Raw genomic sequence first — 52298 nt, 5'->3', positions numbered from 1 at the left:
AAACTACTGATTAGGTAATCTGAGTATAGGTCTAAGAACTTTCTGTCCATACCTTTCAACCTCTGTCGGAGTCTATCTTTACTCTACTCTGTTTTCCTTCCACGTAACATCAGTTAGTAAAGGTTATTTCGGGAATGGTTGTCATGTTTTTGATCTGCTAAACACTTGAATTTATTATATTTCAGCTAAATCGCATCAAAACGCTTCGTAATGATTGCTATTTCAATGTTCGCTGTCGTAATTTATTTCGTTCCACGACTGTAAACATTCCTGTTAATTTCAAATCCTTTTCGTTGAGTAACCGAATTAGATGCTGGGCAGGTTCTACTGGCGTTAGAGGTTGATAGCGAAAGTAAATGACTCCTATGGGTTTTGGTAAAAATCGCCGAAAAATTAATTCGCCGTAGTCGCGATCGAATGTCAGGATAATTCTATTTTCACTAACTGCTCTTGCTAAGACTTCCGTATCTTTGATCCCTGAAGAATCTTCCATGATGGACGCTATGTTTAAGCCGAAATCTCGCAAATTTCTAACACTGATTAGGGGGAAATTCTCGTTTGCTAAAAACTGCATTAACTTGCCTTCAGGGGTGTTGGAATTGTGTATAGCGTCATGTCGCGCATACATTCGCTGGTAAAGGCAAATACGGCTCTGAGAGAATTTTGGTTTAGGTTAGGATAGTTTTCAAATATTTGTTGTTCTGTCCAACCTGCGGACAATAAGCCCAAAATAAATTCGACGGAAAGCCTTGTGCCTTTGATGACTGGCTTGCCGACTAGAATATCAGGATCAGAGTGGATATAGGTTTCCCAGTTCATGTAATCGCTCCCTAAGTGCTAATTTGATTCTAGCGTTTGTAGTATGTCTTCAACGGTTACGCCTAAAATCTTTGCTATTGCTTCTAACAGGCTCTGGTCTTGGGTGACTTGATAGATGCGAGAGAGATTTTGAAATACGAATGCTAATCGGTTCTCATCTTGAAATTCCTTAGAAATTTGTAGATCTTGCAGATGATTTGATTTTGCTTCTTCTAAATCACCTAACTCTTCAGCTAATAAACCAAGTTGAGAATATGTTCTGACTTGGGAATAGCGATCGCCAAATTCGATTTTGATCGCGAGAGCCTGTTGATAGTTTTGCTGCGCTTCTCCATATTCTCGCAATTCTTGGGCTATCATTCCCAAGTTGTGGTATGTTTTGGCTTGGGAGTAGCGATCGCCAAGTTCAATATAGATCGCGAGAGCCTGTTGCAAGTTTTGACGCGCTTCTTCATATTCTCGCAAATCTTGGGCTACTCCTCCCAACTGGTGATATGTGGTGGCTTGGGAGTAGCGATCGCCAAATTCGATTTTGATTGCGAGAGCCTGTTGATAGTTTTGACGCGCTTCTCCATATTCTCGCAATTCTCGGGCGATGTTTCCCAACTGCTGGTATGGGTAAGCTTGGGAGTGGCGATCTCTAAATTCGATATAGATCGAGAGAGCCTGTTGATAGTTTTGCTGCGCTTCTTCATATTCTCGCAATTCTATAGCAACTGAACCTAATTTGATTCAATTCGTTGTATGATTTCTTCCACAGTTACTCCCAATACCTCAAGAATTTTAGATATTGATTCCAGTAAATCAAAGTCTTTGGTTGCTAGATAAAGACGATGGAGACTGGTAAAAGAAAAAGTTTGTAGCTTAAATTCATCGTTAAATTCAAACCAAATGTTCAAAGCTTGCAAGAAATTTATTTTTGCTTCTGAAAACTCTTTCAACTCTTCTGCAACCATCCCCAATTGCTGGTAAGAATCGGCTTGACTGTACCGATCTTCATATTCGATATAGATTGAGAGAGATTGTTGATAATTTTGCCTTGCTTCTGCATATTCCTGTAATTCTTGGGCAACTCTACCCAAATCGTAGTATGCCTGCGCTTGGGAGTAGCGATCTGCAAGTTCGATTTTAATAGCGAGAGCATTGCGATTGTATTGCTGGGCTTTAGCAAATTCTTTTAATTTTAGAGCAAAACTTCCTAACACTTGATAAGTCATGGCTTGTCTGTAACGATCTTCATATTCGATAAAGATCGCAAGAGCCTCTTGATAGTTTTGTTGTGCTTCGGCATATTGGGTCAATTTTTCGGAAAGAATTCCCAACTGGTAATATACGGAGCCTTGAGAATAGCGATTACCATTCTCGGCATAAATTGAAAGAGCCTGTTGATAGTTATGTTTCGCTTCTTCATATTCTCTCATTGCTTCAGCGGCTACTCCTAAATTATGGTAAGTATCGGCTTGAAATATTGCAACCACATTAGAAAATCCCATAGAGCCAAGTTCAAGATAAATTTCTAAAGCCTTTTCATAGTTTTGACTCGCTTCACCATATTCGCGAAGTTCTTGAGCAAGATTCCCTAACTGGTTGTAGACAACTCCAAGTTCACCTTTCACTTGCCATTCAGACAAACCTGTGGAATTTAGGCATAGCTGAGTGACTTCTTGATAAATCTCTCTTGCCTTTTTATGATCCTTGGTTTGCCAATAGCTATATGCCAAGCTATCCATTGCAATTACAACATCATACCCTCTTATCCCTATACGAATTTCGGGAGGGTATGCTTTTTGTTCTTGAACCACAAATTTTGATAATTTAAGTTTGCTTCCAATATCATTAATTTTCTCAAAGTAATTATACAAACAAAAGAAAATATCAATGTTTTCTTGGTTATCCAAACAGATTTGTAATGCATAATAGAGATTTTCATATTCAACCCGACAAAAGAAGTTTCCTGCCTTGATAGCTTGTGCATCTTTCGATCCCACTAACTTATTGAAGGAATTTGCCAAAACTTGATAGTGATTCTTAAAACCTTCTTGCAGAGCTTTGCGGGTCGCTTCAGCTAAAGTCGCTAACTTAGTTTTTAGGAAATAGGGAAAAATTGGTTGAATTGTCAGCAGTCTATTTGACTCATCCATTCCTTCCAACAAACCCCAATTAATCGCCTCCTGAATCGCCGCATCAAAATTCGCAAAATCGTAATCCTGAAACGGTTCTAACTTTTGTAATTGACTTGCATAATTGGGAATCTCATCACGCCAAATAAACCCCGTAAACGGAGCGAGACAAATCAATAACCTTTGAGCATCGGGCGACAAATTACTGTGGGAATATTCCACACACTTCAAAATACTCTTGGTTTTATCCTCACTCCCACTATCCAAATCAAAATCCGCCGCCTGCAACGCATCCAAAACCTGCGATGGCGATTGACTTTTCAGATTGGGCAACACCACCTCCAGCGCCAACGGATACCCCGCCAACACCTTCATTAACCTTGTAAACTCTGGATCGGATTCGATCGCCTTCACCCTCTGCGGCACATGACGCGCCAAAATCCTTTGCGCCAACAGCGTCCGTGCCTCTTGGTCTAGCCCCCGCAACCCATATACATTTTGCTGAAAAGTCGCCGACTTTAACCATTCCTCACCACAGCGCGACCCAAAAATCACCCGCGTCTTGCCCCCCGCTAACTTCTTCAGAAAATCTCGCAACTTCACCTGTTCAGCTTGCGGCAAAGTATTCGGAATCGCCAAAGGTTCCCCCGTCACCGACTCCAAATTATCTAAGATCAACACATGACCCGCACCCCGCAACAACGCCACCATCTTTGGTACTTGCGCCGCCTGACTCATCGCCTGAAACCGACCCATCTCAAAGCGGTCATAGAGCCTCTGTCCCAACGCAAACAAAATCTGCTCTAGCGTCCAAGCCCTCTCATCGTAACCAAAATAGAAAATCTGCTCCCCTTTCTCACCATCCGCAAAATGCGTCTTCTCCCACCATTCCCGCAAAAAATTTAACAGCGTCGTCTTACCCGTACCGCCCATCCCCTGCAACAGCAGCATATTGTGCCGCGCCAACGCCTTCTCAATCCTGAGAATATCTAAATCCCGACCCACAAACTCATACTCAGGCTGCGTAAACTGAAACGCCCGACCCAACGACTCAAAATAAGCCTCCTCTTCTTGAGGCGTAAACTCTCGCAAATTCAAATTCACCTGCTGAGAGCCATACACCACAGGCAACAACCAATCCTCCAACGGAATCTGATAATCATAATAAGCTTGCCGTTCCTTTTGGTTAAACAACTCGCGCCGCCCCAACCGCACCGCATCTTCCAATAACTTCCGATTGAAAATCTGCTCATACACCGCCGCCATCATCACCTTTGCCGCCGTCACCGTGACGCTATAGCCCATCGCTACCACCATCTGCATACCCGCCGCCATCAACCGACTACCCAGACTCGTCTCGCGATAGTCTTCCCCCTGATCCGCCGCCGCCTCAGATCCCAACTGTTTCCCCGACTGACAAGCATTCAGCATACAGACAGGAATCCGCTTCCCCGTCAGCAACGCTGCCAACTCCGTTGCCTCCACCAAATCCTCCTCCCCATCCACATCACTTTCCAACACCACAAACGCCTTTACTCCCTGATAGGGCGCAAGCGGATTTCTGCCATAGCGTTGCTTAAAGGTCAAACCATTTCCACCCAGCATCACCCGCTCACAGGTTGCATAGGGCAGCAAAGCCCCATGACAATCAAAATGAATCATGTGATAATGCCCCGCCCCCTTCTCCTCTAAATGCTTCGACAAAGATTCAAAGGTAGCAGGACGCAATAAATCGATCTTCACAGGCAACTGACTATTCGCGATCGCCTCAATCAAAGGACGCGACACCACCCGATAAGCCACATCCTCTTTAAAAGGTCGCGCTGTCACCATCAACAAATTCAAAGTCGGCGAAGGATTCACCGCCGCCATCACAGGCGTTGGTAGTGTACTTTTCCTTACCATCACGCAGTCCACCGCCAAAGGTCGCGGCAAATCGCGATCGCGCAACGCCTCCCAATGCAAAGCCTGAAACTCTGGATTACTCCCCTCAATCTCAAACCGCAATGTCCCCAAATCGTCACGCAATCGTGAATAGTCCGCAAAAGCACGGCGATCGCCAAACACTTGGTCAAACAAACTCTCGCCATAGTCCCTAATGCTTTCAGTCACCGCCGCTGCCGTAGCGATACCCGTAGTCGGATGCTGCAACCACTGCTCGAAATACCACTCCCACTTCGCCTCATCCGCTGCCGACACCAAGGGAGTACTAATCGCGATCGCATAGTTGCGCCCCTCAATACTCAAAGTTGCCCCAAAGCCCGAATCCGTCTGTTGTCCTTCACGAATCGTAATTACAGGCATAACACCTCAAAGTGCAGCAATGACTTATGAAAATAATATCCTAACGCCCCAAAGAAAAGTATCGCCGCTACTTTTCTTTGCCCTCATCAGCGATCGCCTATTCAGGCAAAAATTCCTCATCAAGCACTTGCTGAGGTGTAAATGGATAGATCTCAGGGAAATAATCTAAAGGCAATCTTGTTTCAATTTTGACTTGCTTTCTGGCATCCACATAACACTCATTAAAAGTCTGCTGAAAATAGTTTCTTAAACTAGGACTATTTTGAAAAATTTTCCTAATCCGACGACGATGTTCGGCGATACTTTTTTCCCAACTTCTGGTGCGCTTATTTGGTTGATATTGCCATTTGAGTAAATGTAGTAAAACCACCACTAAATCACTACTTAAAGCGAGCTTGTTACTATTTCCCATTGACTCCACTTCTTCAAGTAAATTCACCACATCTAGCTCTGTTAATCTGCCCTCACGCAATAATTGGGCTGTTGCCTCAACCCATAAGTTAAAATCATTCTCATAGAGATTGGGTAGCGCATCAAGAGAAGTATTCGAGATCGCTGGTTCGTGGATATCCTGTGTCTCTAAGTAAGCCTGTGTCATCAGCTTTTCCTCAAAGTTTTATTTCGCAATTAATCTTGAGCGTAACATACAGCAATTGCCAATCAAACGAACCACAAGAATAATTTTGAAAGTATCGCTTCGCTTTCAAAATTATTCTTGTGGTTCGGGTTTGAGCGTAACGCGCTGTAAATTGATGAGACAGTCCTTAACGCCTCCAAGATGAAAGCGATCGCTAGAAAATACCCTCATAAATATCTGCCATCGTTAGCGATCGATTTATTGAATTTAAAACTAATATATCCTCATTTCCCAAGACTTCCATTGTCCAATTTCCTTTCAAATCTTGTCGATAAACTTCCACTTGAATTTTATCTTGAGAAACTAAAACATATTCCTGCAAACTCTCAATCGTTTGATAATTTACCAATTTCTCGCGGCGATCGCTTACTTCCGTGCTGGGTGACAACACCTCAAAAATCGCACAAGGATAATTCACAAAATACTTATCGCGATCCTCAGGATTGCAAGTAAATAGCACATCGGGATAATAAAATATGGTCTTATTTTGATTCGCAGCCTTTAACTTGACCTTCATATCCGACATAAAAACATCGCAAGCGTTACCCCGCAACAGAGAACGTAAAAGACTCGCAATATTTAACGTAATCATATTGTGAGCCTTACTTCCCCCAGCCATCGCAAATACCTGTCCGCCCAAATACTCATGACGAATTTCACTCTTAGACTCTGCTTCTAGATATTCGGCAACTGAGAAAAAGTGAATTGGCGATCGCATAATTTTTGCTGCAAAGTTGCTGATAATTATACAACTTTAGATAGCGATCGCCCAGAGCCGCCGCGCCGCACCATAATTAACTCGGCAACGATGCTCACGGCAATTTCCGCAGGGGTTAATGCGCCAATATCTAAGCCAATGGGAGCATGAATAGAAGGCAATTCTTTAATAGAAACTTCGCGTTTGACCTCTGCCAAAACTTGCTTAACGCGGCGATCGCTGCCGATCATGCCGATATAGCAACAGGACTTTTGACGCTCTAACAAAGCTTTGAGTGCTTCCAAATCATAGCGATACCCCCTTGTGACTAGGGTAACATATAGCTCTTGATGGTGTGCTAATTCGGTTAGGGCTTGGGTAATGGAACTATAGATAAATGCTGCCTGTGGATAGCGATCGCGATTTGCCCATTCAGGGCGATCGTCTTGAATGGCAATTTGGAAGCCGCTTAAATGCGCTATCTTTGCCAATTGTTCACCCACATGACCCGCACCGACGATTAAGAGCATCGGCTCAGGTTTGAGAACTTCTATAAAAGAATCTGGTTGTTGTGATAATAGATGGCGCGGAGAGCCATCTATTATCACATTTTGAGGTAAAGGTGTAACTAAGGTGATTTCTTTTCCCGATCGCAAGTTTGTAATGATCTCTGAAACTAAAGCGATCGCCTGTTCTCCTTGCCATCGTTCTAACAAAACCTCCATCCAACCGCCGCAAATGCCTTCTGTTGGACGATCATGATTAGCTGCACCCGTTAAATCAATTTCTACTAGGGTTTTAATACCTGTTTGTAATACTTCTTTTGCCTTAGCGATCGCCTTTGCTTCTCCCGCACCACCGCCGATGGTATCCACACAGCCCGAAGCCGTAATTAGCATTTTTGCTCCTACTTCTCGCGGTACGGAGCCTTTAACCTTAATTACAGTGGCGACGACGACGGGTTCTTTTTGGAGTGCTGCTAAAAGATGTTCATAAATCATCTAGGCTATTACTTTAGAGATAGAAGTTGCTTTCACAGACTCGATCGCCCAGAGAATTGCTTCGGGTGTGGCGGGAATCGCTAAATTTACGGGTTGCTTGCCTTCACCGAAGGCAGCGACTGCTTCGCGAATGGCTTCGCGGACAGACATCGCTAACATGAAAGGTGGTTCGCCCACAGCTTTACTGCCAAGAATTACGCCATCTTGGGCGGCGCGTTCTAAGAGATGAATTGTGAACTGTTCGGGAATTTCGCTCACGGTCGGAATTTTGTAAGTGCTGGGGGCAAAGGTGAGTAAGCGTCCCTGCTCATTCCATACCAATTCTTCCATCGTCAGCCAACCCATGCCCTGCACAAAAGCGCCTTCGATTTGACCTTTATCTAATAAGGGATTAATGGAAGTTCCGACATCATGGACAATATCCACTTGACGTAGTTTAAATGTGCCTGTGAAACCATCCACTTCCACTTCACTCACAGCAGCACCATAGGCAAAGTAATAGAAGGGTCTGCCCTTATTTAATTTGGCATCCCAATAAATATTGGGAGTGCGATAGAAACCATTGGCAGAAAGGCTAATCCTCCCGCTGTAGGTCTGTTTGACCACTTCATCAAAGCCAATTCTGGCGCTGGGATAGGTGCGGCAGTAAATCCAATCATTCTCAAAGACTAGATCTTCAGGGGCATCAAGATTGAGCATCTTCACCGCAACCGTAGCGAGTCGTTGGCGAAGAGTTTCGCAAGCATTTCTAATCGCCTGTCCATTCAAATCAGAACCACTGGAAGCGGCTGTTGCGGAAGTATTCGGCACTTTGTCGGTGCTGGTGTGCATCATCCGAAAGCGATCAATATTTACACCGAGGGATTGCGCCGCCACTTGCAGCATTTTTGTATGCAGTCCCTGTCCCATTTCTGTACCGCCATGATTAACTTGAATGCTGCCATCGGTATAGATCAGCACTAGCGCCCCTGCTTGGTTATATTCGATCTTATTAAAGGAAATTCCGAACTTGACGGGAATGACCGCTAGTCCTCGTTTTTTGTAGGGACTGGTTTGATTGAACTGAGCGATTTCTGTTTGGCGATCGCTAAAATTAGCATTGACCTTAACTTCATTCCAAACCCGTGCTATCCGATTTTGAATGATTTCCTGTCCATAATGGGTAGTGCTAGTTTCCCCTGAACCATGATAGAAGTTCCGTTCGCGCACAACTTCGGGCGGTAAACCGAGAGTACGGGCGATGCGATCGACGATTTCTTCACAGATAACCATGCCCTGTGGCCCTCCAAACCCACGGTAGGCGGTATTCGAGACGCAATTAGTCTTTGCCATCCATCCCTGTACTTCCAAATGGGGAATGTAATAGGCATTGTCGATGTGCATCATCGCTCGCATGAGTACGGGCGGCGTGAGGTCAAGACTCCAACCACCTTCGGCATAGAGTTCAGTTTTGAGTGCGGTAATCATGCCTTCATTGGTGAAGCCCACCTGATAGCGTCCCAAAAAGTTATGACGCTTACCTGTGATGATCATGTCGTGATGTCGGCGCAGACTCACTCGCGCAGGACGACCCGTTTTGTAAGCTGCCACTGCTGCCGCCGATGCAAAGGGATTTGACTGTGATTCTTTGCCGCCAAATGCGCCGCCCATCCGCAAACAGGTCACGACCACGCAGCTATTGGGCAAGCCTAAAACCCTTGCCACGATTACCTGTGTTTCGCTAGGGTGTTGAGTGGAGCTATAGACCTTATAGCCACCTTCGCCATCGGGAATCACCCAGCTCGTATGGGTTTCCAAATAGAAGTGATCCTGTCCACCTACGACTAATTCCCCTGTGATGGTGCGATCGCTAGTTTCTAAAGCGTTATCAGGTTCACCCCGTTTGATCACTTTGGGATCAAGATGGAAGCTTTGGGCAGCGATCGCTGCTTCAATGGAGAGAATTGCGGGTAAGGGTTCATATTCCACAACTACCTTGGCGGCTCCTTCACGGGCAGCATCTTCCGATTCACCCACAGCCCAAACCACCACCTGCCCCCAATAGCTCACCTCATCGGTGGGCAGCATCACTTCATCATGGATGATTACCCCCGTATTATTTTCCCCCGGCACATCATCCGCCGTGAGGATCGTCACTAAGCCCTCAACTTCATAGGCGGCGCTACAATCAATCTTGATAATCTTGGCTCTGGCATGGGGCGACAGAACTGGATAGAGGGAAAGCATTCCCACAGGTAAACGCTGATCGTCGGTGTAGACTGCCTTCCCGCTAACATGGGCGATCGCGCTTTCGTGGGTTTTCTGGGGTTTGGATTGAGATTCTATTTGGGTTTCGGTGATGCTCATTGGAGATTCCTATCATAAAAAAATTATACAAATCAATAGTGGTGCGCGGCTTCGCCGCGCACCACTATTGATTAATTAGAAAAAGTTTGTTCCACAAAAAACTTCTCAAATAGATTGCCAACCAGCAACTTGCGATAGTTAGCACTACCGCGCAAATCATTGAGAGGCGTAAAAGTTTCATGGAGCATCGGCTTCACCGATCGCACAGTTTCCATGTTCCAAGGCTGACCGATTAACGCCTGTTCCACAGCGATCGCCCTGATTGGTGTTGCTGCTACGCCGCCATAGGCAAGCCTTGCATGGAGAATGTTTTGATTTGCATCTAAATCGATCGCAAAGGCAACCGCCACAATACTGATGTCATCTGTGCCACGCTTACCGATTTTGTAAGAGAAACTAAGACGCTGAGTTGCTCCCTTACTAATCGCTTTGGGAATCGTTACCGCCGTAATAATTTCACCCTGTTTTAGTTCCGTTTGCCGATAGCCCTTAAAGAAATCAGCTAGGGGTAAAGTGCGATCGCCATTGATATTTGCAAGCGTCACCGTGGCATCAAGAGCCAATAACACGGGCGGTAAATCGCCAATGGGAGAGGCAGTGCCAATATTGCCGCCAAGGGTAGCGCGATTGCGAACCTGTCGCGCCGCGAACCAATGCAGCATTTCATCAAGGCTCGGAAATGTTCCATGCAGCACATCTTCAATATGACTAAGGGGAACTGCCGCCCCAATTTGCACATAGTCTTCAGTTTGGTGAATCTGCTTTAAAGACGCAATACCCTCTAAGGAAATCAGCACGGGATAGTTACGCCGATGCCAACTCATTTCTAAGCCCAAATCTGTCGCTCCCGCCACCAGAGTTGCTTCGGGATAGGTCTGTAATAGTTGCAGAGCTTCTGTTAATTCGGTGGGGCGATAGAACTGCTGCTCGTTGCTGGTGTAGGCGATCGCTTGTAAATCTGGATTTTTTTCAACAAGCATCGTACTAAAGCGATCGCTGGGTGCATTTTCTCCTAAGTCAGCCAATAACTTTTGGGCAGCCCTACGAATTGGCAAATAGCCCGTACAGCGACAAAGATTCCCCTCAATACAAATATCATCCTTCAATCCGCCATCATAGTAAGCTGCAAACATACTCATGATAAATCCGGGGGTGCAGTAGCCACATTGGGAGCCTGCGGTTTCCACCATCGCCGCCTGAACTGGGTGCAATTGTTCTAGAGGTTGCGCCGAAAATTGTCCATGAGATTTCGCATCTGCTAAACCCTCCGCAGTGATCACATCCCGTCCCGCCACAGCGCCAATGGGAATCAGGCAACTATTTGCCGCCTGATATTGGGGTTTACCTTGGGCATCTTCACCTGCGATCGCTACAGTGCAAGCGCCACAGTCACCATCGCCACAACCCTCTTTTGTGCCGACATAGCCTTGCTGTCGCAGGTATTGGAGCAGGGTCATTGTGGGCGCAATGTCTTTAACAATTGTTGTTGTACCGTTAATCGTAAAGGTGAAATGCTCTACGGTATTTGCGAAGGTATTTGCAGAAATGGGGATAGCCTTTTGAGTCACGGAAGTTTCTTTGGTAGATCTAGCTTAAAAAATTAGCCGACGGAATCAATCTTAATTAATTAATGTCTAGGGCTTAAATTAAGTATGCCAAGATACATTCACCACAAAGCCGCCAATGGCTACACTATTGGCGGCTTTTAAAAGCTTTACTGGATATGATTTTTAATTCACAATTTTAATTCCCAATAATGTTGTCAAATTTTTGTGAATTAGTATTACTAAAAATTAATAGCGGCGCAAAGCGGCGCCATTCATAAAAAAAGAAGGACTGCTTTGCAGTCCCTCTTTTTTGTTTTACACCGCTAAAGCAGGTTGCTTTTCGGTAATGGTGGGATAGTCTAGCTCAGGATAAAGTGGGAAGCGATCGCAGAGAGCTTGAACTCTGGCAATACAATCAGCTTGAATCTCATCACTATCAGGACTTAAGAGGCGATCGGCGATGATGTTGGCAACTTCGGTAAAGTCCGCTTCTTTCAAGCCACGAGAAGTCATTGCAGGTGTGCCAAGGCGTAAACCACTGGTCACAAAAGGCGATTCGGGATCAAAGGGAACCGTATTTTTGTTCGCGGTGATATTTACACCACTGACTAACAAATCAGCAACTTTGCCCGTCATACCAATGGAACGCAGATCGACTAGTACTAAGTGGTTATCAGTGCCATTGGAAACCAGCTTGAAGCCACGCGCCTGTAATTGCTGGGCAAGGGTTTGTGCATTAGCAATTACCTGTCCAGAATAATCCTTAAACTCAGGACGCAATGCTTCACCAAAGGCGACAGCTTTAGCGGCAATCACATGTTCAAGGGGACCACCTTGAGAGCCGGGGAAGACAGATTTATCAAATTTCTTGCCGAGCGCCGCATCACGGGTCATGATCAAGCCACCGCGAGGGCCTCTGAGGGTTTTGTGGGTGGTGGTGGTGACGACATCACAATAAGGGATCGGATTTGGGTGATGTCCAGAAGCGACTAGTCCCGCAATGTGGGCAATATCAGCCATCAAGTAAGCCCCAACTTCATCGGCGATCGCACGGAACTTAGCGAAATCAATAATCCGAGGATAGGCGGAATAGCCGCAAATAATCAATTTGGGCTTATGTTGCAATGCTAGATCACGAATTAAATCAAAATCAAGCTGCTCAGTTTCTTTATTAAGCCCATAATGAACCTTGTTAAACCAAAGCCCCGAAACATTTACAGGCGAACCGTGGGTTAAATGTCCACCGTGAGACAAGTCCATTCCTAAGAAGGTATCCCCCGGTTTTAGCAGAGTGAGAAATACGGCAAAGTTTGCCTGTGCGCCTGAGTGGGGCTGGACATTGGCATGGGCTGCGCCAAATAATTCTTTGATGCGTTCAATGGCGATCGATTCGATTTCGTCTACAAACTCGCAACCGCCGTAATAGCGCTTGGAGGGTAGCCCTTCGGCATATTTATTTGTCAGTACCGATCCCTGTGCCGCCATAACTGCAAGGGAGGTAAAATTTTCACTGGCAATGAGTTCGATATTATTGCGCTGTCTCTCGATTTCTTTACCGATAAAGCCTGCAACAAGAGGATCGGTGGCGGCGAGGAGGGAAAACAAGTTGGTCATTTTTGTGAATTGATATAAGGCTATGCTGGGTTACCGCGAACAAAAACACCCATCAAATTATGCTAACACGCAGCGTAAAGCGATGTAATTTATTGGATCTGCTAACTACCTTCCCAGTTAAGAAGTTGTGGTGGTGGGCAAAGCTCACCACCACAACTTCTTGTCTTTAGAGCGATCGCTGATGTATGACCAAACCGTACATACTACCGAGCAAATACCACAACAACATACTAAGACGTGGCTCGTACAAGACCAGATCTAACCAACAGGATAGCCAAAATAAAATAATACTAATTGCAGTAATTGCCATAGTTCCCTCGGTATCTTTGGCGATCGCCGATCGCACTGATATCCAGATTGTCCAAATGATAATTCCCAGCAAGCCTATTAGGGCGGGAATCCCTGACCCCACGGCGATCGCTAAAAATAAATTATGCTCATGGGGCAAGCCTCGCAAATCAAAGCCCATCGATTGGGCAACTAGGGGAAAATTGCGTAGACCCCAACCTTGCAGGGGATGTTGAGAAATTAAGGAGATGGCAAATTGCCAAGCATTGAGGCGATCGGCGGTGGAGGCATAGTCAGCCAGTTTCGGATCAACGGTACTCGCTAACCGATTGACAAATCCTTCGGGCAGTAGCGATCGCAAAGCTTCGCCGCCCAAACCGTATTTCTGTCCAAATACCGCCCACGCAATTAGGATTAAAACTATTCCCATTGCTGATACTAATTTCCATTGGCGGTAATAGATCGCAAGCGCTACGCCGCCAAGGATCGCCAAACCCCATGCATTGCGCGAACCCGTCATAATCAAAACGCAGGTTCCCAAGGCGAGGGCTAAGGCGGCGATCGCGCGTTGGGATTTAGAGAGACTTTTGACTTTTCCCAAGGCAAAATGACAGGCGATCGGCAAAAGCATTAATAAATAAATCGCAGTTTCATTAAAATGACCAAAAAAAGATTGAATGCGGCGATCGGCACTAAAGCCCATGGGTATTTGGTAGCTATCAAAAATTACTTTGGGAAATATTAAATCGGGACGATTGAGAATGGCTTGTAAAATTCCAAAGCCACTCACGAGAATGGAACCAGTTACCAATAGCCAGAGAAAATGCGTAAATTGGGAGGGGGTACGAATAATCACGCTAGTAATGGCGGCGAGGAAAAAATATGGCAAAAAATTCGCTAATCCCCCTGCGGCTGTCCCCAAATCAAAGGCGATCAACGTAGTTAAAATCATCCATACCGCTAAAATCCCGTAGGCGATATTTATGGGGGTAGCGATCGCTTTCCAGCCATTCCGAAATAACACTTTAAAGGCTAAGAGGGCGGTGAGAATTGGCATAAATACATTGCTAATCACCAAAAATAGCGCCAGAAACTGCTGCCATAGCCATTCCCACTGCAAATCATTCTTTAATGCATCGTCAAAATTCTTTAAATCATGATCATCAAGCGATCGCCAAAACATCTTTACCCCTCTATCCATCAAAAGCTTTTGCGTTGCCATAAAAGAAAAGGGAGTGCATTGCACTCCCTTTTCTTTTACTTAGATTTGATTATTAATAATCAAAGTCTCCACCGTTAGCCATTGCACCGCCGCCGCCAGCGCCCTTATCTTCGGGCTTATCGACAACGATACATTCAGTGGTCAAGATCATGCCAGCGATCGAAGCGGCATTTTGCAGAGCCGAGCGAGTTACCTTCGCAGGGTCAACAATACCAGCCGCAAACATATCTTCAAATTCGCCAGTGCTTGCATTGAAGCCAATATTGAAATCCTTCTCGCGAACATGTTCCGCAATAACAGCACCGTTAAAGCCAGCATTCTGAGCAATGCGCTTTACAGGAGCAGCTAAGGACTTGGAAACGATGATTGCGCCAGTCAATTCTTCGCCAGTCAAATTAGCATTTGCCCAAGTGAACAACTCAGGAGCGAGGTGAGCCAAGGTTGTACCACCACCGGGGACGATGCCTTCTTCGACTGCTGCCTTGGTTGCATTGATTGCATCTTCTAAACGAAGCTTACGATCCTTCATTTCGGTTTCAGTGGCTGCGCCAACTTTGATGACGGCTACGCCACCAGAGAGCTTAGCCAAACGCTCTTGAAGCTTTTCTTTGTCGTAGGAAGATTCGGTTTCTTCGATTTGACGACGGATTTGATCAACACGAGTCTTAACTGCAACTTCATTACCGTCAGCAACAATGGTGGTGCTGTCTTTGGTGATGATGACGCGACGAGCTTTACCAAGTTGGTCGAGCTTGACTGCATCAAGGCGAAGTCCTGCATCTTCGGTGATGACCTGTGCGCCTGTGAGGGTTGCCAAGTCTTCGAGCATCGCTTTGCGGCGATCGCCAAATCCGGGAGCCTTAATTGCAGCAACGTTAAGTACACCGCGAAGACGGTTAACGACAAGAGTAGCAAGAGCTTCTTTTTCGATATCTTCAGCGATGATGATTAGAGGACGACCTGAACGAGCAACTTGCTCAAGCACAGGAACGAGTTCTTGAACGAGGGCAATTTTCTTGTCGGTGATCAAGAGAACTGGCTCCTCAAAGGAAGCTTCCATGCGCTCAGCATCAGTCACGAAGTAAGGAGAGATATAGCCCTTATCAAAGCGCATACCTTCGGTAACTTCGAGTTCGGTAACCATAGACTTACCTTCTTCGAGGGAAATCACACCTTCTTTACCGACCTTGTCCATCGCTTGAGCGATCATTGCGCCGACTTCTTCGTCGTTACCAGCAGAGATGGTTCCGACTTGAGCGATCGCCTTAGAATCTTCAATGGGCTTAGCGTGTTCTTTGATCTTGCCAACCAAGAAAGCAGTTGCCTTGTCGATACCGCGCTTAAGAGCGATCGAGTTAGCACCAGCCGCAACGTTGCGGAGTCCTTCTTTAACAATGGCATGAGCCAATACAGTTGCGGTGGTGGTTCCATCACCAGCAGCATCATTGGTCTTAGAAGCAGCTTGACGAATCAAAGCTACACCAGTATTTTCGACGTTATCTTCTAGTTCAATTTCCTTAGCAATGGTGACACCATCATTAACAATTTGAGGAGAACCAAATTTCTTCTCAAGAACTACGTTACGACCTTTGGGTCCTAGGGTTACAGCCACAGCTTCTGCCAAGATGTCCATACCACGCTCTAGGGCGCGACGTGCATCTTCGTTATAAATGATTTTCTTAGACATAATTTTTTTGGTAATTGATAATTGGTAAATATTTTGATTTTGGAGAGTGCGAAGCACTCTCTAAAATCAATTAGGAAACGATCGCTAAAATATCTTTTTCAGCTAACAATACATACTCATCTGTGCCGAGTTTGATGTCAGTGCCAGCATATTTGGAGTAAAGAACTTTGTCGCCAACCTTGACTTCTAGGGCTTGGCGCTCGCCTTTGTCATCGAGTTTGCCAGGTCCTACGGCAGCGATTTCGCCAACTTGGGGCTTTTCTTTTGCGGTCTCAGGTAAGAAAATTCCACCTGCGGTCTTTTCTTCTTTAGCGCTTACTTTGATAAATACGCGATCAGCTAAAGGCTTTACGGTAGTTACGTTTAAGGTCGTGGTTGCCATTGATATTCACTCAGTTGACTAGCATTTTTCGGCTTTGTATTAGAGTGTTTTAGCACTCTAGGTGACTGAGTGCTAATTTAACCGAAAGGGTTGCAATGTCTATAGTGTGGTTTACCGAACTGAGAGACGACAAATAGAGGGTTGTAGCCCTTTGCGACACAACTCTCTGGCAGGATAGGAAAATAGCGATAAAATGAAGAAAAACAAATTGGAATTTTTGCATGACACGAATTTGTATTCTTGGTGGTGGTTTTGGCGGGTTGTATACTGCGCTTAATCTCGCACGCCTGCCTTGGGCGGTCATGCCTGAAATTATCCTTGTCGATAAAAGCGATCGCTTTTTATTTACGCCATTTCTCTATGAGCTAGTCACCTCAGAGCTACAGGAATGGGAAGTCGCGCCTTCCTTTGCGGAGTTACTGGCGGATACTGGGATTCAGTTTGTGCAGGGACTAGTTACTAATATTGATTTTGAGGCTAAGCAAGTAGAAGTCAATATTGGTCAGCGTAGCTTTCTCGAATATGATCGCCTAGTTTTAGCGATCGGTGGTGAAACGCCGATGAATTTTGTGGATGGAGCTTCAGAATATGCGATTCCTTTTCGTAATCTCCAAGACTTCCATCGCCTTAATAGCAAATTAGAACTATTAGAAGCATCCAATCGCGACAAAATCCGAGTATGCATAGCGGGTGGTGGCAGTAGTGGGGTTGAGCTAGCTTGCAAAATTGCCGATCGCCTTAAAGATCGGGGTCGAGTGCGCCTAGTTGATCGCAATCTTAAAATCCTTGGAAACTCCACGGATGCTAATCGCCAGATTGCCGAACTTGCGCTATCACAGCGAGGAGTCTGGACGGATCTCAATACGCGAGTTTCCCAGATTACCGACAGCGAAGTCACCCTTGACTATGCCGATGGCAGTGATACTTTGCCCGTGGATATTGTGTTGTGGACGGTGGGTAGCACTTTCTCCAAGATGCTACAAAATCTCACCCTTGAGCATAGTCGCCAAGGCGCGATCGCCACAGATTTAACGCTGCAAGTTAAGGGTTATGCCGATATATTTGCGATCGGTGATCTGGCAGGATGTCTGGACTCCGATGGTCAGCCTTTACCTGCTACGGCGCAGGTCGCGTTTCAGCAATCTCAATATTGTGCTTGGAATATCTGGGCTAGCCTCAACCAAAAGCCCCTAGTTAATTTCAGCTATATTCCCCTTGGTGAATTTATTAGCTTAGGTATTGACGGGGCAACTGCTTCTATTTTTGGCAAGTTTAGTATTGACGGCTTCCCGGCCCATGTCATGCGGCGCTTTGCCTATTTGCTCAGAATGCCGACTTTGCAGCATCAATGGAAGATTGGCACGCATTGGGTAACCAAGCCACTAGTCGAGCTATTCAGAAAATCCGTATAAAAAAAGGCGGCGCTTCGCGCCGCTTTTTTTAACTACTTGGATCAAAAGCGAAAAGATAATTTGCGGCACAAAGCGCCGCAAATTATCTTTTCGCTTTTTAGTCATATTTTTTATTGAATTGCTTTTTGGCTTGCTCATAAACCTCTAAGGTAATGGGGTTGAAATTCTGTTCCTGAGCATACTTTTCAATCTTTTTAAAGGCAAAAGGTCGGACGAAAAAAGGGATATCTTTTAGCTTTGCCTCAGCTTCCGCAGTCCACACAATCTTTTCACTCATTACTTCTTAGCTTTTAGTTAGATAGTTACTTTACAAATTATTGCACTACAACCCTTGCTGAGGCTTTCAAATTCTTGCTTCAGCCTTTTGAGTAGAATTGCTGTAAAATCAGTCTAACTTATTGCGTCTTTCAGACCGTTACAGCGCTTTGCGCTGACTTAAAACCCCGAAATATTTTTGATTATCGGCACAAAGTGCCGATAATCAAAAATATTTCGGTACTACTTAAAGCCTCAATAGGCTGTAATACTCAAAAGCTTGCTACAGCAAAGGATCGGGCAATGAACGAATTAAGCAATGTGCTGGAATTAGCTACCGACGATGAGCTATATCAAATTGCGGATATCCTATTTCGGCGCAAGTTTAACCCCCTTGACTATGTAGCTACACCACCCATTCAAGAGTTGCAAAGCTGGGATCGTGAGGAATTAATAGAGGCGATCGCGAGACGTTTTCGATTTTTAGCTGCCGATGGTTTGACTGTATTGCGCCGCAAAACCGATGAAGTTAGCTATCGCGAAGTCCTAGAGCGCGTTTGTCAGCATCTCAATATTAAATATTCTCGAAATCAAACCGTTGAAGATATTGAATCTGAGTTATTTCTAAACTTGATTAGCAATTCTTGGAAAAAGCTATCTCCTCAAGAGCGCTCCACGATTGACGAGTCGATGCAAAGCGCCATAACAGAGTCTGATCTAAAAAAGGCTTTACCCCTCGATGCTCAACGTAATCCGATGAGCTTGCTGGTCAAGGGTGGTAGCGCGATCGCTGTCAGTACTGTTATTCGCTCCGCCGTGCTTCATACCCTCGCAAGGCAAATGGCTTGGCATTTTGCATCCTATCAAGTGGGTTATGAAGTCCTTAAGGCGGGAGGCACTGCGATCGCAACTAGATTAAATGCTTATGTCTCTACTTATCTGGCTAAGCGGGGGATGGCGGTAGCTGCCACCCAATACACTGCGGCAAGAACTGTATTTTCAGTGATTACGCCTGCTTTGTGGGGCTTATTTTTTGCGGATCTAGGATGGCGGGCGATCGCCACAAATTATGGGCGCATTATTCCTGCAATTTTTATCATCGCGCAAATTAGATTGCTAAGAATGTCCTAAAAATTTCATGACTAATATAGCAAACCCTAATAGGTTGTGAGAGTGCGGCGCACTCTCACAACCTATTAGGGGCTATAGCGCTAACAACTATATAGCTGTAATTCAAAAAAGGGAGAGCCGTTTAGCGGCTCTCCCTTTTTTGAATTACAATGAGAATATGTTACGGATTGTTAAGAGAAATCCTGTATGACCCTCATCTCACCAAAAAGCATCCAAATTCCTAATTCCCCAAACTCCAATACCCCAACTCCTGCTTGGAATCGCATCGAAGAACCCATGTGGCAGGGTAGCGAGGAGGATATTCGTAAAGGGTTGCCTTTTAATTTATTAGCCCCGACTTGGCAAATGTTTTTGATGGGCGATGGCGCACCCACCAGACATTTACAGCTATTGACCCAATCGGCGATTTCGGTCGATGTAGTTGCGATGACCGCCATCGGTGACGATGACGATCAAGCTCCTGCGGATATTGCGGCGATCGCTGCTCCACGGATTCGCCGCCAAATCTGGTTGCGATCGCAGCAAACGGGGGAAGTTTTTTCCCACGCGACTTCGTGGTGGTCGGAGGCAACCATGCAAAAATATCTCAAAGATCCTTCTTTACCGATCTGGGTCAGCCTCAATCAGAAATATACCGAACTCTATCGCGATCTTAAGGGGATTTATAAGGGGCGTTGTCCTAATGTGGCGGAAACCTTTGGTAGCTCGGAGCTTGACACCTATTGGGCGAGGCATTATTTGCTGTGGCATGGCGGCGAACCAATTACGATGATCTACGAAATTTATTCACCAGCGATCGGTAAATATTTGGGTTCCAGTAGCTTGTAATAAAAAATAAAAGATGACACTTTTACCCAGTAAAGGAAAGAGACATAATGGCTACGCCATTATGTCTCTTTCCTTTACTCCCATTCTCTCTTTTCGATTTCAAGTTGGGGTAATAATAGAGTTTCCTCTATCTGTTCGCGAATATTGGGAGTAACCTCACAGTTGCTATTGAGACAATCGAGCAACAACTGATTAGCATCGTAATAGCGCTGCAAAATTTGGTCTTGAGCAGTGTTAAATTGCCACTTATTACTAATATTGCGATGATCAGCGATAACGATTTGGAGTTGCTTGACCCAAGAATCATAATTTTGCTTACACCAGTTATCAAAGCCTTCCTTGGTGTAATGGGAATTGGGCAATTGATCTTGAAGTTGTTGGAGGGATTTATGAAATCCTAAATCTAAAACCACTCCTAAAATATTGCCCAGAGCCTCACTACAGGCATGGACATAGGCAAAATCTTTACTACTCTTCATGATGCATTCTCTTAAGAGTTCATCAAGAGCCGCATCCAAAAACTCACCTTGATCTAACGTGCAGACAAGGGCGAGATCGGGAGCGAGGTCAGGCGCTCGGTTTAGCGCTAGATAGAAGGCGCGACCTGTTGCCGATTTGGTTTCGGGTGAGTTAGCATCTGACTTTTGGCTAGCCCAAGCTAAAAACTCTTGCAAATAGGGATCTTCAGACACCAGCCCATCTATTTGCTGCTTCATTAACTCCACCAATCCATCGGCACTACGGAGCATCCCCGCTGTGAGCAGAAAGATTTCTCGCCAATGGGGATCGGTAATATGATCCACTAATCCTTGCAAAGACTGTCCTAAGGATTGGAGGTTGTGATTAGCGACAATTTTACGCGCTGTGAAGTATTCCTGTAGAGCCAGATAAGAGAAGGAGAAGATTCCTCTCGCTCTTTCGGCTAAAAGTCCATGCTGGGACTCGATCGCCTTTAATACACCTTCACTGGCTAATTGAATTTCGTCTGGCTCCTTGCTCGCCTCAGGTAAGCTTTCTAAATAATCGCCGATGTACTGCTCTATAACATTTTGCTCAAAAAAGAATTGTCCTTGCTCAAAGGTAGAAGCCGCAATTTGGCTCAATAACTTCAGCTTTTGAGGTAATTGGAAACCTCGATACATCTGATCCCGTTCAATTCCTCTAGCTTCATCCCATTTACCTAGCAATAGATCCATTCCTTGCTTATAAAATTCCGCCTTCTTGATCGGAAATCGATCTTGTCGATGAAAAACCGAACAAGCCAGATGCAAAAAAAGCGGTGTAGTAATCATGCGGCGAAAACACCAGTTTTCAGGCAATTCCAACTTCTCAAGAAATACTAGAGAATTAGCTGCGCCATCCTCTTTACCCGAGGAACTAAATGCAATAAACCATTTATGAGCAAACGAACTTATCTGTTCTTGGGTAAAGGGGGCAATCTCTACATCCGTAAATCCTTGGAGGGCGAGCTTTTGGGAGGCAGTCCGACAGGTTGCCACAAATTGATTTTTGTGATACTTCTCTGTAAATCGACGAATTTCATTCAAAACCACATTCTCAATTTCACTGCTAACTTCATCCATTCCATCCATCATCAGGAGGACACGACCTGCTTGCAATAGTTTTTTAAGGATAGAGGAATGGGTAATTTCCGAAGAGAGAAATTCTTGTTGAATAAATTCCAACAAGTTGATTTGCTGATTTTCTTGATAGCTTTGGGAAAGGTCGCGGAGTTTGATAAAGATCGGAACTTGACTATCTTTGATCTCTTCGCGATTACATTCGATCGCTAGATGCTTGAGAAATGTCGTTTTTCCAGAACCCGGTTTACCCAATACTCTAAGTTTGCTGTATTTGGCGATCGCCTGTGCGCTCGAAATTTGGCGTTCGACAATTTTTCCCAGACCAAAGCGATCAATATCTTGGGGGGGCAGACTATTGATCGCCGCAATTTCCATCCATTGCTGGCTGGCGATTTCCTCCAATATATTTACGTCAACGTAGATTTGGTCAATCGTCACAGGACGGCTAATATCCAGCAATTGCAAAATGCCGCATTGGTGAGTGATTTTGCCGCGCCTTTTGGCGCGTACCATCTGCACCAGAGCATCAATGCCCATGTTGGCAAATTCCTCTCTATTCTGTTGATCATCCTCGGGATCGATATAGTCCAAGGGAGGATTAAAGGCAATTTCTCGCCAATCTAAATCCAATCTGGTGCAGATCTCAAAAAACGTATAACGCTCGATCGCTTGCCCCGCAAAGAAACGCCAAATTGGTTGTCTGGTTTTAATACCTACTTCACTAGCGAGATATTCTTGAGTCCATCCTTTATTGGCAAAATGCTGCTTGGCTTTTTTAATCCCTGCTGGAGATGCTTGTAAAGATCGCTTTGCCATAGGTTTATTAGCTTAATAGATGGTCGAAAGAACTAAGTTAGGCGGAAATACATTCTAAAGGATTTGGGAGCGATCGCCCCGAAGGGGCGATCGCTCCCAAATCCTTTAAATTTGTAAATAAAATAGGGTTGCTAAGTAGCTGAACAAAAACAAAACTGTGGCGTACCCGCTGCGTTTGTTATAGCTTTGGGAATTTTATATTTAATTTTGCTTCGATACTTATACAAATGATTATACAAACGATTGAAAGTTATACATGAATCGTTAATTGTTTGTATAACTTAATTGCTTACAACAATAACTACATAGATTGACCTTCAGAAGATAACCATAGCTATTTATTAATAATTGACGAGTTTGAAGCCTTACCTAGATCTGCCCACCCTTCTTTAAAAAAGATACAGACCCTCACCCCCCAGCCCCCTCTCCCATTAAGGGAGAGGGGGAGTAAGATTAATTTTTCTTATTCCCCTCTCCCAAAAGGGGAGAGGGGCTAGGGGTGAGGGTCTGTATCTTTTTACCCAATAGCAAAAGATTGTTTACAAATATTACAAACTAATACATGCAAACAATCTTTTGCTTAATATAGGAGCGCAAAGCGTTCCTATATTAACTTTTTCTTAATTGGGTAGAAGCTCGATCCCATGCATCTTTGACTGCATGTTTAGCTTGCTCCCAAGGGATATTTCCAGTTTGATTTGCGTTGTAATCACGCTGCAAATCAGTCTCAACTTCGCTATAAGTGCGTCCACTATGTCCATAGCGATCGTAACCTTCATAGCCAGTCCGATAAGCAGGTTGATAGTCCTCGTAGGTTCTATCAGTCTGAGTATAAGAACTGGAAGTATAAGTTTCCTGCCAATCAGTTTCTTCAAAAGTGGGGTTAACTTGCTCAGCGACATCTTTACCCGCTAAGCCACCTACTACGGAGCCAATCACTGCCCCAACTACCGCACCAACGGGTCCGCCAACAGCACCACCAATGACAGTAGCGACAGTACCCGCACCTGCGGCTCCTACACCTGTTCCTAATGGATGCGCTCCTACTTCTCCCGAAAGGGGGTCGAGGTTTGCATCCTCTTGTTGATCATGGTTGACGTTGCTATTAGTCATTTTGATTTGTCCTTTCAAATTATTTGCAATTTGTCCCAAATCTCAAAGCAATAAATCTCACTAGAGATTCTAAGAAGCCTTAATAAGACGAATTCCATACAGTAAGACCACTGCGCCAATGGTGGCAACAATCAAGCTTCCGATCAATCCGCCGCCTGTGGAAACACCAAAGGTAGTGAATAGGAAGCCTCCTAATAATGCGCCCACAATACCCACAAGGATATCGCCGACAATCCCGAAGCCGCCTCCACGGACGATTTGACCAGCCAAGGCTCCTGCTAATAGCCCAATCAATATAAACCAAATAAATGACATTTAATTTTCTCCAACTATCTGTTTGAAATTTATCGAAATAAGAGAATAGCCCGCGATTACGTTCTCTGTAAGAGCGTGTTTGAGAAGTTTTTTACCCCCTCTAACTCCCCCTTGAAAGGGGGAGGATTCAAGTTTCCCCCCTTTGAAAGGGGGGATTAAGGGGGGTAAAAGCAGAAATCTATGCTAGATAGAAGACTTCTCAAACACGCTCTAAGGTTTTTTTAACTAAGTAAATGGGACTACTGTTTTAAGAAGTCTTTGACAGAATCGATCGCTTCTTCAACTTTGTTGCCAGCTTTATCAGGCAAGCCTGAGGCTCCATTCTTCAATTCATTGGTGCGATCGCTTGCCATTTGCTTAGCTTTATCTACACCACCATCAACTTTGGATTTAGTATCCTTAGCCGCCTTTTTGGCTTTGCCAATATTTTCCTTAGTGCCTTCTTTTACATCTTTAGCTAAGTTTTTAGATGTTTCCGCAACTTTGTCCACTGGACTACCCATGTTAGCTAAAGGAGAAGCGATCGCCCCAGAGCTAAAAAAGGTTACTTGCATCATCACCACTAGAGCGAATCCGCAAGCAAACAGGAGTCCTTTTTTAACACCCTTAAAAAAAGCTGTAACTGGGTCGTTAAAATTAGCAGCTCTGCTACTGTCTAAAATATTAGCCATTTTACTTTACCTAGTTTTTTCTGAAATGACAGGGGGTAGCTAGGTATAATCAAAAACAAAACCAAAGTCTGTAGTACAGGTGCAGCGTGCGCTACAGGCTTTAGATTTTTATATTTGATTACGCCTAACTACCTAGTCAACGTTTAACTTAACAGGGGCTTGTTTGATCTCGTGTTTGACCAATGTATAAGTTGATTGAGTTAAACTAAAATTTAGATAAATCTTTACAATAAACTGTTCAGAAAAATCCATCATGGCGGAAAGTCAGCCCAGTCTTAATGATCCTTCGGTGACCGTTTCAATTTCCCGCAGGGTTAAGCCCGAATGTAAAGAAGAGTTTGAAGTATTTCTAACGGGGATTACTAAGGCTTGTAGTCAATTTCGAGGTCATTTAGGTAGTCATATTTTCCGCCCTGTCAATTCCGACGACCCTGAGTATCGGATCATCCTTAAATTCGATCGCCTCAGTAATCTCCGCCACTGGGAAGCATCGTCAGAGCGCCAAAAATGGTTTGCGATCGCCGAGTCTTTAACTTTTAAGCCGCCTGAAATCCAAGTCTTAACTGGTTTAGAAACTTGGTTTACCCTCTCTGGCAAACCTTCAATTACGCCTCCGCCTCGCTACAAAATGGCTCTAGTTACTTGGCTAGCCGTATTTCCTTTAATTACGCTTATTTCAGCAATCCTCCAACAGGAATTAGTTATGTTGCCCCTAGTGCTGCGAGTTGCCCTAGTCACTGCGATCGCTGTGCCGACGATGACTTATCTATTGATGCCGCAAATGACGAAATTGTTTGCCAATTGGCTCTATCCTCCTTTAGATATTCCCTCACCAAACTCAGAAAAATCCTCCCCAATACTTGAAGGCGTTCAACTTGCGACTCCTTTACCCGACCTGCGATCGGTCACCGAAGAAATTGAATCTGTTAATATTCGTTAATTATTTATTTTTGATACAATTATGCCTATCCCAGAGCCAATTTTAGTTATTTACAGCGAACCACCCAAAGCGATCGTGGCGACCGACTTGCGCCAAACTCGGATTGATGAATTTCTTGATTCAAGGTCATTGCAAGCTAAGAGTCGTAAAGCTTATCAATCGGATCTGAAAATATTTATGGATTGGTGTGAATTAGCGTGGGGGGATGTAACTCGGCGCAAAGTGACCCAATTTAAGAACTTTTTAGTAAAGGAGCGAGAGTTAGCCCTGAGTTCCGTGAATCGAGTCTTGCAAACCTTAAAGTCTTTTTATCGCTGGTTATTAATATCTGAATATGTCACGGCTGATCCCACCATTGGCATCCAATTAGAACGCTTGCCTGAGTCTGTCTCTAAGGATCTAGATGATGATGAGGTGTTGCAGATTTATGAAGCGATCGCCTTAAGCAAATATCCTGAACGAGATTTGGCGATATTTACGGTCTTATTGCATGGATTGAGGGGAGAGGAGTTATGTAACTTAAATGTGGGAGATTATTGCGATGGTGAACTGGTAATTCCTGTAGCGAAGTGGGATAGCAAGGGAGAAGTGCCTTTAACGAAACTGGGGCTATTACACTTAAATGCCTATTTAGATTGGCGCAAGGATAAGGGAGATGAGTTATTGCCCGAATCTCCTTTGTTTGTGTCATTCTCTAATCGCAGTTACGGCGATCGGCTCACTTATTGGGGAGTGAGGCATGTGATGGACGTTCTGGCTAAGAAAACGGGAATTGATCTACATTCCCATCGAGGTAGACATACCTTTGCGACAAATTTGATTGTGAAGTATGAGTTAGATCCCTCTCTAGCAATGGAACTGACCCGCCATCGAGATATCAGAAGTTTTAAGCGCTACACTAATCGCAAGAATAAGGTAGCCGCGAAACGTGCTTTTTTAAAAGCTTCCGAGAGATTAGATTACTGATATTACGTGGAACGAATATCGCCCTCACCCCCCAGCCCCCTCTCCCATTAAGGGAGAGGGGGAGTAGGACTAATTTTTGTTCCCCTCTCCCCTTTTGGGAGAGGGGCTAGGGGTGAGGGTCTTGTAATCTTTCACGTAACTAAAAACCAAATCCAAAAGGCTGTGGCGCACAATTGCGCCACAGCCTTTTGGATTTGGTTTTTAGTTTTTTGATTCTTAAGTTTTGTAACGAAATCAATCAATTTAAATATCCCACTTATTAACTCACTCATGGCTCTAGCAAAGTGGTTGAAGAAACCTGAAGGAGCGAATTCATGTCTATCTCAACCGATAAGAATGTGTATCCTACTGAACTCAACAAGGCGCATGGTCGCACAGTTGATACTGAGGGCTTGCTCAATAACTACGCGATCGAGCCAGAGGTATATATAGATGAGGGTAATTCTCTATCGGAGCTAATCAATAGAGTCACTGTGATTGATATCTTTGAATCTGAAGGAGACGCTAGAGGATCTGTCTCGGAAATGGAACAGAAAGGTCTGTTAATTTCTCATATTTCCATCGTCGCTAAAGACTACCAAGAACCTCAAAGCTCTTTGAATTGGGAAAATATTAGTGCATGTGGTGGCTTACCTGCCGTCTTGACCAAACTCGGAATTAGTGATCAGGCGATCGCGAGATTTGTGGAAGCTACCGATAATGGCAAGTTTTTAGTAATTGAGATGGGCAACGATCGCCAAGCTAGTCAGATGCAACATGTTCTCGCTAAAGCAGGGCATACCTTTCAAGCGAATTAATGCCAGAACAAAAAATGGTGTTGCCATTTTTTTGTTTGTAAAACTGCTGTTGCCCTTCTGGTTAGGACACAAAAACAGAAGACGAGTTGTGCCGATTCGCACCGCAATTCACTTCTTAGGTTTTGATTTGTCCTCCTGCAAGTGACCACCTCTTTACATGGAAGACTGTTTTCTTTTTGCCGTAGGCAAAAGGAAAATCGCTATATTTTTACAAAAGTAATTTACAAAAGCAATTAGAAGAGATAAATATGCCCAGAATTAAAATTAAACCTGTTTCTTTGGATGATACTAGCTACAAACACTTGGAGCATAGCTACCAAGAGCCTAGTGCAAAACAGCAGAACCCCTCCAAGAGGAAGGACAAAAAGCCAACTACCACTGGAAACAATCATCGTTCTGTAGAAGTAGAAAACATCTTTACCGTAGTGGATGTCTTCTCTTCGAGAGTAGAAATGAGAAATGCTATAGCTGAGTTCCAACGTCAAGGTTTAAGAGCTTCCCAGATAGTAGTCATCACTAAAAACTATCAAGATCATGAAGACTCCATGAACTGGGAATATATTACTAAAGATGGTGATTTACCTTCCGTTTTGATAGGACTAGGACTGGATGCACAGGACATTTTTAAGTTTGAAAATGCTGTTGCTAATGGAAGTTTTTTGGTCGTAGCCATCATTACCGATCGCTCCGTAAGTCAAGCTCAGCATCTTTTAGCAAATATTGGACATAAAGTAATCTCTGTTTACTAAAATGCCAACTTTCAACAATAAAGCCCAAAATGGTTCTGCCATTTTGGGCTTTATTGTTAGAGCAGAAGCATGAAAAACAGAAGCTTATATAGCAAAGTAAGAGTTAGCCAGTACAAACTAAAACCCAAAAAGCGAGTTGCGGCGCTTCGCGCCGCAACTCGCTTTTTGGGTTTTATGCCCTAATATGTAGAAATAAGTAATGATTTGTATCATATTCAATCAATTTATACATATAACAATACATAGCTTTGACATTCTAATGCTAACACTATTTTATATTGTGGTGTTGCCGCAAACAACACCACAAGTTTATCTACCTCAATCACTTTTCCTCTTTCATCAACGAAATAGGATGGCTATAGTTTTTAGTCTCAATCAAAATCTAATGGTTTAAAATGAACGATAATCAGCGCGATGAAAGTAATTTTGAAAGACGACAAGACTTACGGCAAGACGAAGAAACTTTTCGGTTGCGACAGGAAGAAAATCGTTTAGGAGTAGCACAGCGCAGTAACGTCTATTACGGGATAGTTAATAGTATCTATTGGCTAGGAGGAATTATCGAAATATTGCTAATGCTAAGATTCGTCTTGCGTTTATTTGGAGCTAATACTAAAAACGAATTTGCCATGTTTATTAACGGGCTAACCGCTCCCTTTATTGCTCCCTTCTCCACCCTATTTATCAGTCCCACTAGTGATGGTGGCGCAAATATTTTTGATGTGAATATTGTAATTGCAATTATTGCCTATGCAATTTTGAGTTACCTTTTAATTTCATTAGTCAGATTCATTTTTTATAACAGAGTCTAAATTGCTAGATCACTCATTTTTGTTCTACGGTATTGCTTTTTTTGCAATTATTCTCGCCAGATATTTTCTGGTGACGGGGGGAATGTATTTGCTCTTTTATGCACCCTTAGGGAAATCAGTCGAGCAGCAAAATCAAACTAACAAGCAATTTGGGGAATCGATTAAAAGGGATATTCAACTTTCTATACTCTCGGCGGTAGTATTTGCGATCGCCTCCGCATTAATCATCTGCCTCTACAGGGCTAATCTTACGCGCATCTACCTTAATCCCAACGACTATGGACTATGGTATTTAGGGCTGAGCTATGGCACAGTTTTAATTTTACAAGATGCTTATTTTTACTTTACGCATCGCTTATTTCATCATCCCTCGCTTTTCCGCTGGTTCCATCAAGGACACCATCGCTCCCGCCATCCTACGCCTTGGACTTCCTTCGCTTTTGATCCTTTAGAGGCAATTGTCAGCGCACTTTTTTTAGTTGGAATTGTCTTGATTGTCCCGCTCCATTTCATCACTTTAATAGCCATATTAACCACGATGACGATCTGGGCGGTACTAAATCATTTAGGACTTGATTATTTATCTCTATCTTTTCCCCATCACTGGCTAGGCAAGTGGTTTATTGGTCCTGCTCACCATTCCATTCATCATCTGAAATATAACCTGCACTACGGGCTTTATTTCACGTTTTGGGACAAGTTATTCAATACTCAAGATCCTAACTATGAAAAAGATTTGATGGGGAAATTGAAAACGAATGAAAAATCATAATTATATTTTATCTTGAATTCAATCAATTCATTCTATAACTTAAACATCGCCCTGTTAAATTGTTTTAAGAAGCCATAAAGCCGTTAATTCGACTTTCGTAAATGGTTGTCAAAAGTCATCCAATCAAATCAAGGAGAAAATGATGAGTTTAGAAAATAAAGCTAAAGCAACTTCTAAAAATGTTGAAGGCAAAGTTCAAGAAGCTGTCGGCGATCTAACTGGCAGCACCAAAACTAAAGCCGAAGGCAAGGCAAAACAAGCCGAAGCCAAGGTTCGCCAATCTGCTGAAGATGTCAAGGATGAAATCAAAAAGGCTGTTGACTAAATCTTTAAATTTAGTTTGCCCTATTTTAGTGTGTTGAAATTAATTTTTCTTACGCTAAAACAGTATAAGTGATTTAAGCTTTTCACATAGGTTTTTGTGAATTTAGGATCGTTTACAAAAGCCTATGGGATAACGTAATGATGATTTTAATTTTTTTCCTACACTTAATTAAAATCATTATTGCTATTGCAAATTGGCAATTACATTTTTCGAGATTTCAAGTCCCTATCTCATTTGTATTTCAATCATTTGACTTAATAGGTTTATACAAAAGCTAAATGCTGAGTTGTAAACCTGTTAAGTCAATTTAATATAAAAAATTTCCTCATTTAAGAAGGTAAATCCGAAAAGAATTTACTCTCTCTAATTGAGATAGATATTTTAATAAAAACATGTTAAATCTAATCTGGACTGGCGTTGGCGTACTAATTATTCTCTGGTTATTAGGATATTCTATTAATAGTGGTAGTGGTTTAATCCATCCACTCTTAGTTTTAGCCATCATTGGTATCGTCTATAACCTCTTCGCAGGTGAATATATCTAAGTATTTTCCCAGCAAAAAACAATAAAGGCGGCGCAATGCGCCGCCTTTATTGGGGAACGAAAGGTGAGAGGTGGGTGGATTTCTAGAGAACATCAGTTAGCAAAAGCAAAGGAATAAGTGCTAGCAATCGTAAGACAGTGGATATAAAAAATATACTAAAAATGCCTTCATAATGGGCGCTTTGGGCTAAAAGCCCACCTAGAGTCGTTCCCAAGGCGCTACTTATACCAGTTAAGGCGGACACTAATGCGAAGAAAATGGCGTGATGTTGAATGGGAGCCGCCTCAATTTGAATGTTATTACTTCCTAAATCAATCGCTGCCCAAGAGCCGCCAAGAAAAATATGGAAAATGACTAAATAAATCCATAGTTGGGAATGAACTTCGGTTACACCTGTGAATAGCCAAAATAAAGGCGTAATAGCGATCGCTAATCCTGCAAATATTAATAACTGGCGATTGCCAACGCGATCGCTTATTCTGCCCCAGACTAAGAGCATTAGCATATTTGCGCCACTACCTAAACTGCTGAAAAGCGTTACCCAAGTAATATCTATACTCAGATTTTCCAGCATATAGAGGTTAAAAAATGGTGTGCTGAGATTAACAGCAAATCCCCATAGGGAAAAATAGATTAAGAGAATAACCAAATTACGATTTTGATAGAAAAGGAATTTAAATTCCTTGGCAATAAATTCTTTGTTTATAAACAAAGAATTTATTGCCAAGGAATTATTGGGATCTTTATATTCCTCTTGGCAATCTGATTGATATTTTTGAGGGTTGATATCAATCATAAAATGCTGGCAAATCAAGCTTGCCACGCCTGCTAAGATACTAATTCCTAAAACAATGCCATAACCTGCGATCGCCCCTTCGTGCCAATGGGAAATAATAAAACTAGCAATAGGTAAACAGAACAGACTGACGATATTCCCCACCACATTGCGAATACTGTAATAGCGACCACGCAGTTTTGCGGGAACTAGTGCCGCTAACCAACTCATCCAAGATGCACTCCCTAAAGCCGAGAGAATGCTCGAAAATCCGACTAAAGTTAGAGTCACATAAACTAATTGCTCAGAAATATGGGAATTAGTCCTTCGCAAAATAAGCGGAACCAGTAAGATTAACCAAATTAATCGTGAAGGCAAAAAAGTCCATATGCCATAATCATGACGACTACTTGAGCGATTGGATAGTAAGGCTCCGAGGGGTTGTAATAGATTGGCAAGCATGGGGAATGAAGCTAACAATCCAATCTCAAAAGGATTCGCTCCCAAATTCAATAAAAAACTACTGAGTAATACTCCTCCTGTCACATTACTAAAAATCGTCGATAAACCACCATCAATTGTTGAAGCTTTGAGGCTATTTCGCACAGAGATGCGGACTGCTGGAATTGTCTTTTCAGCTAAATTTTCAGCCAAACCTTCAGATAAATCTTCTACGTAGGACAATAGAACTCCTATGCTTCAATGATTACGCGGATATTGCCACGTTTTTTATTGACCCGACAGGCGGTAGTTTCATCGTAGCGTTCAAATTCTAGATCGAGTAAGGTTTGTCCAATTCGTAAATTCTGGATTGACAGGTGATTAATGGAATCCAGCAAGCAGGGATCGATTATATGAAGTTGATTGCTATTAGCATTAGGAACAAAATTAACCATAATCGAAATTAGTTGAAAAATGGTTCCTGTTGCCCAAGCCTGAGGCGAACAAGCGACTGGATACTGCACTGGCGAAGTAAATCCATTGTACTCATAGCCACAAAAGAGTTCAGGTGGTCGGTGATAGGGTTGGGAAATAGTCATATCGATTAAGCCTTTAGCAATTCTTAGTGATTGTTTCACAAGACTATGCGATCGCATTCCAAGGGCGATCAAGCTATTATCGTGGGGCCAGACAGAACCAACGTGGTATCCCATCGGATTATAGGCTGGAGAAAGATTGCTGAGGGTACGAACTCCCCAGCCGTTATACATGTCAGGCTCATTTAGTCGCGCGGCAACTCTCAGCACTTTTTCGTGATCGAAAATGCCTAAATGCATACAATGACCCGCATTAGAGGTAATACTATCAATGGCTTTTCCCTCACCATCTAGAGCCAGAGCGCAATAGTCCTGTTCGGGCATCCAAAAATCTTTATTGAACCGTGATTTTAGTTCCTTTGCTTGCGCTCGCCAAAGTTCAGCTAAATCGAATAATTGCCTTTTCTCAGCCAATTCACTCATTCTAATCTTGGCAGCATAGACATATCCCTGTACCTCACATAAAGCGATCGGTCCCTTCGCGATTTCGCCTTTACTATTGACAATACAGTTTTCTGAGTCTTTCCATCCCTGATTGACCAGCCCTTTTGCCGAGGAGCGATGATAGTAGAGATAGCCAGTTTCTTTGCAGTTGCGATCGATCCAAGCCATTGCCGACATGGCATTTGCCCATAGCTGATCGATGGTTGTTTGGTCAGCAGTCCAAGCATAGTATTCGGCATAGAGCATTAACCACAGAGGTGTGGCATCTACCGTTCCATAGTAAGGATTGTGCGGAATTTCATGACAACGCGCCATTTCTCCCAATCTAATCTCATGGAGAATTTTTCCCCTCTGTTCATCCCGCCATTCATTATCTTCTTTACCCTGAAAATGCGCCAAAATCAACAAAGTATCGCGGGCGATCGTTGGATCTAAAACGAGCGTTTGAGAAGCGGAAATAATTGAATCTCGCCCAAACAAAGTTGAGAACCAAGGCACACCTGCGGAAAGGAAATTATTCTTTTCTGAAGTTTGCCTAAGCAGATAAATGTCCTGTACGGCACGATCGATCACCTGATTTAGCGATTTATTATCCGTTTGAATACGCGTGATTTGTTCCATCCACATCTTTTCGTCTAGTAGCTCTTCAGCTTTCGCTTGAAAAAAAGTATCAGGGACATTTACCACTGACGTGGGACGATTATTGGTAAATAAATGAATCCGATATCCCAACGTAATCGCCTCATGGGCGGCTAAATTAAGTTGCCAAACTCCTGTATAACCTAAGATTTGATCAGGTTGGCGCGAATTAAACTGGATTCTTGATTCCATTAATGATCCATCTAGTCCCTCATAGGCAAGCACTATTTCTTTAAATAGAGTTTCTGCGGATACTTTCTCTAAGTTGGGTAGATAGCTTAATAAAACTCCTCTTTTCTCTCGTTTTGCCCCCCTTACTTCAAATAAGTCCTGAAAATCAGCATCAAAGCTCAAACTGAGCGTAAAATCAACTGGATAAGTGTTGTAATTAGTTACTTGAATTTCTTCAAATAAACCACCTTTAATTACAATTTCCCGACGAATTCCAATCGTTTCTGAGAGAATTTGCTGACCCTCGGAATTATTGATAACAGGATTAGAACATAAAACCGACATTGCAAACCCTTTATGAGCCGTACTACTAAACGAAATAGGCGATCGCCCATCAATTTGTAATTCTAGACGGCTCAAAAACCTTGTATCACGGCAAAATAAGCCCATGCTGTCCTCAAAGCCGCCACTACGGCAGCTAAGGTCAGAGATATTTCCTAAAGTATCGGTAATAAGGAATAAATCATCATCTTTTAGAGTCAGCGTGGAAATTGGATGCTCACCAATCAAACATACCCAAGGGGCAATTTGAGTTTTATTTATGGGAATATATGTCCTTCCATCTACTTCAATAATGTTGGGTTCAGGTATGATTGATGGGTTTGTATTAGGCATATTATTAAGTGGATATTATTAAGTGGATATACTGAAAATAATTATTTTAGGTATTAGAGCGTGTTTGAGAAGTTTTTTACCCCCTCTAACTCCCCCTTGAAAGGGGGAGGATTCAAGTTTCCCCCCTTTGAAAGGGGGGATTAAGGGGGGTAAAAGCAGAAATTTATGCTAGATAGGAGACTTCTCAAACACGCTCTTAGGACGCATAACCAGAAAACAAGTTGCGGCGCTTCGCACCACAACTCGCTTCTTGGGTTTTAATTTGTCCTAATATCAAGTAATCTAAGCCGATCTCGTAATACTTGGCATTTTGTAATTCCACGCCTGCTCATGCATAATCGATCGCGCTAACACATGACGATAGAGTTCACTCAACTGAATAGTAACTCCTGTCCAGCTAAAGCGTTGATTCACATTCGCTGATGCTTGCTTTCGCATTTTTCTAACCCACAATTCATCAAACAAAATTCGATGAATACCATTAGCAAAAGCGACGACATCTTTAGGCGGTACTAGCAAACCCGTCTCTTCAGGAAGGATAGTAAAGGTCAATCCGCCAACATTAGAAGCCACCACAGGCACACCACAAGCCATCGCTTCAATTGCGACCAGTCCAAAGGGTTCATAGTGACTAGGAATTACGCAAACATCAGCCGCCGTATAGTAAAAAGGCAAAATATCATGTCCGATTCTACCCGTAAAAACTGTGCTATCTCGCAGCCCTAATTCATCGACAATGTGTTCAATCCTCTCTCTCTCATCACCATCAGGCATATTTGCGGAACTGCCACCCACAATCACTAACTTCAGGTGTGGTAGATCGTATTCCTTGAGGAGAGCGAAAGCTCTCACCAATGTCTCAATTCCCTTACGCTCATCAAATCGACCAACATAGAGAATAATTTTTTCTTGACTGCCAAATTTTAATTTGGCACGCGCCAAAGCTTTAGAGGTTAATCGAAAGTTGTTAGTATCAGTCCCACAGGGAATGACTTCAATTTGACCTTGAGTAGAAACAAGCGATCGCAAAGTTTCTTGTTCCTGCGGACTAGTTGCGACTACACAGTTAGCTCGTTCTAAAATCTCGCGTTCAATTTTCAATCGAGTATTGGCAATTTGCGGAGTTTTTGCCCGATCCTGATATTTAACCGCTCCTAAAGAGTGATAAGTATGTACCAATTGAATAGCACTAGTCTTTTGTAATTCCATTCCCGCCCAAGCGGATAGCCAATAATTAGTATGGACTAAGGGATAATTCAAGCCTTGAGTCCTTTGAAAAGATTGAAAAGAACTCACAAATTCTGGCATATGCCCAAATAATTGATCTCTAGGGATATAAGTTTCTGCCCCTGCTTGAAGTCGGATGGTGCGGCAATGGGGCGTATGCTGCACAATGTCCTCATCATCTGCATTAACCTTGCGGGTAAACATATCTACATGCCAACCCAAAGATGCAAGGGTTTCACCCACATGGCGGACATATACATTTTGTCCACCTGCCTCTTCGCTCCCAATTTCGGCCGCAGGATCAGCGTGATCAGAGATGAGGGCGATCGCCTGTCTATTTAAGCTCAACATGATATTTCTATCCTTTAATTTGAAAATTCCTAAGTTATAGCGGGTTCTATTTTGACTGCAAAAAAATAGAACCTTTAAACTCTTACGGTGATTGTTTTTTCGATTTATCAATGAGTGCCTACTCATTGATAAATCGATATAGTGAAGTCCTTACTTCTTTAGAGCTATCAAATTTTGGAAATTTAGAAGCACTTTCCAAAATTTGAGAGTTTTTATTGCATTACCAAATCGCGTTTCTGTCCATTACGAGAATACGCTGATCCTATAATCTTCTGATATACCGCTTCATAGCCATCTGCCATCCGCTTGGCAGTGAAATTTAGCAATACATGCTCTCGACATAGAAATCTATCTAGCTTTTCAGCCGAGGCGATCGCATCGATACACTCATCAACACTACGACATAGAAATCCACTTTTACCATGAGCAATTACTTCAGATACAGAGCCTAAATTCATGGCAATTACAGGGGTTCCTGTCACCATGGACTCAATCATTACCAGTCCAAAGGGTTCTTTCCATGTGATAGGGAAAAGCGTTGCCACAGCTCCACCCATAAGCACACTTTTTTGTTGATGATCTGCTTCACCGAGAAATTCAATTTGTTTATCACCAAGGTGAGGCAAGATTTGTGTCTCAAAATATTCTAAATCCACTGCATCCACCTTGCCAGCCATCTTTAGATGCCAACCAGAGCGTTTAGCAATCTCAATAGCTAAGTGCGCTCCTTTTTCAGGGGAAATGCGTCCCAAAAAAGCCAGATACGCTGGACGCTCTGGCTGCGGATGGAATTTATAAGTACTCGTATCAATACCGTTGTATATGGTAGATACATAGTTTAAACCTAGGCTATCATCCCTTTGGGAATTGGAAATACTAATGAAGGGTTGTGTTCGGACATGGGTAAATAACTTCTCATTATCGGGAGTAAAAATCCCGTGTAGAGTATGTACTGTCGGTGTTTTTACTAAATTTGTGTAAGGTAGTGCGACACAGCCAACATGGGAATGAATGATGTCAAATCTATCCGCATTCTCATATACTCGACTCATATTAAGCATGTCATAGATATTAGGATCTTTGACAGTAGTATCTAAACGTAAAGCTCTGGGATGTACAGATTCTAATTTAGCGGAGGTTTTGGAATCTCCTGAAGCAAATAAAGTAACATCGTGACCGCGACTGACTAGTTCTTCGGTTAGCAAACTGACTACGAGTTCAGTGCCGCCATAAGCGGGGGGAGGAACCTGTTCCCATAGTGGGGCAACTTGGGCAATTCTCATTATGAATCTCCTGTCTATAAATTTGTTCGCAGGCGATGATAACGACTAGTTCTAAAGTTAGTTATCTTGACAAGTATTTGAGCGTCATTAAAATCAGAGTTAAAACCTGTGAAGCAAGCTGTGCGTGCGTCGCGGATTTTTAAGTTTTGTATTTAATTGCATCTAAGTACCTATAAGAAATACTATAATTAAGCCACGGTTGAAATCATGTATAACTAAATTTTCGGATTGCATAAGTTGTATAGGATTGTCTTAAAACTTCATACATTCTTTCTTTTAGTCCCTATTTTGTCGAAACTGTGCTTGAGTAAAGTCTGTGTAGGCTTTGCGTAGTCCAGACAGATTAAAAAAAGCTTGCTTTGCAAGCTTTTTTTTAATCTGTCTAGCTAGGACGGAGAATGTCATTAATCTCGTAGGGCAGGAGATTATAGTCATTTTTGAATAGATAAGGCAAGTGATATTTTCTTTGGATATTTTTATTTGCGACCAATCCATTTTGAAGCGATCGCACCTACAACTGCGCCCACTACAGGATTGCTGAGAAATTTGACTACTGCGGGTTGATCAGCTAGAACTTCATGGAAAATATCAGGATGGGAATGGTAGGTAAATCCTGCTAGTTTGGCAACATCATCAGGGGTCATGCGGCTGGGATCATGACTGGATAGACCTAATTGCTTTTCTAGATCGCGATTACCTAGACCTCTCTTTTTGAGCTGACTAAATAGCTCTCTGGCTACATCATCTCGCTGACTGGGCTGAATCTTAGCAAGAGCTTGCTGCAATTCTGGCTCCATTTGTGCTGAAGAAATGCGATCGGGCTGGAAAAAATCACTAAATATATTACGACGTTCTTCACGGGAAGACCTTTGAGCAAAATTATCAAAATCCGTAAAGTTTTCTGACTCATCAGGGAGAGTTTCTCTACTTCCTCCCGATAAATCTTGCATGACTTGACGCTTATATTCATCACTAGTATTTGGCATAGCTATTTAGAACTCCATTAAAAATAAAAAAATTATGCGTCCAAGGCGGCGCAAAGCGCCGCCTTGGACAGCCTTTCAAATTAAGAAATGATGTTATGAGAAAGTTCTCAAGACCCTCACCCCTAGCCCCTCTCCCAAAAGGGGAGAGGGGAATCAGAAATTAGTCTTACTCCCCCTCTCCTTTAATGGGAGAAGGGGCTTGGGGGGTGAGGGCGATATTCATTCCACATAACATCTGTTAAGAAATGGCTACGCCATTTCTTAATTTGGTATTAAGTAGTTCCTGCTTGATCCCAAGCATCGCGAACTGCATCCTTGACTTTATTCCAAGCTAGTCCTGTGCCACTCTTTTGAGCTAAGAGAGCTTCATAATCTCGCTTGAGTTCAGTTTCCGCTTCATCAAAGCTTTTGCCCAAATAGCGATCGCATCCTTCATGTCCTGTCTGATAGGCTAACTGATAGTCTTCATAGTTAGATCCTTTCTCAACATACCGACAAGAATCATAATTCTGTCGCCAGTAATTATCATCGAAGTTGGCAATGGTTAGGGTTTGAGTACTCATGGTTATCTCGATAAAAATCTAGGTGGATCATGCGGAATTAACTTGCTTGCTGATAATCAATTTGTTTAGACTGATAATCATAGCGAGCCGTTAAAATCAATTTTTTGTCAGGAGCATAGATTAAAACGGTTAAATCTTGATTAGGAAAAGTATTCCGAAAGCCTTGGGTTAGGGATTGAGTTAAGGGCTTTACATCTCTAGGTAGAACTTGAGGGGAAATGATGACCCCTAATTTATTACCGTCGCGTACATAGGCATCCTTAATTAAGCCTTTGCTAGTCTGCATCACCCAAGCGCCATAATCTTGCCCTGCGGCAGAATTGCCTCGCGCAATTTGACTGTAATCTGAACTTTGATTGAGATTTACGGGATTAGAAGCTTGAGGAGATCCACAAGCAGTTGTGAAAGTCAAAACCACCATTAAAGCGATCGCTATTATGGTGGTTCGAGCATAGCGAAAAATGTTCATCTGTTTGTCCATTAATTTTCCAAAATCGTAATGGAGAATTCTCTTCATCCACTTTTTATACCAAATCAATAAATGGCGCAGCCATTTATTGATTTGAAAACCCTGAAAGGGTTTGGTTTTTGATCTGAATAAGGAGGCTTAGCTACCCGCTCTTCTCTCAGCAAAGTATTTATTTAAGAAAGTACTACAAAAAGAGAGAACGATAGGAGCAAGGATGAAAGCCAATAAGCCGTTCATCGTAAATCCTGGAACGATAATGGATGCTATCCATAGCAATATGCCATTGAGGATAAATGAAAACAATCCTAAGGTAATGAAAGTAAGAGGTAGAGATAAGACTTGCAGAATTGGTCTAATGAAAGCATTTACAAAACCAATAACGATCGCTGCGAGTAATGCCGAAGGAAAGTTGGAAATATCCACCCCCGGAACAATGATATCAACAATGAGAAGCCCTAAAGCAGTCGCTAGTATGGTCAGAAAATATCCAATCATGGTTTTTAACCTCGAGTAATAGTAAGGTGATAGTTAAGAGAGAAAGCGAACAAGCAAATCTAATTACTTGCCTGTTCGCCCTGTTTAGAGATTGCCCAAACAGCATGAATAATGCCAGGAACCCACCCTAATAGAGTTAGCCCAATATTGATTAATAGCGTAAGGCTGAATCCGTAAGCCAGAAAAACGCCAAGGGGTGGAAGAAGAATGCCGAGAATTAGTTTCATAGTTGATTACTCCGTAAGGAATTTAGTGTTTTTGGTAGATGTAGGGGAGGCATTGCTCCCCACATCCCCGATACGTTTTTTGTAGATGTGGGTGGGCATTGCCCACCCACATCTACAAAAAACGTGGTTTTGAAATTAGCGCTTAGAAACAGAATCTTTACCTTTCCACATTTCTTTTAAACTCTGCTTGATCTGTTCCTCTTTACGAGCAACTACCGAACCAAGTTCGCCCAAATTGTTCTCAATTTCGGTCTGTTTTTGTTGCAAAGGGATCACTCCACTGGCTTCTGCTTCAACTTTTTTATGGTCATACCAAGTTTTTGCTTTTTCCCATTGCTGCTTAATTTCTTGATAGCGATCGCCATAACGATCTGCTAACTTCTCATCGAGATTTGTCAGTTGGGACTTGAGTTTGAGGTACTGCTCTTGCAAAATGCCTAACTCGTGATGCTCTTGATAGGTATTGACCGCTAGATGAATTTCTTCAGAATCAGTATCTGGTAATTCCACGGTCTTGATATCCATCATGATGGCGCTGGATTCACGATCTAACTGTTCCTGCTGTTGATCCAATTGAATTTGAATCGCCAGTAATCTTTCTCGTCGCTCGGCGATCGCCTGTTGACGCTGCTGAGTACTTCCTGCGATCGCTCCTTCAATAGAAGCAGTAATTTTTTCTGACTTTTCCTTTCCGCCTCCCTTTAAATCAGCTTTTAAATCACCAATTACTGTAGAAATAGCATCTTTGACAATCAAGCCAATCTCATCGGAGCCTTCTTTTAGCTCAGCGACAGTTTGAGAAACTGCATCTTTGACTATTTCTCGAATATGTTCCGCCCGAATCTTGCCTTGGCTCTTGGCTCTGTCGAGATTGGTTGTAATCTTTTCTTTAACTAGATTAGACATAAGTTAACGTTTCCAGTTTGTAGATGGGATTGAAACAAGGGCTTACCATAATGCGCGTACTGGAGCAGATGGCTCATTTGTGGTGGTTGGAGCAGATGGCTCATTTGTGTTCGCTGGAGCAGATGGCTCATTTGTGGTGGTTGGAGCAGATGGCTCATTTGTGTTCGCTGGAGCGGTTTCTTCCATAGGTTGAACAGGAAAGGATGAAGTTAAATTTAGGATGGGGGTAACTAATGCTAGTACTTCATCTTTAGTGGCGTAGCCATCAAAAGCATCCTGATTAAAGGGAATCGGAGAACCTTGGCGATTCTCATTGTAGATAACTTCTCTATTACTAGCGTTAGTGGAGATCCAAGGACGGACAGATTCTCCTAGTAAAGTCTCCCGTAAGAATCTGATACCCGCAGCATGGCGAGCTTCTACACTATGAATTGCCAAAGCTGCCGCTAAAACTGGCTTGCCAGCATCACCTGCGGCAAGTAAGTTCTGTACTTGTCCTTTGTAGGCAGCTACGCCCAAATCTTCGACATATTGCCCAGCCAATAGGAAATCCCTAGGGTTAGCGAAGGGATCACGACCTAAGATCGCACTGTAGTTAGGATTTGTAGGGATTTTAATTGCTTCAGGATCTCCACCAATAGAACGTAGGGCGGCGGACAGATCGGTTACATGATTGGCTTCGTCTTCACCATAGGAAGCGATCGCATCTTTGGCAATTTGAGGCGCAGAGGCTAATCCTCCATTCATCGCTGCCATTGCCGCCCGTTGATAAAAGTCAGCTTCCAACTTCTCTAAGGTAAGCGCATATTCTGCTACTTGTCTAGGGCTTAAAACTGAACTCTGAGCGTATGCTGACGGGATTGGACTAAAAAATAAAAATCCGCATAGAAAAGGAATAAAAGCAAAGCAAATCTTTAAAGAAAATAACGCTGTATCAGCGACATTCTTAAAATTATCGAAAATAATTTTAAGTTTCATTCTCAACGTAAGGGGGTAAGTGATCATATTGGCGGTATCCTTCGGTATGAGTGTATTCACAAGTGTGGTGTCTAGCTAACGAGAGTGCCGCCAATAGGATTGTTAAGTACTTTTAGAGAACTCAATATCGCTACAATCTGTTTAGGCGTATACAGCTCGTCGTAAGCCTTACCTTTAAATAGATTGAGAGTGGGATTCAGGTTGGCATTATTAATTAAGCGATCGCGATCGGGTTCCGTGGTTGGCTTATTCAATAGCGCTCTTATTCCCGCCGAGTGTCGAGCTTCAACAGAGACAATCGAACCAGCCGCAAGGAGAAATGTGGGATTAGTCATACTCATACCTGCACCGTTATAGGCATGTACGCCCAAGTCTTCGAGCGTAACGGCAGCATTCAAGATGCGATCGCGGTTACCGAGAATGTCATTAAGGCTATAGGCATTAAAACTTAAATCTTTTGTTTCAAATAGAGCTTGATTTCCTAAAACATCGCGAAGGAATTTCACATGGGAAGATTCCTGAGCGCCTAAATATCTTATATATTCAAGTTCTCGACTATTGGTAACTTTGCCCGAACTAACTACGGCTGCATAAAAAACAGATTCTAGTTCTTCTAATAACAAAGCAAAGTTAAGAATGCCAATATCATTAGCATTAAAGGTGAGCATCTTGCCAGCAATGTTTGACTGAGCAGAGATTGCTTGAGGCATAGCCCCAATTGCTATACCGCCAATTCCATAAATCCCCCATTTGATTAGGGAACGACGAGAGGTAGAAGGCATCTTCTCGCTAATCATAGTTAATCTCTCCTAAATAGTGACGGATATAATCGCAGTAGCTGAAGCTGAAGCCTATGGCTTACGCCATAGGCTTTTTAGGACTTGCACCCAAACCCGATCGGGTAGCGCAAGTCCTAGAAGATCTATTGGGAAGCTGCTACTAGTCGCTGATCTTGAATCTTGCTCTTGGCAGTCTGAAAATCTGTCGCCAGTTGTTTCTGTTGGTCGTCGCCAAAGCTGCTACGAATCCGAGGGAACATTTCTTTCTCCTCTTCTAGCACATGGTCGTTTACGGCTGTCGATAGAAGCGCTACCGCAGCTTTAAAGGTCACTGTATCATTACAGTTCATCGCCTTGATTCGTTCAAGGGTTTGCTTCATTTCCGCCTGTTCGTCATACAACTTTTGAACGCTATTGTAGTAGGGACGTACAATTGGATAGACAACCTTCTCTTCGGCTTCAGAGTGGGCGCACAAATCTTGGTAGACTTGACCGAAAAATTCCTCTAGCTTTTGAGGATCGTCGGTGGCGGCAATCTGAGAAAACAGAGAGTATACCTTGGCGTGATCTAGACGAATCACATCACAGATATTTACCTCATGATCGTTGCGAGTGATGAGACTACCCGCAATGCCACTCAGAGCGGCGATCGTATCTTGGACTCTTGACCACAGCCCACTGTCAGAGGGCTTGCCCGTGAGTTCCAGAGTGCTGAGAGATTCTAGAATCCCTTTGAGCTGCTCTTCATGTCCACGATTTTCAAAGTTAACCGCATTGAGAGGGGCGATCGCTACGGCGATATCGGCTCCCACTACTTGACCAGCCTTGTGAACGAGAACTCCTGCCATTGCCTGAGTATGTTTAAGAAGCTCATGCTTGGCTACTTTATCAAACAACGATAGATCGGAGTCTTGCATCATCTTCCCGACTTCTTCGATCTCTACCTGCATTGTCGAGTTTGGCTCAGCCTTAATTCCATACTGAACAATGACATTGTCGATGATGCCTAAGTTCTTCTGATCATCCCTGAGAAATCCTTCTAAACGATTAGTGATTTCTCGATCAGGACAAGCTGAAATCAAACTTTTTTCATTGGCAATGAGCAAGTTTTGGGTTGCTTTCATGTCTGCCAATTTGACCGCGATCGCAGTACGTTTGTTGTCTTCGAGTGTTACTGACATTGATGTTAATCCTTATGTATAGTTAAGAGACAATTACTTCTCTCTATAAAAATCATGACTTTTGAATGTCCAACTACTTGAACGACTTGATGAACTTGCTTCACTATGAAATAAAAAGTAATAGAACTCACGCTCTACGATGTCTTATCTTCAGATTGGGAAGTAGTCAACCAAATGGTTTTAGCGAGGAATTGCCTTAGCCGCTCGATCCCACGCATCTTTTACTGCATGTTTAGCTTGTTCCCAAGGCAATCCTGCATGGTGATTGTTCTGATAATCACGTTGCAAATCGGTCTCAACTTCGCTGTAACTCCGACCATCTTGACCATAGCGATCGTAGCCTTCATAGCCAGTACGATAGGCGGGTTGATAATCTTCGTAGGTTTTATCTGGCTCAACATAGGTACTGGAAGTATAAGTCTGTTGCCAATCATTTTCTTCAAAAGTAGGATTAGCTTGCTCAGCCACATTCTTTCCAGCTAAGCCACCGACTACGGAGCCGATCACCGCACCAACTACTGCACCTACGGGGCCACCAACTGCACCACCGATAACTGTGCCTACAGTGCCAGCGCCTGCGGCTCCCACGCCTGTCCCTACAGGATGGGCTCCTGTTTCTCCAGAAATCGGATCACGGTTCGCGTCAGTTTCCGTACTAGGGTTTACATCTCTATCATTCATTTCTATTTATCCTCTAAAATAATCTATTTACAAAATCTATTTACAACTTGTACAAAATCTAGAAATAGAAAGTATTTTTCTTACTTCTAGGACTTACCCATCGGATAGATATGACATGGGTTTTGCTCTCGTTATATCTACCCAAACTTCGTAAAATGGCAATTTTTAAAGGAGCAGATATTCCTTTGAAAATTGCTATAACGGGTAATTAAGAAGTTCTATTAACTAAACGGACACCGTAAAGGAGAATCACTGCGCCAATCGTAGCTACAAACAAGCTACCGATTAAGCCACCACCTGTAGAGACTCCGAAGGTATTAAATAGGAAACCACCTAACAATGCGCCGACAATACCAACAATAATATCGCCCAGCACACCGAAGCCACCACCGCGAACTATTTGACCAGCTAAGGCTCCGGCTACTAGTCCGATCAAAATAAACCAAATAAATTCCATACATTTTTCTCTGTTTATCTATTTAAAATTGAGGGGAATGAACGAACAGTCATCGCCTTGCAATGACTGTTCGTTTACTGTATTTACTGTCCTAAGAAGTTTTGGGCAGAATCAATAACTTCATCGACTTTGTTACCAGCTTGATCGGGTAAGCCCTTGGCTCCATTCTTAACTTCGTTAGCGCCATCGTTTACCACCTCTTTGGTTTTCTCGACACCTTCACTAACTTTGCCTTTAGCGTCCTTAGCCATGTCCTTAGCTTTACCAAGATTTTCCTTGGTACCTTCTTTCACATTTTTAGCTAAGTCTTTAGCGCGTTTTTCTGCTTCTTTGGCAAGGTCTTTAGATGTGTCCGCTAGTTTGTCAATCACCTTGTCGGTTCTTCCATCGCGAAGATCGCGACCGATTTCCTTAGTAATACCTGCGGCTTTGTCGATCGCCATGTCTGTTTTGACACCTTGCGTTACTTTGTCCACTTGATCACCAAAGATATTAGCCAAGGGAGATGCGATCGCCCCAGAACTAAAGAATGTCACTTGTAACATTAGAACCAACGCGAAACTGCAAGCCAAAAGGAATCCTTTCTTGATACTATTTAGTACCGCAGTAACTGGAGTCTCAAAATGATTGGCTTTGCCACTGTATAAGATATGAACCATTTGTTTTACCTAACGTTTTTTGTGTGGTTTCATGAGTCAACATTCAAACTAACAGGCGATTGTTTGATCTCATGGTTAGGTAATGTATAAATTGAGTGAATTGCACTAAAAGTAGATAAATCTTTACTATAAAATCTTCCAACCTTCTAAATTTTGACTAGATTAAAAAGTATTTATTATGTGCGTCATATCTTTTGATTATATTTTTGGCGATCGCTACTAAAAAATCATCCAAACACTTTTATTAAATAATTAGGCATAATTAAAAACATGCCCAAAAGCTATAAATCATACTGTACTTCTATTACAGTGTTTAGATCTTTATATTTAATTGCATCTACCTACTTAGAAAAAAAGTGATTACTGTAACAATTTAAATAGTTTTAACCCATTTCATGCAACTCATTCAGTTTTTTATATTTGTCTATACACGATTTATGACATTCAGGTGTAAAGATAGTTGCAATGAGTAAATTACTGATTGATATTCTACTCATTAAATGGAATCAAGCTTAAATATTTAAGTATCTCAGTATAGTTAACAACCGAATCTAAGACCTATCTCCTTCCATAGACATAGATTTTCAGATTTGATATTTAACTGAGACTACTTACTTAGTCAGCCTTATATCTACATAAATTACACAAAATAATTGAGTGTCAAATTATGTTTTTTCACAAGAAAGATCCCATTCATACCGTTCAAGTAGATAAGGCTAATCCTCGTTTTGCACAACTCTTACTAGAACAATTCGGTGGAGCCACAGGCGAACTTTCCGCAGCTTTACAGTACTGGGTGCAATCATTTCATATTGAGCTTCCAGGCATCAAAGACATGTTGCAAGACATCGCTATTGAAGAGTTTGGTCATTTAGAAATGGTAGGCAAGTTGATTGAAATCCATACTAAGGATGTCGATCAAACGGAAGCCTATAAAAGCACTCTTTTTGCTGTGAAAGGCATGGGACCACACTTTCTGGATAGTCAAGGCAGCGCGTGGACTGCTAACTACCTAAATGAAGGCGGCGATGTTGTGCGTGACCTCAGAGCTAATATTGCGGCTGAGGCTGGCGCTCGGCAAACCTACGAAGCTTTGATTAAACTCGCCACGGATGATGGAACTTTAAAAACATTGCATCACCTGCTGACTAGAGAGATTTCTCATACGCAAATGTTTATGAAAGCTTTGGATTCTCTCGACAAGTTAACTGATCCTTTCTTTGGGAATATTCAACCTGACGAAACTGTGAAGCTTTACTACAACCTATCAACGGACGGCAGTGGTAAAGACGAAAGAGGTTCTTGGAATTCAGAGCCTGACTTTGATTACATTGAAGATCCCCTAAAGCATTCATCTAAATCAGTTTCTAAGTAACTAGTGTTTCTGCCGCCGAAGGCGGGAAAAACACCATTCAAAACATCTTCTGAATAACTAGTATTTCTCTCGCCTTCGGCGAGAGAAATACTCTTCAAAACATCAATTCATTAACGGAGAAAAGATTATGATCGGACAAAACAGACGTGCTACAGGTACATTTTCGACTCACCGCGAAGCTGAATCAGCATTGGGTGAATTGAGAAGTAGCGGATTCAATATGGATCAAATTTCGATCATTGGCAACAATGTCAATAACAACTCCGATATGTCTGGCGCTCAAACAGGCGAAAACCTCAAGGATCTGGACAACAAAGCCGATGAAGGCGCTAAGAAAGGCGCTGTTTCAGGTGGTGCGGCTGGAGGACTTACGGGCTTGCTCGTAGGTTTGGGACTGGTCGCCATTCCTGGAGTTGGCCCCGTGATGTTGGCTGGTGCGGCGGCGACGGCTTTGGCGACGACTCTCACTGGTGGTGCGATCGGTGCTGCGGCGGGTGGTCTCGTAGGAGGCTTGGTAGGTTTAGGTATTCCTAAAGACCGTGCCAAAGTCTATAGCGATCGCGTAGACCAAGGAGATTACTTGGTAATGGTTGACGGCAATGATCAAGAAGTTCGCCAAGCTGAAGAGATTTTCCAACGTCACGGTATCCGTGAATGGGGTATTTACAATTCGGATAGTGCTTCTACGAGAACAGGCGAGACTTCTTTGAGATAAAGCACCCTGTGCCTTCTTAAAATTCAGAGCAATTTTAAAAATTGCTCTGTAAGTAGCTAGGCAAAATTAAATATAAAAACCCAAGACCTGTGGCGCACGCTGCGCGTGCGCCACAGGTCTTGGGGCTAGCTACTTACTAACCCCCTACTAAACAGACTGTAATCAATTAAGGAATTCTTGCTATGAATAGAAAAATTACTTCCCTGCTGCTAACTAATTTTCTTTTAGTTACAGTGGTAGCCTGCACCGATGCTCGAACTTCCGCTGATGCTCCTAACCCAAACTCCAACCCTACTAGTGGCAGCACTTCATCGCAGAATACTCAATCGACTAGCAGCCCCAGCGCTTCACCACAAAACACTCAAGCGGCTGCAAATGATGCTCAAGACGAAACTCGCAAGAGGCAATTGGAATCAGATATTCGGGCGCGTGAGCAACGCACGGGTGACTCCACAAATCGACCAGATACTGATCTGGCGAGTGAAGTTCGGAGCAAATTAGAAGGTAATATTCCTAAAGGGAATTTAACTATAGAATCCAAAGACGCAAATATTGTCGTCTCAGGCACTGTTCCTTCTATGGCTGAACTTGATAAAATCAAGGCTTTAGCAATGGAAATCAAGGGTGTTAAAACCGTCACGATTAAAGCAGTAGCTACTTCGCAGAATAATTAATCCTAGAAGGATCGGTGTAAGCCACCATTTCTTCTTTGGAAAAATCAATTGAGAGAGTGCGCCCCTTTGGGGCGCACTCTCTCAATTGATTTTGTAACAGATTGTTTCTTAATAAACCAATTAAATCAAATCATTCACGAAGTCAATCATTAGGCTGACAAGGTATAGATCTAGAAAATTTTTCATTTTTCTAGACAATTAGAAACTGCGAGGAAATATATGCCTAGACTTGTAGGAAAGAAAAGTAATTCTCTTCTGTATACGGGCTTAGCTGTGTTGATAGCTGGTGGTGGAGTGGTAGCACTAGAATATTTTGGAGTGATTGACTTCATCCCTAATTTTGGTAAAGAAACTGAAGTAAGAAGCACTTATACTAACCAACCTGCAAAAAACACCAAACCTATCAATTAAGGTTGACTTTCACCAAATTTAGGAGAATATCTAAAATGCGTAATGGCAAAGGAATGATTGGGAAGCCTATAGTCGCCTACGACTCTGGGGAAGAGTTTAAGACCATTGTCGATTTAATCTTTGATCAAGAAAAGAACCAGCTATTAGGTTTCCTTGTGGATGAAGGTGGATGGTTTAGCAATGCGTTGGTACTACCTTTGAGCAAAATTCAAGCGATCGGTGCTGATGCTGTAATTGTCTCTTCTAGGAATGCTATAGATTCTGCTGCGGAATTTCCTGCAATTCAAAGCATTTTAGAAAGAGATAACATCTTAAAGGGTACAAGAATTATGACCGTTGATGGTCGTGATTTGGGAACAATGGTAGACCTTTATTTTGATGATACTACGGGCGTGATCGAAGGATATGAGGTGTCTGGAGGCATTTTTGCAGATGCTTATTCTGGGCGCTCTTTTGTGCCTGCCCCTGACACTCTTAAAATCGGTGAAGATATTGCCTTCGTTCCTTCGGAAACTGCTGACCTAATGCAAGAGCAAGTCGGTGGAATTAGAGGTGCGATGCAAACAGCCAGTGGCAAAGTGCAGGAAATGGCTCAATTTACAGGAGAGAAAGCTCAAGAAGCTGCTCACTTTACAGGCGAAAAGTTTCACGAAGCTACTCAAATGGCGAGTACAACCTTTACAAATGCTGTTGTGAATCCTGAAGAGCAAGAGGCTTTTGTATTAGGAAAAGTTGCTCAAGAAACTATAGAAACGAATGACGGTATACCTTTAATTCGCGAAGGACAGGTTGTTACTCAAGCGCATATTCTGGCGGCTCGAAACTGTAATATGATTGATAATCTCTATCATGCGACAGGTGGCAGTGTCAAAGATCGATTAGGAGAAAGATTATCTGGAAGTGTCGCAGGTATCGGTGCAAATATTGGCATTGAACAAGCGCAAGGACGGCGAGTTAACAAAATGATTTTCACGCCTGAAGGTTCAGTAGTGGCAGTGGAGGGACAGATTGTCACTTCACGAGTAATCGAAAGAGCCAAAACTCATCATCAAGAACAAGCCTTATTGGAAGCTGTTGGTTTAACTACAGGTGATGCTTTGAGAGTTACTGGGTCTAATGTCGGACAACAGGTTAAGGATGGCGCTAAGGGACTATGGGAGCAGGTGAAAGAAACTGCTAGTAATCTCCAAGATCATGGTAACCAAGCCATTGAAGATAAGAGAATTAAAGGTGCTTTGGGTCGTCCTGTAACTCGCGTTATTCTCGATCGCAATGATGAAGTAATCCTCAATGTCGGGGAATTAATTACCCACCAAGCGATCGCTATTTCGCGTGATGCGGATGTTTTGGAAGTCTTGCTGGATTCTGTTTATACAGACACACCTACTCTATCTTTAGAGGATTTACGCGCTCCTGACGCTGGTAAAGCGGCTCTAACTTAGAGTTATAACAAATTAAGAAAGGGCAAAGCCATATCTTAATTTGTTAGGCGTAGCTAAACCTGTAGCCTGTGACCCACAATGTGGGTCACAGGCTACAGGTTTTAGTTTTTTATATTTATTGCGCCTAGCCATTTAGCTGTTGCCATTTTTCTTAAAAAGAGGAGTGGCGGCGCTTCGCGCCGCCACTCCTCTTTGGGTTATCTATCTCTTTAGGTCAATATTTAAGAAATACTCATGCAAATCAGACGTTCTCAAAGGTTCTGCAACCCTATTTCCATCATGCATATGTAATTCTATTGGAAGTCGAAAGACTAAACAAATTTTTGAATTTTGGAGAAAGAACTATGCAAACTAATACACCACAGGCTGAAGCCGCAAAAGCAATGAATCGTAACGCTTGGATTGCAGGAATCACACCGCAAGCAGAACTCTGGAATGGTCGCTTAGCCATGATTGGCTTTGTATCAGCGATCGCGATCGAGCTATTTACCCATCAAGGCGTTCTCCATTTTTGGGGTATCTTAGCTTCAGGAACAGTTCCAGTTTCATAGAGTAAATTTTCTGGGCTATTAAGGTTTATTTCTTAATCAATCAACTCATTCAAGAAATCAAACATGCTCTTGTAATAGTAGCCTGAGAAACGTTTTACGATGCTAATTAGACTTAGGAGAAACTCTATGAAACTCATTCAACTTTTTAAGCGGTTACTAGTTATAGTTGCTGTTTTGGTATTGGTGACATTTGTAAATGTTGCACCAGTGAGCGCTGTTCAAAGTGACACAAATCAAATCATTGACAACCTCCCTATGCCCAACATTCAGAAAAAATCTGAAGATATATTAAAAACTAGTCCCTACGATACTAATCCAGAATATACATCTGGGGATGGGTCGAATCAAGGTTTAAATGAGGTTCAGGGAACTGCTGATTTCGACAAAATGAATCGTAGTCGGAATGAGAAAACCCCTCCAATTGTGAAGCAAGCAGAAAAAGCTTTTAACAAAGTGGGAGACAAAATGAGTTCGGCTGGCGAAGACACTAAAAATGGTGTAGATAGCGCTTTAGATAAAGCTGGAGATGCCATCAACTCACTTACTGGGAAAGCATCTGATGCGGCAGAATCCATCAAAGACAAGATTAAATCTTAACCCAAATACAAAAAGCGGTGCAAAGTACCGCTTTTTGTCTAAATAATGAAAAATTATCCACAGGATCAATAAATGAGTAGTCTAATTGCTGTTGGCTTTGATGATGAGTTTACTGCTGAAGCAGTTATGCTAGAACTCCGAAAACTTCAACAAGAGCATCTAATCGATCTGGAAGACGCAGCGATCGCCATCAGAAATAAAGAAGGAAAAGTGCGGATCAAACAGACTCAAGAACTTACTGCCGCTGGAGCATTGAGTGGAGGATTCTGGGGTTTGCTATTTGGATTTATCTTTTTTAATCCTCTCTTAGGATGGGCTGTTGGGGCGGTAGCTGGAGGCTTGTCTGGAGCATTTACGGACATTGGGATTGATGACAACTTTATTCGAGAGATTGGTAACACAATTACTCCTGGTACATCTGCAATTTTTGTATTAGTAAGGAAAGCCACTTCTGACAAAGTACTCGAAGATCTTAGTAAATTTAAAGGCAAAGTACTTAAAACTTCTCTATCCAACGAAGATGAAGCCAAGTTACAGGCAGTTTTAGCAAAAGCGTAATTTCAGTTCTATTTTCAGTTTTCAGTAACTGAGAATAGAACTTTTTATCATGATAATTACTCAACACTTATGCACTATTTAATACTAGCTACAGATTACGATGGAACTTTAGCCAAGGATGGAAAAGTATCTGAGGCGACCCTAGATGCTCTTAAAAGATTACAAAAATCGGGACGGAAGCTGATTTTAGCTACAGGTCGGCAACTAGAAGATCTTATCCAAGTATTTCCTGAAGTCAACTTGTTTGACTGTATTGTAGCTGAGAATGGAGCCGTCATTTACTTCCCTCCCACTCGCG

The 52298-nt window shown here is 42.8% G+C and carries 54 protein-coding genes (1 of these 54 running past the window's edge); 20 read left to right on the top strand and 34 right to left on the bottom strand.

Annotated elements, in window-relative coordinates; all coding sequences use genetic code 11:
- Positions 1 to 217: 217 nt before the first annotated feature.
- From H6F42_RS17160 to groES, 13 genes are all read right to left on the bottom strand, one after another.
- Positions 218 to 574: a DUF5615 family PIN-like protein gene (locus H6F42_RS17160; RefSeq protein WP_190400582.1), complete on the bottom strand. Its 357-nt coding sequence runs from the start codon at positions 572 to 574 to the stop codon at positions 218 to 220.
- Positions 574 to 819, bottom strand: coding sequence for a DUF433 domain-containing protein (locus H6F42_RS17155; protein ID WP_190400581.1), 246 nt, complete (start codon positions 817 to 819; stop codon positions 574 to 576). Before H6F42_RS17155 ends, H6F42_RS17160 begins: the two co-directional genes overlap by 1 nt.
- 18 nt (positions 820 to 837) lie before the next feature.
- A complete protein-coding gene (locus tag H6F42_RS17150) occupies positions 838 to 1524 on the bottom strand; it encodes a tetratricopeptide repeat protein (RefSeq protein WP_199289093.1) in 687 nt (228 codons plus the stop codon).
- A 17-nt stretch (positions 1525 to 1541) separates the two neighbouring features.
- Positions 1542 to 5243 carry a tetratricopeptide repeat protein gene (locus tag H6F42_RS17145; protein ID WP_190400580.1) on the bottom strand — a complete coding sequence of 1234 codons (3702 nt, stop codon included), beginning with the start codon at positions 5241 to 5243 and terminating at the stop codon, positions 1542 to 1544.
- A 97-nt stretch (positions 5244 to 5340) separates the two neighbouring features.
- Positions 5341 to 5841 carry a DUF29 domain-containing protein gene (locus tag H6F42_RS17140; RefSeq protein WP_190400579.1) on the bottom strand — a complete coding sequence of 167 codons (501 nt, stop codon included), beginning with the start codon at positions 5839 to 5841 and terminating at the stop codon, positions 5341 to 5343.
- 193 nt (positions 5842 to 6034) lie between these two features.
- Complete coding sequence (locus tag H6F42_RS17135) at positions 6035 to 6598, bottom strand: Uma2 family endonuclease (RefSeq protein WP_190400578.1); 564 nt, start codon at positions 6596 to 6598, stop codon at positions 6035 to 6037.
- A gap of 26 nt (positions 6599 to 6624) precedes the next feature.
- Positions 6625 to 7578, bottom strand: a complete 954-nt coding sequence (locus H6F42_RS17130) for an XdhC/CoxI family protein (protein WP_190400577.1) — start codon at positions 7576 to 7578, stop codon at positions 6625 to 6627.
- A complete protein-coding gene (gene xdhB, locus H6F42_RS17125; protein ID WP_190400576.1) occupies positions 7579 to 9924 on the bottom strand; it encodes a xanthine dehydrogenase molybdopterin binding subunit in 2346 nt (781 codons plus the stop codon).
- A 71-nt stretch (positions 9925 to 9995) separates the two neighbouring features.
- Positions 9996 to 11492 carry a xanthine dehydrogenase small subunit gene (gene xdhA, locus H6F42_RS17120; RefSeq protein WP_347272324.1) on the bottom strand — a complete coding sequence of 499 codons (1497 nt, stop codon included), beginning with the start codon at positions 11490 to 11492 and terminating at the stop codon, positions 9996 to 9998.
- 294 nt (positions 11493 to 11786) lie between these two features.
- Positions 11787 to 13085: a serine hydroxymethyltransferase gene (gene glyA / locus H6F42_RS17115; protein ID WP_190400575.1), complete on the bottom strand. Its 1299-nt coding sequence runs from the start codon at positions 13083 to 13085 to the stop codon at positions 11787 to 11789.
- A 166-nt stretch (positions 13086 to 13251) separates the two neighbouring features.
- The gene (locus H6F42_RS17110; RefSeq protein ID WP_347272323.1) at positions 13252 to 14619 is read right to left on the bottom strand and encodes an O-antigen ligase family protein; all 1368 of its coding nucleotides are present in this window, start codon (positions 14617 to 14619) and stop codon (positions 13252 to 13254) included.
- A gap of 28 nt (positions 14620 to 14647) precedes the next feature.
- Positions 14648 to 16282, bottom strand: a complete 1635-nt coding sequence (gene groL / locus H6F42_RS17105; protein ID WP_190400574.1) for a chaperonin GroEL — start codon at positions 16280 to 16282, stop codon at positions 14648 to 14650.
- A 70-nt stretch (positions 16283 to 16352) separates the two neighbouring features.
- A complete protein-coding gene (gene groES / locus H6F42_RS17100) occupies positions 16353 to 16664 on the bottom strand; it encodes a co-chaperone GroES (protein WP_009629538.1) in 312 nt (103 codons plus the stop codon).
- A gap of 221 nt (positions 16665 to 16885) precedes the next feature.
- Here groES and H6F42_RS17095 point away from each other — a divergent pair, with 221 nt between their 5' ends.
- Positions 16886 to 18076 carry an NAD(P)/FAD-dependent oxidoreductase gene (locus tag H6F42_RS17095; protein WP_190400573.1) on the top strand — a complete coding sequence of 397 codons (1191 nt, stop codon included), beginning with the start codon at positions 16886 to 16888 and terminating at the stop codon, positions 18074 to 18076.
- Positions 18077 to 18173: 97 nt separating this feature from the next.
- Here the strand turns inward: H6F42_RS17095 and H6F42_RS17090 are convergent, their stop codons facing one another.
- Positions 18174 to 18353, bottom strand: a complete 180-nt coding sequence (locus H6F42_RS17090; RefSeq protein WP_190400572.1) for a PCP reductase family protein — start codon at positions 18351 to 18353, stop codon at positions 18174 to 18176.
- A 281-nt stretch (positions 18354 to 18634) separates the two neighbouring features.
- On the opposite strand from H6F42_RS17090, the gene H6F42_RS17085 reads away from it, so the two are divergent.
- On the top strand, positions 18635 to 19462 hold the full coding sequence (locus tag H6F42_RS17085; protein WP_190400571.1) for a hypothetical protein: 828 nt from the start codon (positions 18635 to 18637) through the stop codon (positions 19460 to 19462).
- Positions 19463 to 19648: 186 nt separating this feature from the next.
- Positions 19649 to 20290 (top strand): chorismate lyase, encoded by a 642-nt coding sequence (locus tag H6F42_RS17080; protein ID WP_190400570.1) that lies wholly within the window; start codon positions 19649 to 19651, stop codon positions 20288 to 20290.
- A gap of 74 nt (positions 20291 to 20364) precedes the next feature.
- Here H6F42_RS17080 and H6F42_RS17075 read toward each other — a convergent pair whose 3' ends face one another.
- The 4 genes from H6F42_RS17075 to H6F42_RS17060 all read right to left on the bottom strand — a co-directional run bounded on the left by H6F42_RS17075 (position 20365) and on the right by H6F42_RS17060 (position 24788).
- The gene (locus H6F42_RS17075; protein WP_190400569.1) at positions 20365 to 22689 is read right to left on the bottom strand and encodes an NACHT domain-containing NTPase; all 2325 of its coding nucleotides are present in this window, start codon (positions 22687 to 22689) and stop codon (positions 20365 to 20367) included.
- Positions 22690 to 23298: 609 nt separating this feature from the next.
- A complete protein-coding gene (locus H6F42_RS17070; RefSeq protein ID WP_190400568.1) occupies positions 23299 to 23802 on the bottom strand; it encodes a hypothetical protein in 504 nt (167 codons plus the stop codon).
- 69 nt (positions 23803 to 23871) lie between these two features.
- On the bottom strand, positions 23872 to 24117 hold the full coding sequence (locus H6F42_RS17065; RefSeq protein ID WP_190400567.1) for a GlsB/YeaQ/YmgE family stress response membrane protein: 246 nt from the start codon (positions 24115 to 24117) through the stop codon (positions 23872 to 23874).
- Between the two features lie 239 nt (positions 24118 to 24356).
- Positions 24357 to 24788: a hypothetical protein gene (locus H6F42_RS17060; RefSeq protein WP_190400566.1), complete on the bottom strand. Its 432-nt coding sequence runs from the start codon at positions 24786 to 24788 to the stop codon at positions 24357 to 24359.
- Between the two features lie 253 nt (positions 24789 to 25041).
- Here H6F42_RS17060 and H6F42_RS17055 point away from each other — a divergent pair, with 253 nt between their 5' ends.
- The 8 genes from H6F42_RS17055 (at position 25042) to H6F42_RS17020 (ending at position 30694) form a co-directional block, all read left to right on the top strand.
- The gene (locus tag H6F42_RS17055; protein ID WP_190400565.1) at positions 25042 to 25728 is read left to right on the top strand and encodes an antibiotic biosynthesis monooxygenase; all 687 of its coding nucleotides are present in this window, start codon (positions 25042 to 25044) and stop codon (positions 25726 to 25728) included.
- Positions 25729 to 25749: 21 nt separating this feature from the next.
- Positions 25750 to 26694, top strand: coding sequence for a tyrosine-type recombinase/integrase (locus H6F42_RS17050; protein ID WP_190400564.1), 945 nt, complete (start codon positions 25750 to 25752; stop codon positions 26692 to 26694).
- 314 nt (positions 26695 to 27008) lie between these two features.
- Positions 27009 to 27491 (top strand): hypothetical protein, encoded by a 483-nt coding sequence (locus H6F42_RS17045; protein ID WP_190400563.1) that lies wholly within the window; start codon positions 27009 to 27011, stop codon positions 27489 to 27491.
- 248 nt (positions 27492 to 27739) lie between these two features.
- Entirely contained in the window at positions 27740 to 28240 is a 501-nt protein-coding gene (locus H6F42_RS17040) for a hypothetical protein (protein WP_190400562.1), read from the top strand.
- A gap of 395 nt (positions 28241 to 28635) precedes the next feature.
- Entirely contained in the window at positions 28636 to 29052 is a 417-nt protein-coding gene (locus tag H6F42_RS17035; RefSeq protein WP_190400561.1) for a YggT family protein, read from the top strand.
- A 1-nt stretch (position 29053) separates the two neighbouring features.
- Positions 29054 to 29824, top strand: a complete 771-nt coding sequence (locus H6F42_RS17030; protein ID WP_190400560.1) for a sterol desaturase family protein — start codon at positions 29054 to 29056, stop codon at positions 29822 to 29824.
- A 142-nt stretch (positions 29825 to 29966) separates the two neighbouring features.
- Positions 29967 to 30149, top strand: a complete 183-nt coding sequence (locus H6F42_RS17025) for a CsbD family protein (protein WP_190400593.1) — start codon at positions 29967 to 29969, stop codon at positions 30147 to 30149.
- Between the two features lie 392 nt (positions 30150 to 30541).
- On the top strand, positions 30542 to 30694 hold the full coding sequence (locus tag H6F42_RS17020) for a lmo0937 family membrane protein (RefSeq protein ID WP_190400559.1): 153 nt from the start codon (positions 30542 to 30544) through the stop codon (positions 30692 to 30694).
- Positions 30695 to 30776: 82 nt separating this feature from the next.
- On the opposite strand, the gene H6F42_RS17015 is transcribed toward H6F42_RS17020, so the two are convergent.
- The 16 genes from H6F42_RS17015 to H6F42_RS16940 form a co-directional block, all read right to left on the bottom strand.
- Positions 30777 to 32153, bottom strand: a complete 1377-nt coding sequence (locus H6F42_RS17015) for an MFS transporter (RefSeq protein ID WP_242018490.1) — start codon at positions 32151 to 32153, stop codon at positions 30777 to 30779.
- A gap of 8 nt (positions 32154 to 32161) precedes the next feature.
- Positions 32162 to 34435, bottom strand: coding sequence for an amylo-alpha-1,6-glucosidase (locus tag H6F42_RS17010; protein WP_190400558.1), 2274 nt, complete (start codon positions 34433 to 34435; stop codon positions 32162 to 32164).
- A 282-nt stretch (positions 34436 to 34717) separates the two neighbouring features.
- Positions 34718 to 36013 (bottom strand): glycosyltransferase family 1 protein, encoded by a 1296-nt coding sequence (locus H6F42_RS17005; protein ID WP_190400557.1) that lies wholly within the window; start codon positions 36011 to 36013, stop codon positions 34718 to 34720.
- 212 nt (positions 36014 to 36225) lie between these two features.
- Complete coding sequence (locus H6F42_RS17000) at positions 36226 to 37296, bottom strand: glycosyltransferase family 4 protein (protein WP_190400556.1); 1071 nt, start codon at positions 37294 to 37296, stop codon at positions 36226 to 36228.
- A gap of 476 nt (positions 37297 to 37772) precedes the next feature.
- Entirely contained in the window at positions 37773 to 38282 is a 510-nt protein-coding gene (locus H6F42_RS16995) for a hypothetical protein (protein ID WP_190400555.1), read from the bottom strand.
- 272 nt (positions 38283 to 38554) lie between these two features.
- Positions 38555 to 38845 (bottom strand): hypothetical protein, encoded by a 291-nt coding sequence (locus H6F42_RS16990; RefSeq protein WP_190400554.1) that lies wholly within the window; start codon positions 38843 to 38845, stop codon positions 38555 to 38557.
- Positions 38846 to 38882: 37 nt separating this feature from the next.
- Positions 38883 to 39314, bottom strand: a complete 432-nt coding sequence (locus H6F42_RS16985) for a hypothetical protein (RefSeq protein WP_190400591.1) — start codon at positions 39312 to 39314, stop codon at positions 38883 to 38885.
- A gap of 138 nt (positions 39315 to 39452) precedes the next feature.
- A complete protein-coding gene (locus H6F42_RS16980; protein ID WP_190400553.1) occupies positions 39453 to 39809 on the bottom strand; it encodes a phage holin family protein in 357 nt (118 codons plus the stop codon).
- A 59-nt stretch (positions 39810 to 39868) separates the two neighbouring features.
- On the bottom strand, positions 39869 to 40036 hold the full coding sequence (locus H6F42_RS16975) for a YqaE/Pmp3 family membrane protein (RefSeq protein WP_190400552.1): 168 nt from the start codon (positions 40034 to 40036) through the stop codon (positions 39869 to 39871).
- Positions 40037 to 40171: 135 nt separating this feature from the next.
- Entirely contained in the window at positions 40172 to 40942 is a 771-nt protein-coding gene (locus H6F42_RS16970) for a histidine kinase (protein ID WP_190400551.1), read from the bottom strand.
- A gap of 42 nt (positions 40943 to 40984) precedes the next feature.
- On the bottom strand, positions 40985 to 41920 hold the full coding sequence (locus H6F42_RS16965) for a ferritin-like domain-containing protein (protein ID WP_190400550.1): 936 nt from the start codon (positions 41918 to 41920) through the stop codon (positions 40985 to 40987).
- Positions 41921 to 41991: 71 nt separating this feature from the next.
- On the bottom strand, positions 41992 to 42717 hold the full coding sequence (locus tag H6F42_RS16960) for a ferritin-like domain-containing protein (protein ID WP_190400549.1): 726 nt from the start codon (positions 42715 to 42717) through the stop codon (positions 41992 to 41994).
- A 125-nt stretch (positions 42718 to 42842) separates the two neighbouring features.
- Positions 42843 to 43880 carry a hemerythrin domain-containing protein gene (locus H6F42_RS16955; RefSeq protein ID WP_190400548.1) on the bottom strand — a complete coding sequence of 346 codons (1038 nt, stop codon included), beginning with the start codon at positions 43878 to 43880 and terminating at the stop codon, positions 42843 to 42845.
- A gap of 180 nt (positions 43881 to 44060) precedes the next feature.
- Positions 44061 to 44561, bottom strand: a complete 501-nt coding sequence (locus H6F42_RS16950) for a hypothetical protein (RefSeq protein WP_190400547.1) — start codon at positions 44559 to 44561, stop codon at positions 44061 to 44063.
- A 208-nt stretch (positions 44562 to 44769) separates the two neighbouring features.
- Positions 44770 to 45018: a GlsB/YeaQ/YmgE family stress response membrane protein gene (locus tag H6F42_RS16945; RefSeq protein WP_190400546.1), complete on the bottom strand. Its 249-nt coding sequence runs from the start codon at positions 45016 to 45018 to the stop codon at positions 44770 to 44772.
- Between the two features lie 83 nt (positions 45019 to 45101).
- Complete coding sequence (locus H6F42_RS16940; protein ID WP_190400545.1) at positions 45102 to 45677, bottom strand: YtxH domain-containing protein; 576 nt, start codon at positions 45675 to 45677, stop codon at positions 45102 to 45104.
- Positions 45678 to 46344: 667 nt separating this feature from the next.
- On the opposite strand from H6F42_RS16940, the gene H6F42_RS16935 reads away from it, so the two are divergent.
- The 9 genes from H6F42_RS16935 to H6F42_RS16895 all read left to right on the top strand — a co-directional run.
- A complete protein-coding gene (locus H6F42_RS16935; protein ID WP_190400544.1) occupies positions 46345 to 47052 on the top strand; it encodes a manganese catalase family protein in 708 nt (235 codons plus the stop codon).
- Positions 47053 to 47179: 127 nt separating this feature from the next.
- Positions 47180 to 47767 (top strand): general stress protein, encoded by a 588-nt coding sequence (locus H6F42_RS16930; RefSeq protein WP_190400543.1) that lies wholly within the window; start codon positions 47180 to 47182, stop codon positions 47765 to 47767.
- A 182-nt stretch (positions 47768 to 47949) separates the two neighbouring features.
- A complete protein-coding gene (locus H6F42_RS16925; protein WP_190400542.1) occupies positions 47950 to 48441 on the top strand; it encodes a BON domain-containing protein in 492 nt (163 codons plus the stop codon).
- A gap of 219 nt (positions 48442 to 48660) precedes the next feature.
- The gene (locus H6F42_RS16920) at positions 48661 to 48852 is read left to right on the top strand and encodes a hypothetical protein (protein WP_190400541.1); all 192 of its coding nucleotides are present in this window, start codon (positions 48661 to 48663) and stop codon (positions 48850 to 48852) included.
- 35 nt (positions 48853 to 48887) lie between these two features.
- Positions 48888 to 50294 (top strand): PRC-barrel domain-containing protein, encoded by a 1407-nt coding sequence (locus H6F42_RS16915; protein ID WP_190400540.1) that lies wholly within the window; start codon positions 48888 to 48890, stop codon positions 50292 to 50294.
- A 290-nt stretch (positions 50295 to 50584) separates the two neighbouring features.
- A complete protein-coding gene (locus H6F42_RS16910; protein ID WP_347272326.1) occupies positions 50585 to 50845 on the top strand; it encodes a chlorophyll a/b-binding protein in 261 nt (86 codons plus the stop codon).
- Between the two features lie 126 nt (positions 50846 to 50971).
- Positions 50972 to 51442 (top strand): hypothetical protein, encoded by a 471-nt coding sequence (locus H6F42_RS16905; protein ID WP_190400538.1) that lies wholly within the window; start codon positions 50972 to 50974, stop codon positions 51440 to 51442.
- Positions 51443 to 51514: 72 nt separating this feature from the next.
- Positions 51515 to 52000, top strand: coding sequence for a DUF1269 domain-containing protein (locus H6F42_RS16900; protein WP_190400537.1), 486 nt, complete (start codon positions 51515 to 51517; stop codon positions 51998 to 52000).
- Positions 52001 to 52069: 69 nt separating this feature from the next.
- On the top strand, positions 52070 to 52298 hold the 5' end (the start) of the coding sequence (locus H6F42_RS16895) for an HAD-IIB family hydrolase (protein ID WP_190400536.1). 1493 nt of this gene lie beyond the right edge of the window; 229 of the gene's 1722 nt are visible here — the first part of the coding sequence; it begins with the start codon at positions 52070 to 52072; its stop codon lies beyond the right edge, outside the window.

This window comes from Pseudanabaena sp. FACHB-1998, from assembly GCF_014696355.1.
Classification (GTDB): domain Bacteria; phylum Cyanobacteriota; class Cyanobacteriia; order Pseudanabaenales; family Pseudanabaenaceae; genus Pseudanabaena.
This window is presented reverse-complemented; position numbering and strand designations above follow the sequence as displayed.

Bases quoted from the DNA above. Each gene is read 5' to 3' on its own strand.
- H6F42_RS17160 (WP_190400582.1), bottom strand. From the start codon at position 574: ATGCAGTTTTTAGCAAACGAGAATTTCCCCCTAATCAGTGTTAGAAAT.
- H6F42_RS17155 (WP_190400581.1), bottom strand. From the start codon at position 819: ATGAACTGGGAAACCTATATCCACTCTGATCCTGATATTCTAGTCGGC.
- H6F42_RS17145 (WP_190400580.1), bottom strand. From the start codon at position 5,243: ATGCCTGTAATTACGATTCGTGAAGGACAACAGACGGATTCGGGCTTT.
- H6F42_RS17140 (WP_190400579.1), bottom strand. From the start codon at position 5,841: ATGACACAGGCTTACTTAGAGACACAGGATATCCACGAACCAGCGATC.
- H6F42_RS17135 (WP_190400578.1), bottom strand. From the start codon at position 6,598: ATGCGATCGCCAATTCACTTTTTCTCAGTTGCCGAATATCTAGAAGCA.
- H6F42_RS17130 (WP_190400577.1), bottom strand. From the start codon at position 7,578: ATGATTTATGAACATCTTTTAGCAGCACTCCAAAAAGAACCCGTCGTC.
- xdhB (WP_190400576.1), bottom strand. From the start codon at position 9,924: ATGAGCATCACCGAAACCCAAATAGAATCTCAATCCAAACCCCAGAAA.
- glyA (WP_190400575.1), bottom strand. From the start codon at position 13,085: ATGACCAACTTGTTTTCCCTCCTCGCCGCCACCGATCCTCTTGTTGCA.
- groL (WP_190400574.1), bottom strand. From the start codon at position 16,282: ATGTCTAAGAAAATCATTTATAACGAAGATGCACGTCGCGCCCTAGAG.
- groES (WP_009629538.1), bottom strand. From the start codon at position 16,664: ATGGCAACCACGACCTTAAACGTAACTACCGTAAAGCCTTTAGCTGAT.
- H6F42_RS17095 (WP_190400573.1), top strand. From the start codon at position 16,886: ATGACACGAATTTGTATTCTTGGTGGTGGTTTTGGCGGGTTGTATACT.
- H6F42_RS17090 (WP_190400572.1), bottom strand. From the start codon at position 18,353: ATGAGTGAAAAGATTGTGTGGACTGCGGAAGCTGAGGCAAAGCTAAAA.
- H6F42_RS17085 (WP_190400571.1), top strand. From the start codon at position 18,635: ATGAACGAATTAAGCAATGTGCTGGAATTAGCTACCGACGATGAGCTA.
- H6F42_RS17080 (WP_190400570.1), top strand. From the start codon at position 19,649: ATGACCCTCATCTCACCAAAAAGCATCCAAATTCCTAATTCCCCAAAC.
- H6F42_RS17075 (WP_190400569.1), bottom strand. From the start codon at position 22,689: ATGGCAAAGCGATCTTTACAAGCATCTCCAGCAGGGATTAAAAAAGCC.
- H6F42_RS17070 (WP_190400568.1), bottom strand. From the start codon at position 23,802: ATGACTAATAGCAACGTCAACCATGATCAACAAGAGGATGCAAACCTC.
- H6F42_RS17065 (WP_190400567.1), bottom strand. From the start codon at position 24,117: ATGTCATTTATTTGGTTTATATTGATTGGGCTATTAGCAGGAGCCTTG.
- H6F42_RS17060 (WP_190400566.1), bottom strand. From the start codon at position 24,788: ATGGCTAATATTTTAGACAGTAGCAGAGCTGCTAATTTTAACGACCCA.
- H6F42_RS17055 (WP_190400565.1), top strand. From the start codon at position 25,042: ATGGCGGAAAGTCAGCCCAGTCTTAATGATCCTTCGGTGACCGTTTCA.
- H6F42_RS17050 (WP_190400564.1), top strand. From the start codon at position 25,750: ATGCCTATCCCAGAGCCAATTTTAGTTATTTACAGCGAACCACCCAAA.
- H6F42_RS17045 (WP_190400563.1), top strand. From the start codon at position 27,009: ATGTCTATCTCAACCGATAAGAATGTGTATCCTACTGAACTCAACAAG.
- H6F42_RS17040 (WP_190400562.1), top strand. From the start codon at position 27,740: ATGCCCAGAATTAAAATTAAACCTGTTTCTTTGGATGATACTAGCTAC.
- H6F42_RS17035 (WP_190400561.1), top strand. From the start codon at position 28,636: ATGAACGATAATCAGCGCGATGAAAGTAATTTTGAAAGACGACAAGAC.
- H6F42_RS17025 (WP_190400593.1), top strand. From the start codon at position 29,967: ATGAGTTTAGAAAATAAAGCTAAAGCAACTTCTAAAAATGTTGAAGGC.
- H6F42_RS17020 (WP_190400559.1), top strand. From the start codon at position 30,542: ATGTTAAATCTAATCTGGACTGGCGTTGGCGTACTAATTATTCTCTGG.
- H6F42_RS17010 (WP_190400558.1), bottom strand. From the start codon at position 34,435: ATGCCTAATACAAACCCATCAATCATACCTGAACCCAACATTATTGAA.
- H6F42_RS17005 (WP_190400557.1), bottom strand. From the start codon at position 36,013: ATGTTGAGCTTAAATAGACAGGCGATCGCCCTCATCTCTGATCACGCT.
- H6F42_RS17000 (WP_190400556.1), bottom strand. From the start codon at position 37,296: ATGAGAATTGCCCAAGTTGCCCCACTATGGGAACAGGTTCCTCCCCCC.
- H6F42_RS16995 (WP_190400555.1), bottom strand. From the start codon at position 38,282: ATGCCAAATACTAGTGATGAATATAAGCGTCAAGTCATGCAAGATTTA.
- H6F42_RS16990 (WP_190400554.1), bottom strand. From the start codon at position 38,845: ATGAGTACTCAAACCCTAACCATTGCCAACTTCGATGATAATTACTGG.
- H6F42_RS16985 (WP_190400591.1), bottom strand. From the start codon at position 39,314: ATGAACATTTTTCGCTATGCTCGAACCACCATAATAGCGATCGCTTTA.
- H6F42_RS16980 (WP_190400553.1), bottom strand. From the start codon at position 39,809: ATGATTGGATATTTTCTGACCATACTAGCGACTGCTTTAGGGCTTCTC.
- H6F42_RS16975 (WP_190400552.1), bottom strand. From the start codon at position 40,036: ATGAAACTAATTCTCGGCATTCTTCTTCCACCCCTTGGCGTTTTTCTG.
- H6F42_RS16970 (WP_190400551.1), bottom strand. From the start codon at position 40,942: ATGTCTAATCTAGTTAAAGAAAAGATTACAACCAATCTCGACAGAGCC.
- H6F42_RS16965 (WP_190400550.1), bottom strand. From the start codon at position 41,920: ATGAAACTTAAAATTATTTTCGATAATTTTAAGAATGTCGCTGATACA.
- H6F42_RS16960 (WP_190400549.1), bottom strand. From the start codon at position 42,717: ATGATTAGCGAGAAGATGCCTTCTACCTCTCGTCGTTCCCTAATCAAA.
- H6F42_RS16955 (WP_190400548.1), bottom strand. From the start codon at position 43,880: ATGTCAGTAACACTCGAAGACAACAAACGTACTGCGATCGCGGTCAAA.
- H6F42_RS16950 (WP_190400547.1), bottom strand. From the start codon at position 44,561: ATGAATGATAGAGATGTAAACCCTAGTACGGAAACTGACGCGAACCGT.
- H6F42_RS16945 (WP_190400546.1), bottom strand. From the start codon at position 45,018: ATGGAATTTATTTGGTTTATTTTGATCGGACTAGTAGCCGGAGCCTTA.
- H6F42_RS16940 (WP_190400545.1), bottom strand. From the start codon at position 45,677: ATGGTTCATATCTTATACAGTGGCAAAGCCAATCATTTTGAGACTCCA.
- H6F42_RS16935 (WP_190400544.1), top strand. From the start codon at position 46,345: ATGTTTTTTCACAAGAAAGATCCCATTCATACCGTTCAAGTAGATAAG.
- H6F42_RS16930 (WP_190400543.1), top strand. From the start codon at position 47,180: ATGATCGGACAAAACAGACGTGCTACAGGTACATTTTCGACTCACCGC.
- H6F42_RS16925 (WP_190400542.1), top strand. From the start codon at position 47,950: ATGAATAGAAAAATTACTTCCCTGCTGCTAACTAATTTTCTTTTAGTT.
- H6F42_RS16920 (WP_190400541.1), top strand. From the start codon at position 48,661: ATGCCTAGACTTGTAGGAAAGAAAAGTAATTCTCTTCTGTATACGGGC.
- H6F42_RS16915 (WP_190400540.1), top strand. From the start codon at position 48,888: ATGCGTAATGGCAAAGGAATGATTGGGAAGCCTATAGTCGCCTACGAC.
- H6F42_RS16905 (WP_190400538.1), top strand. From the start codon at position 50,972: ATGAAACTCATTCAACTTTTTAAGCGGTTACTAGTTATAGTTGCTGTT.
- H6F42_RS16900 (WP_190400537.1), top strand. From the start codon at position 51,515: ATGAGTAGTCTAATTGCTGTTGGCTTTGATGATGAGTTTACTGCTGAA.